At 63.9% G+C, this 56975-nt stretch carries 40 protein-coding genes and 1 CRISPR repeat array; of the genes, 7 read left to right on the forward strand and 33 right to left on the reverse strand.

The window, feature by feature from the left end; translation table 11 throughout:
- The first annotated feature begins 23 nt into the window (after positions 1–23).
- A CRISPR array of direct repeats spans positions 24–4569; the repeat unit is 34 nt; unit sequence GTTTCAATCCACGCCCCCCGCGAGGGGGAGCGAC.
- A 169-nt stretch (positions 4570–4738) separates the two neighbouring features.
- The 9 genes from cas2 to FKZ61_RS20570 all read right to left on the reverse strand — a co-directional run bounded on the left by cas2 (position 4739) and on the right by FKZ61_RS20570 (position 18210).
- A complete protein-coding gene (gene cas2 / locus FKZ61_RS20530) occupies positions 4739–5029 on the reverse strand; it encodes a CRISPR-associated endonuclease Cas2 (protein WP_141612021.1) in 291 nt (96 codons plus the stop codon).
- A 23-nt stretch (positions 5030–5052) separates the two neighbouring features.
- Entirely contained in the window at positions 5053–6084 is a 1032-nt protein-coding gene (gene cas1c / locus FKZ61_RS20535; RefSeq protein WP_141612022.1) for a type I-C CRISPR-associated endonuclease Cas1c, read from the reverse strand.
- Positions 6085–6087: 3 nt separating this feature from the next.
- Positions 6088–6756: a CRISPR-associated protein Cas4 gene (gene cas4 / locus FKZ61_RS20540; protein ID WP_141612023.1), complete on the reverse strand. Its 669-nt coding sequence runs from the start codon at positions 6754–6756 to the stop codon at positions 6088–6090.
- 14 nt (positions 6757–6770) lie between these two features.
- Positions 6771–7631, reverse strand: coding sequence for a type I-C CRISPR-associated protein Cas7/Csd2 (gene cas7c, locus FKZ61_RS20545; protein WP_141612057.1), 861 nt, complete (start codon positions 7629–7631; stop codon positions 6771–6773).
- 11 nt (positions 7632–7642) lie between these two features.
- A complete protein-coding gene (gene cas8c / locus FKZ61_RS20550) occupies positions 7643–9592 on the reverse strand; it encodes a type I-C CRISPR-associated protein Cas8c/Csd1 (RefSeq protein WP_141612024.1) in 1950 nt (649 codons plus the stop codon).
- Position 9593: 1 nt separating this feature from the next.
- Positions 9594–10328, reverse strand: a complete 735-nt coding sequence (cas5c, locus tag FKZ61_RS20555) for a type I-C CRISPR-associated protein Cas5c (RefSeq protein ID WP_141612025.1) — start codon at positions 10326–10328, stop codon at positions 9594–9596.
- Between the two features lie 12 nt (positions 10329–10340).
- Positions 10341–13808, reverse strand: a complete 3468-nt coding sequence (gene cas3, locus FKZ61_RS20560) for a CRISPR-associated helicase Cas3' (RefSeq protein ID WP_141612026.1) — start codon at positions 13806–13808, stop codon at positions 10341–10343.
- 832 nt (positions 13809–14640) lie between these two features.
- A complete protein-coding gene (gene dgoD / locus FKZ61_RS20565) occupies positions 14641–15777 on the reverse strand; it encodes a galactonate dehydratase (protein WP_141612027.1) in 1137 nt (378 codons plus the stop codon).
- Positions 15778–15858: 81 nt separating this feature from the next.
- Positions 15859–18210 carry a glycoside hydrolase family 95 protein gene (locus FKZ61_RS20570; RefSeq protein ID WP_211358663.1) on the reverse strand — a complete coding sequence of 784 codons (2352 nt, stop codon included), beginning with the start codon at positions 18208–18210 and terminating at the stop codon, positions 15859–15861.
- A gap of 389 nt (positions 18211–18599) precedes the next feature.
- Between FKZ61_RS20570 and FKZ61_RS20575 the strand changes: the two genes are divergently transcribed.
- From FKZ61_RS20575 to FKZ61_RS20590, 4 genes are read left to right on the forward strand one after another with little or no spacing between them, the layout of a single operon-like run.
- On the forward strand, positions 18600–21680 hold the full coding sequence (locus FKZ61_RS20575) for a DUF499 domain-containing protein (protein ID WP_211358664.1): 3081 nt from the start codon (positions 18600–18602) through the stop codon (positions 21678–21680).
- Positions 21677–22390, forward strand: a complete 714-nt coding sequence (locus tag FKZ61_RS20580) for a DUF3780 domain-containing protein (protein WP_141612029.1) — start codon at positions 21677–21679, stop codon at positions 22388–22390. Before FKZ61_RS20575 ends, FKZ61_RS20580 begins: the two co-directional genes overlap by 4 nt.
- Positions 22387–25332, forward strand: a complete 2946-nt coding sequence (locus FKZ61_RS20585) for an anti-phage-associated DUF1156 domain-containing protein (protein ID WP_141612030.1) — start codon at positions 22387–22389, stop codon at positions 25330–25332. The genes FKZ61_RS20580 and FKZ61_RS20585 overlap by 4 nt, the downstream gene beginning before the upstream one ends.
- Positions 25333–25352: 20 nt before the next feature.
- Positions 25353–28079 carry a phospholipase D-like domain-containing anti-phage protein gene (locus tag FKZ61_RS20590; protein ID WP_141612031.1) on the forward strand — a complete coding sequence of 909 codons (2727 nt, stop codon included), beginning with the start codon at positions 25353–25355 and terminating at the stop codon, positions 28077–28079.
- Between the two features lie 77 nt (positions 28080–28156).
- Here FKZ61_RS20590 and FKZ61_RS20595 read toward each other — a convergent pair whose 3' ends face one another.
- Together FKZ61_RS20595 and FKZ61_RS20600 are read right to left on the reverse strand one after the other, a co-directional pair.
- Entirely contained in the window at positions 28157–29374 is a 1218-nt protein-coding gene (locus FKZ61_RS20595) for an McrC family protein (RefSeq protein WP_141612032.1), read from the reverse strand.
- Positions 29367–31007, reverse strand: a complete 1641-nt coding sequence (locus tag FKZ61_RS20600; RefSeq protein ID WP_211358665.1) for an McrB family protein — start codon at positions 31005–31007, stop codon at positions 29367–29369. Before FKZ61_RS20600 ends, FKZ61_RS20595 begins: the two co-directional genes overlap by 8 nt.
- Before the next feature lie 465 nt (positions 31008–31472).
- Between FKZ61_RS20600 and FKZ61_RS20605 the strand changes: the two genes are divergently transcribed.
- Together FKZ61_RS20605 and FKZ61_RS20610 are read left to right on the forward strand one after the other, a co-directional pair.
- Positions 31473–32384: an aminoglycoside phosphotransferase family protein gene (locus FKZ61_RS20605; protein WP_141612033.1), complete on the forward strand. Its 912-nt coding sequence runs from the start codon at positions 31473–31475 to the stop codon at positions 32382–32384.
- Positions 32385–32671: 287 nt separating this feature from the next.
- On the forward strand, positions 32672–32905 hold the full coding sequence (locus tag FKZ61_RS20610; protein WP_141612034.1) for a hypothetical protein: 234 nt from the start codon (positions 32672–32674) through the stop codon (positions 32903–32905).
- Between the two features lie 26 nt (positions 32906–32931).
- Here the strand turns inward: FKZ61_RS20610 and FKZ61_RS20615 are convergent, their stop codons facing one another.
- The 7 genes from FKZ61_RS20615 to FKZ61_RS20645 form a co-directional block, all read right to left on the reverse strand.
- Complete coding sequence (locus tag FKZ61_RS20615; protein ID WP_141612035.1) at positions 32932–34335, reverse strand: hypothetical protein; 1404 nt, start codon at positions 34333–34335, stop codon at positions 32932–32934.
- Between the two features lie 34 nt (positions 34336–34369).
- The gene (locus tag FKZ61_RS20620) at positions 34370–35194 is read right to left on the reverse strand and encodes a class I SAM-dependent methyltransferase (protein ID WP_141612036.1); all 825 of its coding nucleotides are present in this window, start codon (positions 35192–35194) and stop codon (positions 34370–34372) included.
- A 24-nt stretch (positions 35195–35218) separates the two neighbouring features.
- Positions 35219–36493, reverse strand: coding sequence for an MFS transporter (locus FKZ61_RS20625; protein WP_141612037.1), 1275 nt, complete (start codon positions 36491–36493; stop codon positions 35219–35221).
- Between the two features lie 51 nt (positions 36494–36544).
- Positions 36545–37189 (reverse strand): Vgb family protein, encoded by a 645-nt coding sequence (locus FKZ61_RS20630; RefSeq protein ID WP_141612038.1) that lies wholly within the window; start codon positions 37187–37189, stop codon positions 36545–36547.
- A gap of 7 nt (positions 37190–37196) precedes the next feature.
- Positions 37197–38105 carry a carbohydrate ABC transporter permease gene (locus tag FKZ61_RS20635; protein ID WP_141612039.1) on the reverse strand — a complete coding sequence of 303 codons (909 nt, stop codon included), beginning with the start codon at positions 38103–38105 and terminating at the stop codon, positions 37197–37199.
- A gap of 87 nt (positions 38106–38192) precedes the next feature.
- Positions 38193–39116, reverse strand: coding sequence for a carbohydrate ABC transporter permease (locus tag FKZ61_RS20640; protein WP_141612040.1), 924 nt, complete (start codon positions 39114–39116; stop codon positions 38193–38195).
- Positions 39117–39270: 154 nt separating this feature from the next.
- The gene (locus FKZ61_RS20645; protein WP_141612041.1) at positions 39271–40623 is read right to left on the reverse strand and encodes an ABC transporter substrate-binding protein; all 1353 of its coding nucleotides are present in this window, start codon (positions 40621–40623) and stop codon (positions 39271–39273) included.
- Positions 40624–41087: 464 nt separating this feature from the next.
- On the opposite strand from FKZ61_RS20645, the gene FKZ61_RS20650 reads away from it, so the two are divergent.
- On the forward strand, positions 41088–42110 hold the full coding sequence (locus FKZ61_RS20650; protein ID WP_170200091.1) for a LacI family DNA-binding transcriptional regulator: 1023 nt from the start codon (positions 41088–41090) through the stop codon (positions 42108–42110).
- Positions 42111–42236: 126 nt separating this feature from the next.
- On the opposite strand, the gene FKZ61_RS20655 is transcribed toward FKZ61_RS20650, so the two are convergent.
- The 15 genes from FKZ61_RS20655 to FKZ61_RS20725 all read right to left on the reverse strand — a co-directional run bounded on the left by FKZ61_RS20655 (position 42237) and on the right by FKZ61_RS20725 (position 56832).
- Positions 42237–43679: an aldehyde dehydrogenase family protein gene (locus FKZ61_RS20655; RefSeq protein WP_141612043.1), complete on the reverse strand. Its 1443-nt coding sequence runs from the start codon at positions 43677–43679 to the stop codon at positions 42237–42239.
- A gap of 144 nt (positions 43680–43823) precedes the next feature.
- Positions 43824–44204, reverse strand: a complete 381-nt coding sequence (locus FKZ61_RS20660) for a DUF5615 family PIN-like protein (RefSeq protein ID WP_141612044.1) — start codon at positions 44202–44204, stop codon at positions 43824–43826.
- A complete protein-coding gene (locus FKZ61_RS20665) occupies positions 44201–44434 on the reverse strand; it encodes a DUF433 domain-containing protein (protein WP_141612045.1) in 234 nt (77 codons plus the stop codon). The genes FKZ61_RS20660 and FKZ61_RS20665 overlap by 4 nt, the downstream gene beginning before the upstream one ends.
- Before the next feature lie 100 nt (positions 44435–44534).
- Complete coding sequence (locus tag FKZ61_RS20670; protein ID WP_141612046.1) at positions 44535–45347, reverse strand: fumarylacetoacetate hydrolase family protein; 813 nt, start codon at positions 45345–45347, stop codon at positions 44535–44537.
- Positions 45348–45425: 78 nt separating this feature from the next.
- Positions 45426–46163 (reverse strand): ribonuclease activity regulator RraA, encoded by a 738-nt coding sequence (locus tag FKZ61_RS20675; RefSeq protein WP_141612047.1) that lies wholly within the window; start codon positions 46161–46163, stop codon positions 45426–45428.
- Between the two features lie 325 nt (positions 46164–46488).
- The gene (locus FKZ61_RS20680; protein WP_141612048.1) at positions 46489–47655 is read right to left on the reverse strand and encodes an enolase C-terminal domain-like protein; all 1167 of its coding nucleotides are present in this window, start codon (positions 47653–47655) and stop codon (positions 46489–46491) included.
- A 265-nt stretch (positions 47656–47920) separates the two neighbouring features.
- On the reverse strand, positions 47921–49102 hold the full coding sequence (locus FKZ61_RS20685; protein WP_141612049.1) for a mandelate racemase/muconate lactonizing enzyme family protein: 1182 nt from the start codon (positions 49100–49102) through the stop codon (positions 47921–47923).
- Positions 49103–49273: 171 nt separating this feature from the next.
- Positions 49274–50209 (reverse strand): dihydrodipicolinate synthase family protein, encoded by a 936-nt coding sequence (locus tag FKZ61_RS20690; RefSeq protein ID WP_141612050.1) that lies wholly within the window; start codon positions 50207–50209, stop codon positions 49274–49276.
- 44 nt (positions 50210–50253) lie between these two features.
- Positions 50254–51171 carry a glycoside hydrolase family protein gene (locus FKZ61_RS20695; RefSeq protein WP_211358666.1) on the reverse strand — a complete coding sequence of 306 codons (918 nt, stop codon included), beginning with the start codon at positions 51169–51171 and terminating at the stop codon, positions 50254–50256.
- Positions 51172–51181: 10 nt separating this feature from the next.
- Positions 51182–52210 (reverse strand): Gfo/Idh/MocA family protein, encoded by a 1029-nt coding sequence (locus FKZ61_RS20700; RefSeq protein ID WP_141612051.1) that lies wholly within the window; start codon positions 52208–52210, stop codon positions 51182–51184.
- The gene (locus tag FKZ61_RS20705; protein ID WP_141612052.1) at positions 52207–52992 is read right to left on the reverse strand and encodes an NAD-dependent epimerase/dehydratase family protein; all 786 of its coding nucleotides are present in this window, start codon (positions 52990–52992) and stop codon (positions 52207–52209) included. The genes FKZ61_RS20700 and FKZ61_RS20705 overlap by 4 nt, the downstream gene beginning before the upstream one ends.
- A gap of 99 nt (positions 52993–53091) precedes the next feature.
- Positions 53092–53892, reverse strand: coding sequence for a sugar phosphate isomerase/epimerase family protein (locus FKZ61_RS20710; RefSeq protein WP_141612053.1), 801 nt, complete (start codon positions 53890–53892; stop codon positions 53092–53094).
- A 77-nt stretch (positions 53893–53969) separates the two neighbouring features.
- Entirely contained in the window at positions 53970–54962 is a 993-nt protein-coding gene (locus tag FKZ61_RS20715) for a hydroxyacid dehydrogenase (RefSeq protein ID WP_141612054.1), read from the reverse strand.
- A gap of 93 nt (positions 54963–55055) precedes the next feature.
- A complete protein-coding gene (locus FKZ61_RS20720) occupies positions 55056–55832 on the reverse strand; it encodes an HpcH/HpaI aldolase family protein (protein WP_141612055.1) in 777 nt (258 codons plus the stop codon).
- A 43-nt stretch (positions 55833–55875) separates the two neighbouring features.
- A complete protein-coding gene (locus tag FKZ61_RS20725) occupies positions 55876–56832 on the reverse strand; it encodes a mannonate dehydratase (protein WP_141612056.1) in 957 nt (318 codons plus the stop codon).
- Positions 56833–56975: the final 143 nt, after the last annotated feature.

A 56975-nucleotide genomic window follows, 5' to 3' on the forward strand; every position in this document is an offset into this window, starting at 1 on the left:
CGCCCGACCAGGAGCTGATCGATGTTTCAATCCACGCCCCCCGCGAGGGGGAGCGACCTGGTCCAGCGCCAGTCGCCATCTCCTCACGTCCCTGTTTCAATCCACGCCCCCCGCGAGGGGGAGCGACCGGTTCTCGCAGCGCCTGGACGGCATGCCGTGGGTGTTTCAATCCACGCCCCCCGCGAGGGGGAGCGACATGGACTACCTTCAGATCGCCGATGTTTCACGTGTTTCAATCCACGCCCCCCGCGAGGGGGAGCGACCAAAGTCTCTGCTGGCGAGCACACCATTCGCATTGTTTCAATCCACGCCCCCCGCGAGGGGGAGCGACGCAGTGCAGGTGGCCGATGCGCACGCCGTCGATGTTTCAATCCACGCCCCCCGCGAGGGGGAGCGACGTTCTGGTTTCGCCACGCCGACACCACTTGGTCAGTTTCAATCCACGCCCCCCGCGAGGGGGAGCGACGGCGCCGGGCCGCCAGGTGGCGCGGATACGGCGTGTTTCAATCCACGCCCCCCGCGAGGGGGAGCGACGGCCGACCAGATTGGCCAGTTCTGGAGCACGGTTGTGTTTCAATCCACGCCCCCCGCGAGGGGGAGCGACGGCCGACCAGATTGGCCAGTTCTGGAGCACGGTTGTGTTTCAATCCACGCCCCCCGCGAGGGGGAGCGACGGCCGACCAGATTGGCCAGTTCTGGAGCACGGTTGTGTTTCAATCCACGCCCCCCGCGAGGGGGAGCGACGCCTGGATGCGCAAGACGCAGGCCGGCGAAGGAGAGGTTTCAATCCACGCCCCCCGCGAGGGGGAGCGACCCCAAGGCCGCGTCGCGGTCGAAGAGTTTTTGGGTGTTTCAATCCACGCCCCCCGCGAGGGGGAGCGACCACCTGCCCCAGGAAAGTCAACGGCAATTTTTCCAGTTTCAATCCACGCCCCCCGCGAGGGGGAGCGACTCGGCTACTACGATTACGGGAGCTCGATCACTTTGTTTCAATCCACGCCCCCCGCGAGGGGGAGCGACTTCAATCCTGGAGCATGTCAAACAGGCCATCGCTGTTTCAATCCACGCCCCCCGCGAGGGGGAGCGACGTATTGGGCACGGTGTAGCTGGCGTCGATGATGTTTCAATCCACGCCCCCCGCGAGGGGGAGCGACGTGGTGGCGGCAGCCACCTCATTTACGCCATGCCGGTTTCAATCCACGCCCCCCGCGAGGGGGAGCGACCAACTACATCCTGGACGCCACGCCTGTCGACGATGTTTCAATCCACGCCCCCCGCGAGGGGGAGCGACCCCAAGGCCGCGTCGCGGTCGAAGAGTTTTTGGGTGTTTCAATCCACGCCCCCCGCGAGGGGGAGCGACTAAGTGCCGCCCCCGGGGCCCTGTCACTATCCGGTTTCAATCCACGCCCCCCGCGAGGGGGAGCGACCACCTGCCCCAGGAAAGTCAACGGCAATTTTTCCAGTTTCAATCCACGCCCCCCGCGAGGGGGAGCGACTCGGCTACTACGATTACGGGAGCTCGATCACTTTGTTTCAATCCACGCCCCCCGCGAGGGGGAGCGACTTCAATCCTGGAGCATGTCAAACAGGCCATCGCTGTTTCAATCCACGCCCCCCGCGAGGGGGAGCGACGTATTGGGCACGGTGTAGCTGGCGTCGATGATGTTTCAATCCACGCCCCCCGCGAGGGGGAGCGACTGTCGGTTATCAGCAGCGGGTCACGGTGGAGCTGTTTCAATCCACGCCCCCCGCGAGGGGGAGCGACGTGGTGGCGGCAGCCACCTCATTTACGCCATGCCGGTTTCAATCCACGCCCCCCGCGAGGGGGAGCGACCAACTACATCCTGGACGCCACGCCTGTCGACGATGTTTCAATCCACGCCCCCCGCGAGGGGGAGCGACTTAGGATAGACTGACCATGAACTACAACGAACTAGTTTCAATCCACGCCCCCCGCGAGGGGGAGCGACTGGCCGTCGCCCCTGGATCAATTCCGGTCCCGCCGGTTTCAATCCACGCCCCCCGCGAGGGGGAGCGACGCAAGGGGGGGGCCTGGATGAAGACTTCCTGGATGTTTCAATCCACGCCCCCCGCGAGGGGGAGCGACTGTCGGTTATCAGCAGCGGGTCACGGTGGAGCTGTTTCAATCCACGCCCCCCGCGAGGGGGAGCGACGTGGTGGCGGCAGCCACCTCATTTACGCCATGCCGGTTTCAATCCACGCCCCCCGCGAGGGGGAGCGACCAACTACATCCTGGACGCCACGCCTGTCGACGATGTTTCAATCCACGCCCCCCGCGAGGGGGAGCGACTTAGGATAGACTGACCATGAACTACAACGAACTAGTTTCAATCCACGCCCCCCGCGAGGGGGAGCGACTGGCCGTCGCCCCTGGATCAATTCCGGTCCCGCCGGTTTCAATCCACGCCCCCCGCGAGGGGGAGCGACGCAAGGGGGGGGGCCTGGATGAAGACTTCCTGGATGTTTCAATCCACGCCCCCCGCGAGGGGGAGCGACCCGGGCCGGAAAATGTGACAACACTCCCCACAGAGTTTCAATCCACGCCCCCCGCGAGGGGGAGCGACGCCCAGGAGGTACTTCGGGGCCCCTTCCCGATGGGCGTTTCAATCCACGCCCCCCGCGAGGGGGAGCGACTGACCGGCTGTCGTTGCTCAGCTAACCCACCCAGCCGTTTCAATCCACGCCCCCCGCGAGGGGGAGCGACATGAGATTGTCATAATCTCCAACGCCGTCATTGAGTTTCAATCCACGCCCCCCGCGAGGGGGAGCGACACCGGCTGTCGTTGCTCAGCTAACCCACCCAGCCGTTTCAATCCACGCCCCCCGCGAGGGGGAGCGACCCCAGAGCCGTCACATACTCACTTACGGCACTCAGTTTCAATCCACGCCCCCCGCGAGGGGGAGCGACCTCCACTGCCTCAACGTATGGCTGCGCCTTGCGGGTTTCAATCCACGCCCCCCGCGAGGGGGAGCGACACACCGGCAAAACGGACCACGGCGGCTCCGCACTGTTTCAATCCACGCCCCCCGCGAGGGGGAGCGACTATACCGCGGCGGACGTGGTGGAGATATCGCGCCAGTTTCAATCCACGCCCCCCGCGAGGGGGAGCGACCCACCGGCCAGGCCGCGGTGTTGTGCTCCGGACTGTTTCAATCCACGCCCCCCGCGAGGGGGAGCGACTTCCAGGTGCCGACTCAGGTCGGCGTACCGGCAGTTTCAATCCACGCCCCCCGCGAGGGGGAGCGACCCCACCGGTCAAGGCCAAAATCTCTACGGTCATCGTTTCAATCCACGCCCCCCGCGAGGGGGAGCGACCCCCGGCGTCGCCCAGGCTGCGGCCGTAGATGCGTTTCAATCCACGCCCCCCGCGAGGGGGAGCGACTCCACGGCCACCAGCTCTCCGTCTACCACGTCAGCGTTTCAATCCACGCCCCCCGCGAGGGGGAGCGACACATATTCCCTGGGGCTGGCGATCAATTTGCGGGTGTTTCAATCCACGCCCCCCGCGAGGGGGAGCGACGCCACGGCGTCATCATTAACTACGGCGTGTACCTGGGTTTCAATCCACGCCCCCCGCGAGGGGGAGCGACAACCGGCGGATGATATGCCAGGCATCAAAGAGCAGTTTCAATCCACGCCCCCCGCGAGGGGGAGCGACGGGACCTCAATCAGCCCCCGCCGCAGCGCCCAGAAGTTTCAATCCACGCCCCCCGCGAGGGGGAGCGACTCACGTCGGGGGGAGGGGGGGGCTACCAGAGGCGTTTCAATCCACGCCCCCCGCGAGGGGGAGCGACGCCCGTTCCCACTATCGCTGATCCGATTCCCATCGTTTCAATCCACGCCCCCCGCGAGGGGGAGCGACCCACGCCCTCGTTGCCATCGCCCTCCTCCTGGAAGTTTCAATCCACGCCCCCCGCGAGGGGGAGCGACTTCAATCTCCGTGTTCCCAGCCACCAATTTCAATGTTTCAATCCACGCCCCCCGCGAGGGGGAGCGACACCCCTGCCCGCCGGATGGCTCGAGCCACATCCCACGTTTCAATCCACGCCCCCCGCGAGGGGGAGCGACTTCGTGTTTTCGTCGTCCTCCACGTCGTCGAGCAGTTTCAATCCACGCCCCCCGCGAGGGGGAGCGACTTCACGTCGGGGGGAGGGGGGGGCTACCAGAGGCGTTTCAATCCACGCCCCCCGCGAGGGGGAGCGACTGGAGTTCGCAGTGCTCTGGTGGAGGTTTGGAGGATGTTTCAATCCACGCCCCCCGCGAGGGGGAGCGACTCACGTTGTCCCGGATTTCGGACACGGTGCCTAAGTTTCAATCCACGCCCCCCGCGAGGGGGAGCGACTCGAAATGGTGGCCGGGGTCCACAATCTCACGTAGGTTTCAATCCACGCCCCCCGCGAGGGGGAGCGACTGCCCGCCGATAGCAACAGGTTTCCGACAAGCGGGTTTCAATCCACGCCCCCCGCGAGGGGGAGCGACGGACTGGGACACCCTGGCCAACTGGGACCCGGCGGTTTCAATCCACGCCCCCCGCGAGGGGGAGCGACCGCAATATCTAGGGGCCAAAGCTCACCAACACCCTAGATATTGCCCATCGAGACTCAATCACTTGCCATAACATCCTCCAACAGTCATACAACCGCTCGTTGTGGAAGCAAAACGGCTGCGAACCCCTGGCGGAAGGCATGGTCACTTCCGGTTCGCACCTGCACCACTTCAGGCAATCAGCGGCCCTTCCAAATCAATGCTTGCCTTTGTGCCCACATGCTCCACCCGGTTTCGCCACTCGTTGCCGAGATAGTAGAAACGCAGACTGTCCCGTTCGGGATCTATCAACCCAACTAGGCGATGCTTCAACTGTTTCATCTGGGCCGCATCGACCAGGCATTCGAAGACCGAATTCTGGACCCGTTGCCCAAAATTCCGACATTGCTTTGCGACCAAACGCAGACGCCGCTTGCCGGCTTCGCTTGTCGTATTCACATCGTAGGTAATCAAGACCATCATCGCGCCTTCCTCCTGCTACGTGCCTAATTCCAGAAGAACGGGGGGTATGCGTCTAGATCCCCGCGCACATACCGGGCCAACAGGGAGGCCTGTACATGGGGGAGCAATCCAAAGGGAATGCGTTCTTTCAAGAAGGGATGGAGAATCTCTTCCTGCTTGCGCTTCTGCCAGGCCACCAACACCTCCTTTCGGGTTCTGTCATCCATCAAGACGCCGCCACTCTCCTTTTGCGTGAACCCCTTGCCGCTAATCTGCTTGCGATTGACCAACGAGAGAGCCAGCCGATCGGCCAGGACCGGGCGCAATTCTTCCATCATGTCCAGAGCCAGTGAGGGACGTCCAGGTCGATCTGCGTGCAAGAAGCCCACATAGGGATCCAGCCCCACGGTCTCCAGCGCCGAGGCAACCTCATAGGTCAGCAGGGTATAGAGGAAGGAAAGGAGAGCGTTCATGTTGTCCTGCGGAGGGCGTCGAGTACGCGCCTCAAAGGCAAATGCCTCCCGTTGGTGGAGAACCAGTTGCCCGAAGACCCGGAAGTACCGGCTGGCCGCATTGCCCTCGAGTCCGCGCAACGTCTCGACGGTTGCCCCCGCCTGGACAGACTGCAGCATCTGTTTCAAGAAGTCAGAGGTGGCCCGCAATTCCGACACGTCGACAAGCAAGGCATGGTCACGAATTGCCCGGTTGATGACGGTGCGGCAATTGGCGATCTTGCCCAGCACCATGGATGTGGCAATCGATGCACAGGCGGATTCACATTGGGAGAGTTCGTATTGCTTCTTGCGCAGCAACAGATTGCCCTTCTGCCTGCCAGTCACCCGCGCCAGAAACCGCCCATTTGGCCTGAGAAAGCACAAACCGATATTGCGTTCTGCGCATGCCCCCATAAGCGCCGGGCTCACGCCTGGGTAGTTGAAGCAGACGATGTTCTCCAGGTTGTGTAGTGGCAGGCGCATGGCTGTTGTGTCGTCCCGCTTGACCACGACATTTTCACCATCCAAGGAGAGGTAGGCTTCAGGTGTGGTGACGTAGAGGATATTCCCCAGCTTTTTCATGCGCTATCCCCTTTCGATCTGCTGGCGGATATAGGCGGAGGCCGGCATGGCTTCGCCCTGTAGACGGGGCAGGCAGATGTCCGCCAGGGAACAGGATTTGCACCCCTTGAAAGGCTTGACCTTGGGCGTGTACCCTCGCTGGAAGTAGGTGTGCATTTCCTGGGCTGCGCGACGCACCCGATCCCGCAATGCCTCGGTCAGCTCCACGGTGACACGACGGCGGACCTGACCGTAGTAGAGATAGCCCACGGGAATCGAGACGGCCAGCATTTCTTCCAGACAGAGGGCCTGGGCACACAGTTGAGCTTCATCGCTCGGCTCAAGTTTCTTCTTGCCGCGCTTGTATTCCACTGGGGCGGGCAAGTACGTACCCTGGTATCCAGGCAGGTGGACACCTTGGGCCGACTCGCTGAACTCCACCACGTCACACACACCGAAAAGCCCGAGCGAGGTCGAGGCCACGGGTACCGAGCGGGCGACGATCACCCCCTTTCGCTTTTCCGTAAAGGAGGGATCGTCCACCCGCGTGTGGAGAATTCGCCCCTCGGCGGTGAGCGCATTCTCCTGCCACTGCCGTTCGACATGGATCAGCGCCCACTGCCGGCGACAGAAGAGAAAGTGTTGAATGCCTGAAAGCGGCAGCAACTCCTCGGGACTGTATGTGGTGGTCATGGTTATCCCATGGGCTATTCGCCCTCAATGACCTCACACTTCAGTCCGGGCAATTCTCGCAAGGTGATCTCATAATCTTCAATGGAATTGGGCGTTTCCACCTTCGGCGCCACGGTCAGCAAGCGATGAACTTTCGCAGACGAGTACTGACCGTTGGGGCTGTTGTGTTCCCACCAGTAGAGCCTGTAGACTTCCATGCTGCCTTCAGGGCGGGCGGATGAAGCATCGTTGCGAAACAGGGTTCTCAACGCTTCTTTGATCGCCTGCGCGTCGTCGTCAGAGAAGCCCGTCAGGGAGGCCAGTTGTGGGTTCATGCTGCCGAAGAAAACGTAGACACCATGGTCGATCCGGTGTTTCATGCCCATTGTGTCGGAGGCGCGTTTCGTTCCATCGTCTTCCCCGCTGACGCTCTTGGTGATCTGGATGCTTGTCATCCGGTCCAGCACAGGTGACACGGAGAATGCGGGATGGATCGAGACCGGGCCGCGAATGCCCACCGATACGCCCTCACCTCTTCTTCCGCCGCTGTAGGCGAAGACCTGCCCAAAGGCCCGAACATCGATCCACTTCTCACAGACTGCTTTGCGGAATTCTTTCTCGTCCTTCCACTTCGCCTTTGGGATCTCGCCCTCGGCTCGCTTGCGCAGGCTTGGATAGTCGTCCAATTTGCTGTCATCAGGTTGTACAAAGACGAGATAGCGCGGATCCATCATCAGGCGGTTTCTGATCTTCCGCTTGATGGCGACGTCTGAGATCTCGCCGTAGCCGTCGTAGTTGTAGCGGGGACGGTTACCGTTCATGGGATCGCCGTTCGGATTGGCGTTCTTGACGTTGACAATCACGGCGAAGTCGATTTTCTTGCTTAGAGTAGCCATCATGGATTCTCCTATTCGTTGGTAGAGTGTTCGTCGCTGGAATCTGCTTCAGAGGTTGCGTCGGCTCGGCTGGTGCGAAGATACTCACGTTGGCAGTGATAACCCAGCAGGAATTCGCCGCTCAAGCGTTTGTCGCTGGTGAAATCAGCGGGGTCGAACAAGGCAATCACTTCATCGATCATCTGTTCGCGCCTCCAGGTCTTCTGCTTGCCAAGCCTGGCCTTGTACGGCGCCAAAGCCAGCTCGATTGTTCTCCAAGTGCTGTACGGGCGTTCGGCGAAGCGCGCCATCAGGCGCGCGGCGTTGGTCTGGCGCTTCTCTCCAGCTTCGTTCAACGCCCATTCTTCCAGGTTGTCTGCCAAGGCGAGCAACCTGCCGTAGAGATAGTCTCTGGTCGTTCTGGTTGAGTCCAGTGCCATTTCATAGGTCTCCTTTGTGTTGTACTTTCGAAAGAGAGCACAGGCAATGCTCAGTACCTTACACCACTCCCCATCATCAAGACCTGCGCGATTCGAAGCCCGCCTGACCGCGGATTCCACTAGATCGCGGGGTAGCGGCTGGCCATCGATGATGCACGGAAGAATGCGTTCGATGGTTGCTTTGCGAAGCTTGTCATCCAGCCGGCTGCCGTATGCCACTTCGGCGATGTCGTGGGGTGCAGGTGCGCCGACAAAGGGCACCACCTGCCGGCTGGTCTTGCCGTCCTGTTCGCTTCGCACTTCTACAACTCGATAACGGTGGAGCCAAGCGCAAGATTCATGCCAGCGGTCAATTCGTTGCAGGAAATCGGAGCTGTTCAGTTCGCGATAGTAGGTCATGGCCAGACGGCCCGGGGTTGCTGAGTCCATGGCCATGACCACAATCTCGGTTGTATCGCCAAGCTCTTTGCCATAGCCTGCGATTCGCTTCTTCAGTTGCAGAGCGATCTCTTGGGCGGTGTAGGGAGGCGGCTCCTCCATGGGCAAGTCTCCCATCAAGAGGGATATGGGATCGTCGGTCGGCTTTGGGACCGGCGCGCCGGAGGTTGCCCACGCGACGACTGCCAGCTCGCCCTGCCTGTAGCCCTGCCGGCTGATGAGCCACATCAACGCATAGTGAGACTTATGCGAGACGTCCAGTCCAACACTGGCGGCCTGTTGATCTTCCGTAAAGCGTCCCCGGAACGTGAAGCCGCTGGTGTCATTGGCCGAGATCAGCTTTGCGCCATCGCCTTCCCAGCGGATGTACTTGGGGTGACTACGCGCTACAACGCGTGTGTCCCCTGTAACATAGCAAAGGGCCCTATCGTCTCTCCCGCTCAAGTAGTAGTTGATCCAGCTATCCCACAGCGTTTTGTCCCGCCAGACCCTGCTTTCGGTCTCGTCTCCTTCAACAACCCAGCGGACAAATGCCAAGTCTTGCGAATTCACAAGCGAAAATATGTCCTTGGTGTTCCTATCTCTCTCCACCTCATCTTTGGACAAGAGTTTGCCGTCATTGCCGACCAGGAGGATATGTTGATCGATCAGATCCTGCATGACCCTCCTCTTGGTTACGTACTGCAGCACAGCCTTCGCTTTGGGGTGGCCGAATTCCGAGTTGCTCCACTTGGTCAAGTCGTCGACAAAATTGCGATAGGGCTCTTGGGGATCCTTCTTGAACCCTGAAGTCACAACACCGCCCCAGTCTGTGAAATCTCCTGCCACGTATTGGAGCTTGTCACAGAGGGGATGGTTCGCAGGCTTGCTGCCAGATCTGCTGGCTGACTCTTCTGTACTGGGATGAATCGTCGTGGCGTCATCCTTCTCGGTGATCAGGCGCGCCCGCCGGAAGTTGCCTTCGCCATCGATGACGATTTCGATGTGCGCCTGGGATGTGATGTGACAAATGGGAAGCAGGGGCCGCTGGTCGTCCTGATGGCTGTACCCGATGCTGGATTGACAGTTGTCGTAGGTCTCAGCCAACCTTTGCATCCAATTCATCTTACGCGCCCTCCTCTTCTTCGTACTCCGCCAACAAGCCTTCTTCCTCGAGCCCGACCGTTGCCGGGGGGCTTGCCTCCATCGTGCGCACAACCTTCCGGATACGGGCCTCGTCAGGACGGATGAAGTCAATGACGCCTTTCACCATCCTCGGGCGCCAAAAACGGGCGTAGAGAGCGGCCTTCTCCGCACCATTTCGTGCTTCATCGGGATAGTCAAAGCCGTGGAACATCAAGCCAAAGGAGAGCTCATCAGGGTAGTCATCGTAGAACCCCTCACCTTCACCAAAGCGGCAAGGTTCGACGTACGCCTGGCATTCGCGTGTGCCCAGGAAGACATCCCGGCGTCCGCCGCGCGCGATCATGCGTTTGGCGACGAAGTAGTGTTTGTTCTCATTGCGATCTTGGATCAGATCTTCACGGTTTTCGTTCCACTCGAAGTGGGCCTGCACCTGATACTCGACGTCTGAAAGGTATGTGTAGATGGAAAGATCGTGGCCAGAACCGCCATATTTCACGGGCTTGGCGCTGCGCGTCTGGGTCTTGATCGGCTTCATCACCCTGACTTTGTCGATGATCCAGACGATGGTCGGCTTCCAGTAGACCGAACTCAAGATGCCTTTCAGCGCTTCGTAGGTGGGGATCTGATACGAGTGCTTCTCACCGCCGATCTTCGTGAGCGGATCGGTGAACAGGGCATATCTTCCCCAGACCCTGAATTCCACAGTATTCCGCATGAGTACCTCCCTCTATGCAATCAGCGTTTCCATGCCGGTCACCGGTTTGTCACTCCACCCAAACTTGTCGCTGTAGTATTCCTCGGCCAGACAGTAGATGCCCGTGCCTGATTGGACCTCCTTAATCGCTCCGCTTGTAGCCAACCGCTGGAATTCATCGGGAAAGAGATTCACGGAATATCGTTGCGCTCTCCGCAGCAACTTGCGCTGCCGCGTCAGCTCTCCAGAGGCGCACAGGTCAGCGACGATCTCTTTTCCTTCGTCGCCATACGGAACCACCACACCCCGTGTCGGCGAATCGATCACGCGGAAGGCCTTGGCTGCGCTTTGGAAAGATTGTCGGAATGCCATGTCTGGAAGAGTGTGGTGAATCCGTTTAAAGGCTTCCACTGCCTGCGCGTTGACGGAAAGGAGGTCGAACAGGTTGGCGTCTCGGCCCACCGGCGAATCCGCAGCTACGTTATATCGCATGTCATCTTTTCGCTGCTCGTAGTAGAACCGATAGTATGCCGCCATCGCTTCGATCCCGATTCGATTGTTGCCGAACCGCTGGGGATCGTTTTTGTAATCCGCTAGAACCCGTTGCGCTTGGGCTGTGCCAATTGCGATATCCTGTAACCGCCCTATGTTTTCATCCTTTGGATTGACGATCCAGACACTTCCCAGATCTGGCCGTGTTCCATGACGGTTACAGCGTCCTGCCGCCTGTGCAATCGAGTCCAGTCCGGCCAGGTAGCGGATCACAGCGCCGAAGTCGATGTCTACACCTGCTTCGATTAGTTGTGTACTGACACAGATCACCCGTTCGCCCCTGCTGAGTTTGGCTTTCATCTCATCCAGCACTTTTAGGCGATGAACGGCGCACATGTTCGTGCTGAGATGATAGAGATGGACACCGGCGATCTCCTTGTCGGCAATCGCATGGTAGAGCGCACGGGCGGATTTCTTAGTGTTGACAACGATTAACACACTGCCTTTTTCCTGCAACTGCTGTTCCGCCAGAGCTGCCACCTCCTCTTCACTCCAGCCGCCGACTTTGTATCTGTCGAACACGTCAACACGCTTCAATGCTTCAAAGAGCGCCCCTTCATTCTGGATGATGCGCTGGTCGGATTGAATCGTCAGCGCGCGGTATTGGGCGTCAATCTTGTCAAGCGGCGGCTGCGTGGCCGTGCACAACAGTACAGTCGCGCCGCAGTTGTTGACCAGGAAGCGCAAAGCAACGTTCAACATATGGATGACTTTGATGGGGACAGTCTGCACTTCATCGAGGATGATTACCGAGTTGGCCAATTGGTGCATGCGCCGCGGGCTGCGTGTGCCCGCGCCAAACAACGCTTCTAGGAATTGAACCTGGGTTGTGAACACGATGGGGGCGTCCCAATTTTGGGCCAGCAGATTTTGCCGGCGGGTTTCCTCTTCGGGAGTCAGGTTGGAATGGTGTTCCAGGACCACCTTGTCCAGATAGTGACCATCTTCATCCCTGTCCTCCAAAATCCGCCTGACCTCGGCCGCGTTTTGGTCGATAATGGACGTATACGGAAGTACGTAGAAGATCCGATCCATGCCATGATGGGCAGCGTGGTTCAGGGCAAAGCGTAGGCTGCCCAGGGTCTTCGCGCCGCCGGTGGGCACGGTCAGTTGGTATATGCCTTTCGGCCTCGTCGCAAAGTCCAAGCAGGCCTGAGATACCTGACTGCGCAGTTCATCCACCTTGTTCTTATCCGGTTTCTGCTCGAATTTGTCGATCTGGCGGTTCAAGCGGGTGATCAAGGTCTCCCAGGCATGATATTGACCGTAGTTCCTCAATTCCGCATTGCCCGGCGACTCGAAATCGGCGGTGTCGAGCCTGTCAGCGTCGATCAGGCAACTGAGCAAAAAGCGGATGAGCAGGCCGACCTTGAACAGATACGTTTCCCTTGAGTCTCCTTTTTCCTCGCGCAGGCTCTTGACTCTTGTGTAGATTTGGTTGACGAGATCATCTGTGAGCAAGTCCGCCAGGGCGCTTTGGATCTCGGGAAGGTTCGCCAGCGCTTCGCTCCTGCGTGTGCTTTCGTCCCCCTTCTGCATGCGCCGGATGAAATTGTTTTCGCCGACCGGTGTCAGGCAGTCGATGAGTCCAGAATGATGGGAGGCAATACACAGCGCCAAAACCTGGGCGGCGATCTTGTCCATGGGTCCCCGGTCCCAGAGCTGCTGGTAGACCACCTGTGCGCCTGCGGTCGTGTGATCGATCTTGCCCTTGTGGGCTACCGGATCGATGTATTCTTCCGCGTCCGGGTCGATCAGGCCTTCTCCGGATAAGATGTACCGCTGGAATGTCTCGCTTGCTTTGCCCAGATCGTGTAGTAGGCCGAGCAGTGTCCCTGTCTCCTTTAGCCCAATTTTCCCGGCGAATTGACCTGCCAGTTTCGAGACGCCTGACAGGTGATCCTCGAGCGACTGCGGGACTCTATCTTTCTCGCGGATGTGAGCAACGAACTGTTTTTTCACCTCCATCACCTGGTACAGTTCACCCAATTTCCGTGCCTCCCGCTTGAGCTCCTCCCGCAACTCTACGGGCTCCAAGACCTCACATTGGGCACCCCACCCGCGTATCCATGGGAGCATCTCTTGCGGTTCGGCGATTTTGGCGCGCCAGACCAAATATCCATCCGGCTGGATGTCATCCTGCTGTTCTCGGTGCCAGCGCGTCTCGCGCACCCGTTGGGCAACACTGGGGTGGAAACGCAGCACCACCTCCACCGGTTCGGCCTCGCTGTACCAGATGCCCCAAGCATCCCGCAACAGTACAGTTGGATCAAAGTCTTCCGGGATTGCGTACTCCTCGCGCAGGATCTCCACCGAGCGCAGTCGTTCAATCTTGAACGTACGCACTTTGCCCGGCGGCTCACGCAGGCCGATAACGTGGGCAGTCTGGCCCACCGCATAAGGCTCGATAAAGTAGGGCGAAAATATGTAGTCAAAGACCCGACCATCGGGCATCTGATGGCTCACCCGGACCTTGCGCCCCGATGACCATGCTTCGGTCAGCTTCTCCAGGGCATCCAGATAGACTGGATCACGAAAAGCCGCGTCCTCATCCATCACATCGGCGGAACAGAGAAGGTGATGGCTGATACGTTGATCCAGCCGTTGCAGGGCGATCCCCAATTTACGCAGCGCCGATGCCGCATGGGGGTTCTGCTTGTCAGTGCGCGTCGCCAACAGGCGTGTTGCCAGATGAATGGCCATGATTTCATGCAGATTGAAGGATGTTTTGGTCAGGTCGGCGTTACGGTCGATCTTGAGTTTGTTGCCGTCGAACTCGTCTTCGTAGATGCTCGCCGGCAGATGATCCTTGTCCAGATATTTGGTAATCGTCGAACGATTGACGCCGATGCGGCGGGCGATCTCGGCGCGGGTCAACCCCTCAGGGTGCGCCCACAGCAGTTGCTCAATCTGCAATAGCCGCATGGCCTTCTCAGTTGCACGGCTCATAATGGCCAATCTCCTCGAACGCTACTTCTCATCTTCTGGCAAAACGATGTTGACCACCATGCGACGAAATCAACAACGCACATGATGCCAGCATGACGGTTGTGTGTTGCCAGTACGGCAACACATCCCGATGAATTGACCAGGGACGGCAGATCCGGCCGGACGCCTCCCCTTGGCCTAAGTCTGGGTGTATTTGTGGAGGGCGCTGTTTCCCGGTTGGCATCACAGACAACGGCCAGGGCGGACCTACCCAGACTTAGCGCCTCTCAGAAAGCGAGCTGAAGGGCCAGAAGGAAGTCCCGAATGTGTATACGAAGCAGGTACGACAGCGGGCATAAAGGACCGTGGCGAGCGAAAAACAGCTGCCGGCTGCGGAGAAGCGTGCCCGGACCTACGATGGGAGTTGGAATGGGTGCACATGAAGGGAAAAGCTAGATGAAACCATGACCGTGCTTGCAGGTCGCGGGGCCGGGGTAAGGAATCTCATTCAGCGGCTACTTGGCCAGGTACACGTTGCCGCGCACCCAGCCGGTATGAACCTAGCCCGATGCTGCTGGGCAGCAGCACCGAGTGTTTTCATTGAAGACCCAGGTTGCACACTTCCTGAGTCCGGATCTTCGCCTCAGACAATCTCTAGCCAATCAGCCTATGGATGGCCGAAACTACGGTTCACCCCTCGTCAAACATGACTTCTCCAACCGATTGGACCGATTGTACATTTGATGGTCGGTTTGCGTCAATCGCCGCATTTCGCCATGGCAAACGGCGGATCAGGGGAGAGCCGCAGAGCCATGCGAGCCCTCCCTGACCGCGTCGCCTGTCCAGAAAAACCTCACCAATCGGCCACACTGCCGTCGTCGTGGTAGAATTCGCCGCCCAGCTCCTCGGTGTAAGGGACGGTCCGGGCTGCGGCTTCCTCGTCGACCTCGATGCCCAGGCCCGGTTGGGTCGGCAGCTCGATGTAGCCATCCACTACCTGCCACGGCTCCTGCAGCAAGCCATGGCCCAGCCCCTGGTCCACCTGCTCCTGGGCCAGGAAGTTGGGCACCACCGCGTCCACGTGCATGGATGCCGTAAACGCCACCGGCCCGATGGCACAGTGGGGCAGGATGTGCATGTAGTAGACCTCCGCCATGTTGGCGATCTTCTTCAACTCGGTGATGCCGCCACAGTGGGAGACGTCCGGCTGGATGTAGGCCACGGCCTGTTTTTCGAAAACCTCCCGGAAGCCCCAGCGGGTCAAGAGCCGCTCGCCCGTGGCGATGGGAAAGGGCACGTGGTCCGAGACCAGCTTGAGCGCGTCCACATTTTCCTGGGGCACGGGCTCCTCCACAAACATGGGCCGCATGCCCTTGATCTCATGGCAGATCTCGATGGCCAGTGCGGGCGTCATCTTGCCGTGGAAGTCGAAGGCCAGCTCCACCTCCGGCCCCACCCACTCCCGCATGGTGTAGGCACAACGGACGAAGTGGTCGATGACCGCGGGGGGCTCATGCCCCCGCCACTTGCCGCCCGGCCCGGACTTGAAGGCCGTGTAGCCCATCTGTTGGAGCCGGTCCAGCCGCTCCCGGGCCCGCGCCAGCCCCTCCTCGCTCAGGTCCCGGATGCCCCAGTGGGCGTAAACCCGGATCCGATCCCGCACCGCGCCGCCCAGCAGCTTGTAAACCGGCACGCCGTAGTACTTGCCGGCGATGTCCCACAGGGCCTGGTCGATGCCGGAGAGCGCGGTCATGAGGACGTTGCCACCCCGGAAGAAGGCCGAGCGGTAGATGTGCTGCCAGTGGTGCTCCAGGCGCAGGGGATCCTTGCCGATCAGGTAGTCGGCCAGCTCTTCCACCGCGGCCATGGTGCTCTTGGGCTTCCCCTCCAGGGTGGTCTCGCCCCAGCCCACCAGGCCGTCGTCGGTGGTGATCTTTACCAGGCGCACCCGGGGCCGGGGAAAGAATTGTTCGATTCGCTCAATTTTCATGGCCAGACTCCGGTTTGAATCTCTTTTGGCTTGCCCTGTCCAGCGGGCGCAGCAAGCCGCGCCCCTACCGAATGGATCCCCCTACCCCTGCAGGGTGCCGTCCAGGCGGTAGCGCTGGCCGGCCCAGACGTCAAACTCCACCTCGTGGGGGCCGTAGCGCAGGCGGTGGCGCCCGTTGCGGGCGGCGTGGAGGGTCACCTCCACCAGCGCCCCATCCCGCCAGGCCAGGTCCACGGTGAGGCCGCCCCGGGCCCGCAGCCCCTGCACCGAGCCATTCCGCCAGTCGCCCGGCAAGGCCGGCAGCAGGTGGATCACCCCGGCATGGCTCTGGAGCAGCATCTCGGCGATGCCCGCGGTGGCGCCGAAGTTGCCGTCGATCTGGAAGGGCGGGTGCGCGCAGAAGAGGTTGGGATAGACGCCGCCCCCCTCCAGGGCGACGCCCGTGGTGGTGGCCAGGTTCAGCATGTTGGCGATCATGCGGGCGGCGCGGTCGCCGTCCTCCAGCCGGGCCCAGAAGGCGATCTTCCAGGCCATGGACCAGCCGGTGCCGCCGTCGCCCCGCATCTCCAGGGAGCGGCGGGCCGCCGCCCACAGCTCCGGCGTCTCCCGGCGGGTGATCAGGGAGGCGGGGTGGAGGGCCAGCAGGTGGGAGGCGTGGCGATGGTGGTCGTCGGGGTCGTCCCAGTCCTGGAACCACTCCTGCAACTGACCATGACGGCCGATCTGGAAAGGGTAGAGGCGGGCCAGCGCGTCCTGCAAGCGCTGGCGGAAGTCCCCGTCCACGTCCAGGATCTCCGCGGCGGCGCAGCAGTGGGTAAAGAGATCCCGCATGAGGGCCATGTCCATGGTGGCGGCCATGCTCACGGCTGCCCGCTGGCCGTCTGGTGTGGTGAACTTGTTCTCCGGCGAGGTGGAGGGCGCGGTGACCAGGTGACTGTGGCCGTCCTCCAGGAGCCAATCCAGGCAAAACTGGGCCGCGCCCTTCATTAGCGGATAGGCGGTGTCCCGCAGGAAATCCAGGTCCAGCCCAAAGGCGTAGTGCTCCCACAGATGTTGGCAGAGCCACGGCCCGGCCATGGGCCAGCAGGCCCATACCGGGTCCCCCTCACCGTAGTTGCCCACCGGTGCGGACTGGCGCCAGAGGTCCGCGTTGTGGTGGGCCACCCAGCCGCTGCAGCCGTAGTTCACCCGGGCCGTCTCCTGGCCGTTGGCAGCCAGCTCGGCGATGAAGTCGAACAGGGGCGTGTGGCATTCGGCCAGGTTGGTCACCTCCGCCGGCCAGTAGTTCATCTGGGTGTTGATGTTGATGGTGTAGTTGGAGCTCCACGGCGGCCGCACCTGGTCGTTCCAGATGCCCTGGAGGTTGGCCGGTTGGGTCCCGGGCCGGGAGGAGGCGATGAGCAGGTAGCGGCCGAACTGGAAGAGCAGGGTGACCAGGTGGGGGTCGTGGTGGCGGTGGAAGCGTTGGATGCGCTCGTCGGTGGGCAGCGCGGCTGCCTCATTCTGGCCCAGGTCCAGGCTCACCCGGCGGAAGAGGCGTCGATGGTCATCCATGTGGCGCTGGCGAAGCCCATCGTAGGGCTGGGCAATGGCCTGGGCCAGGGCCTGGCGGGCGGGCGGCTCCGGGTCGCGGCCATCCAGCCCTGGCGAACGCCGATAGCCGTTGAAGCTGGTAGCAGCGCTCACGTAGAGGGTGGCCGCGTCCGCGTCCATCACCCGGAGGATGCCGGCCTCATCAGTCTGGACCTGCCCGCCCTCGGCCACCACCTGGAGGTAGACCACGAAGGTCATGCCTTCCCCAGGCTCGGTCTCCGCGTAGCGGATGGGCTGGTCGCTGGGGCGGTAGTTGGGCTCCACATGTTCCGGCGCCTTGCCCCGCAGGGCCAGGGTATCGGCCGCCGGGGCGTCCACCGTGTGGCGCAAGGGGCTCTCCAGTCGGGCCACGAAGCGCAGATGGCCCGGCCGGTCACAGGTCAGGCGCAGGGCGATGACCCGGTCTGGTGCGCTGGCGAAGGCCTCGCGGGTGTAGGTCACCCCATCCACCACGTAGCTGGCCCGGGCCACGGCGGCGTCCAGGTCCAGCTCCCGGCGATAGGAGCGGACCCCATCCCCGTGGAGCAGGTGGACGTGGAGGTCGGCCATGGGCAGGTAGGACTGGGTGAAGGGTCCCTGGAGTTGGCGGGCCAGACGGTCGGCCTCTTCGTATTGGCCGGCGAAGACGGCCTGGCGCACCGCGGCCAGCGCGTCCCGGGCAGCCGGGTTGTTCCAGTCCCTGGGGCCGCCGGACCAGAGGGTATCCTCGTTCAACTGGAGGCGTTCCGAGGGCACACCGCCGAAGACCATCGCGGCCAGCCGTCCATTGCCGATGGGCAGCGCCTCGACCCACCGGGCGGCCGGCTGGCGATACCAGAGGCGAAGGTTTGGGTCTTGCACGGACAGACTCCTTGCGGTCGGGAAATGAAGGCTGGAGGTTGTGGGGATCATTGTACACGATCTGGCCGAGGGCCCCAACCGGAGCGGGTTCAAGGGTATGATTCAGGGGCACCGGTCGGCCGGTAGGGACAGGGACCCAGAGGACTCCCCGTGCCTGTGACGGGCGCAGCAAGCAGCGCTCCTACAACGGCGTCCGATGGACGAACCCCGACGATCTTGAACTATACCCCGCCCAGCCGCCCGCCCAGCATGCTTGTTTGCCCCAAACAGCAGAAATCGTTATACTGGGCCCAACCAATCTTTAGCCATCTTGGGCAAACTACACCTCGATGGTTCGTTGTCTGCCGTTCACCCTCTCCTTCCTCACCGGTACCTGAGAGAGCAAGACCATGATGAAATCTCTGTACGACCTGTGCATCCCCCGGCCCACGATCTTCGATCCCCAGAAGCGGGACACAGTGCTCGACCTGCGCGATCTGGTTGAAGGGACCATCGACCCGGCCCAGTTCTTCGAGGAGAACTACATCACCGAGGGAATGCGCGTCCTGCTGGAACATGCCTTCCGGCGACTCGAGGGCAAATCCGACCAGGGCATCTTCAAGCTCAAGCAGGCCATGGGTGGCGGCAAAACCCACAACCTGCTGGCTTTGGGGCTTCTGGCCCGCCATCCCGAATACCGGGATCCGGTGATGGGGACGTTCTATCACCCCGACCCTGACCTGGGACCGGTGCAGGTCATTGCCTTCAGCGGACGTGAGGTGGACTACCCCTATGGCCTGTGGGGCGCCCTGGCCGAACAGATGGGCAAACTGGACCACTTCCAAGATCACTACAAGCCCCTCCGCGCGCCGGGCCAGAAGGCCTGGGAATCCCTCTTCGCCGGCAAGACCGTGCTCATCCTCTTGGACGAGCTGCCGCCCTACTTCCAGTACGCCCGTTCGGTGGCCATCGGCAATTCGGACTTGGCCGAGGTGACGGCAACCGCTCTCTCCAATCTCCTGGTGGCCATCGGGCGGCCGGCCTGCGAACGGGTGTGCCTGGTGTTGACCGACCTGGCCTCGTCCTATGAACGGGGCAGCGCCCAGATCGCGGATGTGCTGCGGGACGTGGAGAACGAAACCCACCGCAGCGCCATGACCCTGGAGCCGGTACGGCTGAACTCGGATGAACTCTATCACATCCTGCGCAAGCGCATCTTCCAGGCCTGGCCCGATGAGGCCACCATCGAGCAGGTGGCCCAAGGCTACGCGGAGGCCCTGCGCAAGGCCCGCCAGATGGACTTGACCGGCGAGTCGCCCGAGGAGTTCGCGTCCCAGGTTGTGTCCTCCTACCCCTTCCATCCGGGCATCCGGGACCTCTATGCCCGCTTTCGGGAAAATCCCGGCTTCCAGCAGACCCGGGGGCTGATTCGCCTCATGCGTATGGTGGCCGCCCGCCTCTGGAACACCGGGCTGGCCAAGCGCAAGTATCTGATCGCCGCCCACGACCTGGACCTGAACGACCAGGAGATCCGGGCCGAGATCAACCAGATCAACAGCACCCTGGAAAACGCCATCGCCCACGACATCGCTTCCGAGGGCACTGCGGTGGCAGAAAAGCTGGACGCGGAGTTGGGATCCACCGACGCGACCGACGCGGCCAAGCTCATCTTCATGGCGTCCTTGGCCAACGTGCCCAACGCGGTCCTGGGTCTCTCCATTCCCGAGATCGTGGCCTATCTGTGCGAGCCGGGTCGGGACATCTCCCGCCTCAAGGTGGATGTGCTGGACCGATTGGCCACCCAGGCCTGGTACCTCCACAGCACCCGGGATGGCAAGCTCTACTTCCGCCATATCCAGAACCTGAACGCCAAGCTGGAATCCCTGGTCAAAGCCTATGTGCCCGACCAGGCCCTGCAGGAACTGCGCGACCGGCTGAAGGAGATCTTCCAGCCCCAGACCGGTTGGTGTTACCAGCGCATCCTGGTCCTTCCCGCCATGGACGAGATCGAGCTGGAACAGGACCGGGTGACCCTGGTCGTTGTGGAGCCCTACGCCGGCGGCCAGGGGTTGCGCCCGGAGTTGCTCCGGTTCTACGAGGACACCCCCTGGAAGAATCGGATCGGCATCCTGACGGGATCCCGCAACACCTACGCCCTGCTCATCGACGTGGGCAAACGTCTGAAGGCCATCCAGCACATCCTGGAAGAGCTGCGCGCGGAGGGCACGCCCGATAGCGATCCCCAAATGGTCCAGGCCCGGGATCTGGCCGACCGGGTGCGTCAGACCTTCCACTCGGCCGTCCGCGAGACCTTTACCAACCTCTGGTACCCCATCGCCAACGGCCTGATGGGCGCGGGTTTCCTCATGCGTTTCGAGGGCAACCGCTACGACGGAGAGGACCAGATCACCGCCCTGCTCAAGGAGAAGATGAAGTTCATCGACCGGGTCTCGGGGGACAATTTCCGCAAGATGGTGGAGATGCGGCTCTTCACCCAGCAGAGCATGAAGTGGGGCGAGATCAAGCGTCGCGCGGCCACCACACCGGCCTGGCCCTGGCACCGGCCCGATGCCCTGGATCGCCTCAAGGACGAATGCCTCTACAAGGACCTGTGGCGGGAGGAGGGCGGCTTCATCAACAAGGGGCCGTTCCCCCAGCCCAAGACCACCGTTTCCATCCAGGAGCTGAGCCGGGACGACGATACCGGCGAGGTGCGCCTGCGGGTGAAGCCGGTCCACGGCGACACCATCTACTGGGATGTGGGCGCGGAGGCCACCACCGCCTCGGCCCGCCTGGAGGGCAACGAGCTGACCACCCGGGAACTGCGGCTTTCCTTCCTGTGCGTGGACTCCACCGGCGTGCACGAGACCGGCGACCCGGTGACCTGGACCAATCGCATCACCCTGAAGTATCGCATCTTCCAGGACGGCGCAGACAAGCGCATGGAGCTGCAGGCAGCGCCCCCGGCCGCCATCCGCTACACCACCGACGGCTCGGATCCCAAACACCTGGGCGCGGCCTACGACGGCCCCTTCATCATTCCCCGGGGTGCGCCCCTGGTCCTGGCCTACGCGGAGCGGGACGGCATCGGCTCGGAGGTGTTGCGGGTGCCCATCGACTGGGAACGGGACGAGGACGTGAAGATCGATCCCGTGCTCCCCGCGGTGCTGCGGCGTCGCCTGAGCTTCCAGACCACCCAGGAGACCTACCAGGCCCTGGAGATCTGGAAACGCTACCGGGCCCAACCGGCCGGACCCACCGTCACCATCGACGGCGGCTCGTCCCAGGAGTGGGTGGAGCTTACCACCCACGAGAACAAGATCCTGGAGGTGCCGGCCCTGCGCACACTGCTGGACGCCCTGCGCGACATCCAACGGGAAGGCCAGGTCAAGCTGGAGGTGACGGCACTGCATTTCCCCACCGGCCAGGACCTGTTGGACTGGGTGGCCCACGTGCGCACCGATCTGCAGCCCGGAGAGGTGCGCCAATGAGTGGCTCCACCACCACGGTCAACCCCTGGACCCTGGTGGCCCGCTCCTTTGGCTTCGACCCGGAGGAGAGCCGCCACCACTTTGTGGTCTACATCCCCCGAGGCGCACAGCGCGAGATCCAGATCAGCGAACACCTGAGCTGGGACGAGCGGACCGGTTCCAGCCCGGTGACCACCGGCCAGGCGCCGGACGGCCAGATCCGGGCGGTGTTGGCCCGGCCCAAGTGGGACGCCATCGCGGACGTGGTGCGGGTGGAGTTCAACCGCCGCCTGAAGCGCATGGGCCTGCGCACCGGAAGCTGGCGCCTGGGGCCCAACCTGGTGCGCCGGGAGATGGGCAAGGAGCTGGTGCTCCTGGTCTGGGCCATCGAGGACGCGGACCCGAGCCTGATCCCCAACGCGATCGCCAACTGGCAGGGCCTCTACCCCGAGGAGCGCTGGTGGCTCTACACCCAGACCGCGGCCGCCACCGGCCACGGCCTCAACGATCGGGGCAAGGGGTGGCGCAAGGCCGTCCGCTACGCGTTGACCGAAAACCCGGTGACCACCGATTCGGTGGCCCGGCCCACCATGCCCGAGTTCTACCGCCGGGCCGAGGCCGGCCCCCAGGCCCATTTCCTGCTGGAACGGGATGCGCCCCCCGACGACCTGGACGCGGATCTGCTCGAGCCAGACCCTGATCTGACGCAAGACGAGGAGGACGACCGATGACCCCCGAACCCCTGCCCACCCGAACCGCCGCCGGGCCGGCCCCGGATTGGGCCCAACGGCCCACCTTCATCGAAACCCAATTCCCCGTGGCCAAGCTGAGCGCCGAAGCCTACAAGGAACGCAGCGCCGGTGCGAGCCAGACGCTGACCGGGCTGGGCAAATGGTGGGGGCGCAAGCCCCTGGTGCTGGTGCGCGCCGTCCTGCTGGGGTTGCTCCTGCCCACCACGGATGACCCCAAAAAGGACATGGAGATCTTCCTGAAGCTGATGACCATGGACGACGCGGGGCTTTGGCGGCGCAAGGACAAGAACATCCCCGGCAAAGCCCTGCTGGCGGAACTGAGCAACATGCCCCCCTCGGTGCGCCGCCGCTTTGCCGAACAGGACAAAGCAGGCAACTGGACGCTGAAACGCCTCTCCCGCGAAGAACGCGAAGAACTGCAACGGCTGGTCTTCGCGCGCCTGCCCTACGCCGAAAAACTGCGCTACTGCCGCCGCCCGGAGCAGATCGAAGGCCCCGCGCCCGACGCCTGGAACGAGATCAACGCCCACCTGGGCACCCACGCCCACAGCCTGCCCGAACTGGTGCAGGAACTGGGCGCACGCCGCTTCGGGCACCGCCCGCGCGTCGGCGACGCCTTTTGCGGCGGCGGCAGTGTGCCCTTTGAAGCCGCCCGCCTCGGCTGCGACGTCTACGCATCCGACCTGAACCCCGTGGCCGCCCTGCTCACCTGGGCTGCGCTCCACATCGTCGGCGGCGGGGAAGACGTGGCCGAACAGGTACGCCGGGCGCAGGAAGAAGTCTTCCGCGCCGTGGACGAGCAGATCACCGCCTGGGGCATCGAGCACAACGAGCAGGGCTGGCGCGCCGACGCCTACCTCTACTGCACAGAAGCCCGTTGCCCCGAATGCGGCTGGCTGGTGCCGCTCGCCCCCAACTGGGTGATTGCCGAAAAGTACCACGTGGTTGCCGAACTGGTGCCGGATGAAGCCCACCGCCGCTTCGAGATTGAAATCCACGAAGGCGTGAGCGAGGCACGGATGAAAGCCGCCAAAGCCGCCGGCACGGTCAAGAACTCCCGCCTGCACTGCCCCCACTGCGGCGTGGACACCCCCATGGACGTGGTGCGGCGCAACTTGCGGATGTGGGAAAACGACGACCTGGTACCCCGCCCCGACGACGTGTTCCAGGAACGGCTTTACTGCATCCGCTGGGTGGAAACCTGGGTGGACGAGCAGGGGCGCGAGCAGACCCGCCGCCACTACCGCGCGCCCACGCCCGCTGACCTGGCGCGTGAAGCCAAGGTGCTGGCGCTCCTGCGTGAACGCTTCCACGAATGGCAGGCGAAAGGCTACATTCCCAGCCGCCCCATCGCACCGGGAGACAAAACTGACGAACCCATCCGCACACGCGGCTGGACCTACTGGCATCACCTCTTCACGCCGCGGCAGTTGTTGGTGCATGGGTTATTTTTAGCAACAGCATTCAGAAACCATAAATTTGGACCAGAAGCATCAGTTGGCATCCTTTTGTCTGTGGGTTATGCAGCAAATTGGAATTCTAGATTGTCTCAATGGATTCCTAATATCGCACGCAGTGGTGGCATAGGTTCGATCGCACAAAGTTTCTACAATCAGGCCTTGAACACTTTTTATAACTATGGTGTGCGGCCGACAGTTCCTTTAGGTGGTTCCCTGTGTCGCAATTGGTCTGGCTACAGCATTTTAACTGAAAAGGTTGTTTTTCCATCAGATGCTAGCAACCAAACAGTAGAATGTTCTTTCTGGATCACCGACCCGCCTTACGCCGACGCGATCAACTACCACGAGTTGAGCGAGTTCTTCCTGGCCTGGTACGAAAAGCACCTGCCCCGCCTCTTCCCCGACTGGTACGCGGATTCCAAGCGCGCCCTAGCCATCCGCGGCGACGACCCGGTCGCCTTCCGCCAGAGCATGGTGCAAGCCTACCGCAACCTGACCGAGCACATGCCCGACGACGGTATGCAGGTGGTCATGTTCACCCACCAGGACGCCGCCGTCTGGGCCGACCTGTCCATGATCCTCTGGGCGGCCGGCCTGCGCGTCACCGCGGCCTGGACCATCGCCACCGAAACCGACACCGCCATGCGGGAGGGTAACTACGTGCAGGGCACCGTCCTGCTGGTCTGCCGCAAGCGCACCGACCAGGCGCCTCTCTTCCTCTACGAGGTGGCCCCCCTCATGGAACAGGAGGTACGCCGTCAACTGGACACCATGGCCGCGCTGGACAACGCCAGCGAGCCCCACTTCGGCGACGCGGACTACCAGTTGGCCGCCTACGCCGCGGCCCTGCGGGTGCTCACCGCCCAGCCCATCGAGGACATCGACCCGGCCCGAGAGATCCGCCGGGTGCGCGGGCCGGACGAGGAGAATCCGGTGGAGACCCTCATCCGCCAGGCGGTCAAGATCGCCTGCGATCATTTGGTGCCCCACGGCCTGGACGCGACCCGGTGGAAACGGCTGGATCCCATGGAGCGCTTCTACCTGAAAGCCCTGGAGGTGGAATCCCACGGCGAGTACCGCAACGGCGTCTACCAGGAGCTGGCCCGGGGCTTCGGCGCGGTGGACTACACCCAGTTCCTGGCCGACAGCAAGGCCAACCAGACCCGGGTCAAGACGGCCTCTGAGTTCGGCCGCCAGGGTCTTCGCTCGGATGGCTTCGGCAACACCCTGCTGCGACAGGTGCTCTTCGCGGTCTACCTGGCCGTGAAGGAGGACGACCCCCGGGCCGGCTTCAACTATCTCAAGACGGAGTTGAGCAACTACTGGGAAGTGCGGGAGCGGCTGCTCATGCTGTTGGACTACCTGGCCGGCCTGCGGCAGGTCTCCCACATGACCCACTGGCGTAAGGACGCAGAGGCAGCCCACATGGTGGCGACCCTGGTGCGCAACGATCATCTCTAGTCCAAAGCTTCCTAGATCCCATGATCCAACGCTTCTCCTCTCGCCGTCACCCTCTGGATCGCTCCTATCTGTGCCGCCGCCTGCAGGGGGCCCGGGCCTACGACCGCATCGCGGGCTACTTCCGCTCTTCCCTGCTGGAGATAGCCGGGGAGACCCTGGAGTCCGTCCAAGGTCCCATCCGGGTGGTGTGCAATTCGGACCTGAGCCCCCTGGATGTCCAGACGGCCCAGGCTGCCAAACTGGCCATGCGCCGGGAGTGGATGAGCCATGGGCCGGAGCGCCTGGTGGAGCCGCCTCACGACGGCCCGGCCCGGGAACGCTTTGCCCGGTTGTATCGCTTCCTGTGCGAGGAGAAGCTCCAGGTGCGGGTGCTGCCCAACCACGCCTTCGGCCTCATCCACGGCAAGGCGGGGGTGATCACCCTGGCCGACGGTCGCCAGGTGGCATTCCTGGGCAGCACCAACGAGACCCGAGAGGCCTGGCGTCTGAACTACGAGCTGCTGTGGGAGGACGATTCACCCGAGGCAGTGGCCTGGGTCCAGGAGGAGTTCGACGCCCTGTGGGGTTCCCCCTACGCTTTCCCCCTGGCCGAGGCAGTTGTGGAGGACATCGGCCGCCTGGCCCGGCGTCGGGTCCTCTACCAGGTGGACCAGTGGTTCGAAACGGCGCATGAGGCCGAAGAGCCGTTCCAGGCCCCGGATCCGGGGCCGGCCGTGGTGGAGAGCCCGGTCTACCGCCGGGAAAACGGGCTCTGGCCCCACCAGAAATACTTCGTCAAGCTGGCCTACGACGCCCATTACGGTCCCTGGGGCAAGGCCCGTTTTGTGTTGGCGGATCAGGTGGGGTTGGGCAAGACCCTGCAGTTGGCCCTGACGGCCTTGCTCATCGGCCTGAGCGGGGAACGCCCCATCCTGATCCTGGCGCCCAAGACGCTCTTGCGCCAGTGGCAGGCAGAGATGTGGGATCTGCTGGCCATGCCGTCCGCGGTGTGGACTGGGAAAGTGTGGCTGGATGAGCAGGGGGTGGAGCACCCCTTCCCGATTCGACGTTGTCCGCGGCGGGTGGGTCTTGTCTCCGCGGGGTTGATCACCCGTCGCTCGGCCATCTGCCAGGATCTGTTGAGCCTGGAGTACGACTGTGTGATCCTGGACGAGGCGCACCGGGCCCGGCGTCGCAACCTGCATCGCCCCCAGGAGAAGGTCGATCCCAACAACCTGCTGCGCTTCATGCAGGAGATCGCGCCCCGCACCCGGAGTTTGTTGCTGGCTACGGCCACCCCGGTCCAGCTCCATCCCATCGAGGCCTGGGATCTGTTGGACGTTCTGGCCCGAGGGGACGATTCGGTGCTGGGCAACGAGTTCAGTTTCTGGCGTCGCTATCCTCTCCGGGGACTGGCTCTGGTCATGGGGAGTGAAACACCGCCCGCCAACGAGACGGAGCTCTGGGAGTGGGTGCGGAACCCGTTGCCACCCAAGTCCGAAGGGCGGCTCTTCGAGCGCCTGCGCCGGGATCTGGACCTCCCCGACCAGGTGGCCGTCGCGCCCGGGGATACCTTCGACAGGCTGCGACCGCCTACCCGCCAGCATCTACGCCGCTCTCGGGATGATCTTTTCCGCCTCCACAACCCATTCATCCGCCGTATTGTGCGGCGTACCCGGACGCAATTGGAGCAACAGCGGGATCCGGAGACCGGGGAGCCCCTGCTTCAGCCCATCCAGATCCGGTTGTTCGGCGAGGGGGAACACGAGGCGCTGCTCTTGCCTCCTCACCTGCGGGAAGCTTATGAGCTGGCCGAGATGTTCTGCCGTTCCCTGGGCGAGCGGATGCAGGCCAGCGGCTTTCTCAAGACCCTGTTGCTGCGGCGGACGGGGAGCTCCATCTACGCGGGGCAGCAGACGGCCAGGCGCATCCTGGATGGCTGGCAGGCGCTGGAAGCAGAATGGGAGGAGGACGAGGAGGAGGACGGCGAGGAGACCTCCCTGGCCCGCTCTCTCACGCCTTTCGAACAGGAGCTGCTGCGCCGTTTTCTCAAGGCCCTTTCCATCCCCCATGAGGAAGACCCCAAGTACGCGGCCGTGCGCCGGTATCTGCTGGAGTACGGCTGGCTACATCGAGGCTGCATCATCTTCAGCCAGTACTTCGATTCCATCCGCTGGCTGGCCGAGAAGCTGACCCAGGAACTCCCTTCAGAGGTCATTGGGGTCTACTCCGGTCCCCAGGCTTCTGGTCTCTATCTGGGGGGAGAGTGTACGCCTCGGCCTCGGGAGGAGATCAAGCAGATGGTAGCCCGGCGGGAGATCCGCCTGCTGCTGGGTACCGACGCGGCCAGTGAGGGCTTGAATCTACAACGGCTGGGATCCCTGATCAACCTGGACCTTCCCTGGAACCCGACCCGCCTGGAACAGCGAAAAGGCCGCATCCAGCGCATCGGCCAGGTGTACAATCCGGTCTACATCTGCAACCTGCGCTACAAGGATTCGGTGGAGGACCGGGTTCACCAGCTTCTCTCTACACGGCTACAGCACATCTACGGGCTGTTCGGCCAGCTTCCCGACGTGTTGGAGGACGCGTGGATCGCCGCGGCCATGCAGGACATGGAGCAGGCCCGGCGGATCATCGACAGCGTGCCCCAACAACACCCCTTCGATCTGCGCTACACCCAGTACCAGCCCATCCATTGGGAATCCTGTGCCCAGGTCCTGGCCCAGGACGCCATTGCCGCCCGTCTGCGCCAAGGGTGGGGGTGAGCGCGGCGCACAAAGAGTCCGCCGCTTCTCTGCGCGCCCACACCCACGGAGGTGGACTCAAAGGGGTCCGAGCGGGCCTATGGGCATAGAATCCATCCGGGCGCGGCGGCCAGGAGGCGCTCCAGGAACCGCTGCCCGGCCGTCTCCAGATCAGCGGCCAGGTTGAAGGTCAACGTACGCACGTGGATCTCGCCGATCACGGTGTCCAGGGGTTGGGCTAGATCGGTGGGGTAGATCAGGACCGCGTGTTGGCAGCCCAGGGCCTCCGCGTAGGCCACTACCTGCTCCACATCTCCCGTGGCCGGGCTGCGGGGGTCCTTGTACTTGGTGTCCAACACCATGACTGCTTCGCCCGTGTCCAGCCTGCGCAGCACCAGATCGATCTGGAAGCTCTGATTTTGCCCTTGGCCAAAGGCGATCCGCTCCTGTGCCTGTACCTGCCATCCCAGGGGCAGGTGGGCCTTGAGCCATTCGGCCACAAAGAGCTCGAACAGGCGGGCCATATCCACCAGGAAAGGCATGATCTGGCGATCCCCTACCCGGTGGGTGGGGCCGCTCTGCTCCAGGAAGAAGCGACTCAGGGCGTGCAGGGGATGATAGTCCTGGTTCAGGCGGTGGTAGCGACGATTTCCACAGGCATTGGGGTGGACAGGCCGAAATGTGGTCATGGCCAGAAGGCCTCGATACGCGTTGCGCACGGTAGGGAGCACCCGCTCGCTGCAAATGCCGCTGCTGAGAATGCGCCAGAGGGTGTAGGTCAGGATCTGGTTGTCCTCGATGTCGGCTGTATGCTCCTGGAAGTCACAGGGGAGGCTCACGTCCCAAGGCCGACGCGCCATTTGGCCGATGTCCAGGCTCCCCCGGACGTAAGACAACCGCTGGTGGCAGGAGAGGTAGGTCCGGTGCAGGCCCTTTTGCAGGCGATCCAGCACACGCCGGGCCAGGATCAGGGCCAGCTGTTCGTAGAACGCCTCTAGCGCGGCCACGCCGATCAGCTCATCCAGGAAGTGGAAGCTCTTGATCCTGTAGGCATACTCCCACATGCCAAAGAGGCTACGCAGAGGCACCTTGGGCTGGAGACGGAAGGCAAGATCGGCTGTCAAGGGGATGAAGCCTACCCAGCTCTGGGCAGTGATCCGCCACTGGTGTTCCGTGCGGAAGCTGGGCGGCTCCACCTGGATCTGGTCCCTGTATCTCTCATCCAGCCGTTGGGCTTCCTCATCCGAAAGGGCTTGAACGGGCAGCAGGACGGAGTCATGCTCGGTCAACGTCACGATGTGAGGGGCCTCATGCATTGGGGAGTACCTCCCGTTGGATGCGCTCCCACCGGAAGGCATCGACCTTTTCCGGCTGGTCGAAGAAGTACTCCTCCAGGTAGGGTTCGATCTCCATGCGCCAGATGTCTTCGAGCTGGGTACTCAGATCTTTGCGCAGGAAATAGCTGATGCCCACCGCATAGTGGCGGTCGCCGATGGTGTTATTCAACCGGCGCAGGACCTGGATCAATCCGTCGACAGGGAAACCCGTTCCCTCGCGTTGGTGGTAGTAGCGCAGAAGTTGCTCGTCCGGCCACAGGGCGAGGAAGGCAAACCGGCGGCGCAGGGCATGGTCCACCAGGGCAATGGAGCGGTCGGCGGTATTCATAGTGCCGATGATGCGCACGTTGTCGGGGATACGCAGTGTACCTCCACCGGCCAGTGGGATCTCCCGGTCGCGGTACTCCAGGAGATACATAAGTTCGCCGAAGACCCGGGCCAGGTTTGCCCGGTTGATCTCGTCGATGATGAGCACACTTTTGCCCGTGCGTTCTCGGGCCCGGACGATGAAATTGAGGAAACGCCCCGGTTTCAGGGGATAGCGCAGGCGATCGCCGTCGCTTTCTGGACGAATCCCCTGGATGAAATCCTCGTAGGTGTAGGCAGGGTGAAACTGCACCAGCTCCACAAGGCCATTGCCCCCGCTCACCAGGTAGGAAGCCAGCCGTTCAGCCAGGAAGGTCTTACCTGTCCCCGGAGGCCCATAGAGGATGGCCTGTTTTTTGCGTTCGATGGCCCTTACCCAACGGGCCAGGGTAAACTGGTCGAGGCCGGTATCAGCAACCATCTGCTCAAAGGAATACTCAGGATTTCGTTCTGTTTCATCCTCTTCATCCCCCTCGGCGCCCATATCCAGGTAGCTGTCCTCTACCGGCGTGTAGTCCACAGCGCTGACGGCCGGCGTCCCAGAGGCTTTTGGTTCTTTCCCCTGGCGAGACTGCAGTGTAGCCTGCCAGGCCGCCAGCGACAGCTCGGGAAAGGAACGACCTTGTTTGCTGACCTCTTCAAGGAGCTCCCGGTAATACCTGGCTGACAACTTGCTTGGCAGCTTGATTCCCAAAAACTGACAATTGACACTGTCCAGGCTGAGGAAGGTATACGGCCGGATCCAGAAGAGTCCCATAGTCAGGTTGAGATTCACGCGACGTACTTCCAAGGCTGCGTCGAAAGCGGCCCAGAAGGCGTCATCGTTCCGGGCATTGTCCCGCAATGCTAGACGGAAGACCTGCCAAAGTTTGGCAATGTCCCCGGCTTTGCGTTCGGCCTTACGTGAAAAGAACCAAGATGACATGTTGCTGGCTACCGGGATGCCGGCAAAATCCTCGGGTATCGGGCGGATTAGGCCGAAGAAATCCTTGATATCGGCCAGAATAGCCTTGCGGTTTTCGTCAGTGATGCCTCGGTTGAAGACGGCGTAGAAGGTGAAAGGATCAATTTCCTGGAGGGGGAAATGCCGCCCGTCTTGGTCTTTGTCCTGCAAAGAAATCATGATCCGGCCTTTTTGGCGTAGCTCTTCCAAGAAAGCAATGAGCTCCTGCTGCCTGGATTCCCACTCTTGCAGTACGTCTGCCAGTTCCTGATAGATTGGGATCCAGGTAAACATCTCGCTCATGGGTTACGCTCCTAGTTTCTGCCCGTAGCGGGTGTGCTCTCGACGAGGATACGGAAAAAGCATTTGGTTGCCGCAGAGATGCAGCGGGCGCGAGGATTCCCAGCGAAAAATCTGGCAAAACCTGCGGTTCCTGCAGTGAAGCTAGACCTGAACTCCTGGAGGATTGCCGCGAAGAGATCCCAGGCGGATGCGGGAGATGAAATACCTTCAGTCGATCTTGGTTGAGTGCCGGGTCGGGGGTCCATGGCAAAATCGTTTTCAAAATATGGAACAGAAAGGCAGGAGGGCAAACATATTGCTTACATTACAATGCCTTCAGTATAGCCAAAGCTGGAACAATCGCCAAACGATACCAGCCCCTCCCCAGCGGACAGGGCCACGCCGTCCTGTTTCCCATCCCGGGCGAATGGGGTATCATCGGGGGCAGATGCGTAAACGTGCGGCAAGCCCACGAAAGGAAGATCCATGCAACCCATCCCCACCGACTTCGCCCGGCGCATGGTGGAGCTCCACGGCCCCCGGGGCGAGGCCTGGCTGCGCGAGCTTCCCCGCCTGGTGGACGCGTGCGCCCGACGCTGGTCCCTGCAGGTGTTGCCCCACTTCCCCGGACTCTCGTACAACTACGTGGCCCCGGCCGTGGACCGGAACGGCACGCCGCTGGTGCTCAAGCTGGGCGTGCCCACCGCCGAGCTGTCCAGCGAGATCGCCGCGCTGCGCTTCTACGACGGCCACGGCATCGCCCGCCTGCTGGACGCGGACGAAGCCCAGGGTGCGCTGCTGCTGGAGCGGCTCCAGCCCGGAACGGAGCTGATCACCCTGGAGGACGACGAACAGGCCACGGCCATCGCCGCGCAGGTGATGCGGGAGCTGTGGCGCCCGATCCCCCCAGACCACCCCTTCCCTACCGTGGCCACGTGGGGCGCAGGCTTCGCCCGGCTGCGCGCCCATTTCCAGGGCGGCACCGGCCCCTTTCCCCCCGAGCTGGTGGCGCGCGCCGAAGGAATCTTCGCCGAGTTCCTGGCGTCCATGGCCGAGCCGGTGCTGCTCCACGGCGACCTGCACCAGTACAACATCCTGGCGTCCACCCGCCGGCCGTGGCTGGCTCTGGACCCGAAAGGGATCGTGGGGGAACCGGCCTACGAACCCGGCGCCTTCCTGCGCAACCCCCTGCCTGACCTGCTCACGTGGCCCCAGCCGGCCCGCGCGCTGGCCCGGCGCATCCACATCTTCGCGGAAATCTTGGAACTGGAGCGGGAACGGATCCTCGGCTGGGGCATGGCCCAGGCCGTACTCTCGGCCTGGTGGAGCTACGAGGACCATGGCCACGGCTGGGAGCCAGCCATGGCCTGCGCGGAACTGCTGGCGGGGCTGATGTGATTCCAGCCAGGGGATGAATCCCCCGGCTCCGTGTAAGCCAACCGGCTTCAGCCGGTTTGGCCCCCGCCAGGACAGATTGCAATCTGTGCTGGGCGACTGCCGCACTCCTTCCCCTGTACCATGGTTCAGGTCCCCCCTGATCCGCCGGGCGATGGCCGTCGCGGCCAGACTCGCTATGCTTGACCCTGTAATGTTACGCCGACCGCACCGATGGCGCAATCTTCGAGCAGGTCGGTGTCAGCCAGGGCCGGCATGGCCGCGCCCCAAGCAGAAGGAAGGAGTTCGCCATGTTCACCCATCCCCATGTCGCCGCGGCCGTCTTCCAGAGCCGCCATGAGGATCTGCTGCGGGAAGCCCAACGGGATGCCCTGATCCGCCTGAGCCAGGGAGAACGCCCGGGAGTGTGGCGCCGTTTCGGCCGTCTGCTGGCCCGCCGCCTGGCCTGGATAGGACAGGGGCCCAGGGGATTCCCCACCCGGCCGGCCTCCCGCGCGGCGACGTCCTCCTGGCCCCGAACGTGAAGCCCAGGCAGCTGCCCGTCCCCAGGTCACGACCAAATCTCGCCGATGGCGTCCAGCTTGGCGTCGCTCAGGTAGCCGTACCGGTTGATCCAGACGCCGTCCACCGGACTGTCTGCGACCAACTGCAGCCGGCGGCGGAAATCTTCCAGGGGGCCGTAGCCGTGGACCAGGGCGTAGATGCGGGTGCGCCCACCGGCGGCATGGAGCACCTGGTGGATCTTGCGCACCTGGGGCGCGTTGGGGATGGGGTGGGGTTCGTCGGGCGCCGGGTAGCCGTAGTGCGCCAGCCGGGTGCCCCCCTCCTCGCCGTCGGCCAGGTCCATCAGGTTCACCAGCGCCCGCACCAGCAGCGCCTCGTCCAGGCCCGGGTTGCGGGCCAGCAGGACCTCGCCCCAGAACTGGACCATCAAGGACCAGTGCATGGTGTAGAGCTTGGGCGCGATGGAAGCGCAGAAGGCACCGGCGGCGTGGAAGTCCAGGCCGGTGAGGTGGGAGAAGGGCGGCATGAAGGCATTGGCCGCCAGCTCCTTCTCCGGCCCGCCGAAGTGGCGGATGGCCTGGTGCCAGTCTCGCAACAGGTCGGTGGAGAGGGCCGCCTTGCAGCGAAGCCATTCGACCACGCCGGGGAAGCGGTTGAAGAGCTGGAGCAGGGCAAACTTGCCCCGGTCCGGGCTGGCGAACTGGGCCAGGTCGGCGTTGTTCAGCCCGCCGCCGTGAAGGTAGCGGTAGAAGCGGGCCACATCTTCCCGCATGCGGGGGAAGTCGAAGCCGTGGGCCGCGGCCCAAACCGCCACATGGTCGCCGAAATCCTGGAAGGCCTCATCCAGCTTGTAGCAAGGGTACTCGGGCCAGTCGGGCCGGATGCCGTCGACCTGGGGGTATTGGGCGAAGATGTCCCGCACCCAGGCCCGGTTGTAGGCCCGGATGGCCGGGCTGGCCAGGCTGCCGGTGTGGGCCATGCGGGCCTCGGGCAGCCGGCCGTCGGGCAGCCGGGGCAGGTCCTCCTCCCGCAGGCCGGGCGGCTGGGTGGCGCCGGTCTGGATGTAGACCTGGAGGCCGGCCTGTTTGGCCGCGGCGATGAACCGGCCGATGACAGGCCCCTCGCTTTCGGTCAGGTCGTTGGGCTCCCGGGGCTGGTAGGGGGAATCGGCGAAGTAGTCCAGGTTGGCCCGGTGGCCCGGTCCGCTGCGCAGCCAGAGGGCTTGCTTCCCCCACAGGGGGCGGTCGAAGAGGCGCACGCTGGCGCCGGCGTCGATGGGCGGCTGGTAGGAGCCTTCGCCCTCCGCGCCGGGCGCGGTGACCGAGGTGTTGCAGGCCACCGCGGTGGCGCCGGCCCGCTCGATCACATTTGCCAACACCGGTTCGATTCCCTCGTACTGGAAGAAGGGGCTCAGGACGGTGATGCCGAGGAAGCGTTTGGAGGTGGACATGGGTTGGTTCCTTTGGGGATGAATGGGTTCCATTTCATAGACCGCTCCGCCCTGGGGGCAGGGCTTTGGGCTGAAGGCGGCACCAGAAGGTCAGCCAGGGTGGGGCGATCTGGGTGAAGTGGGCCCAACTGCCCGGCGCCGGGTCCGGTTCCTCCTCCCGGGCTTCGCTGGCGTGGATGATGACAAAGCCCTGACGGACCAGCCCGTTGACCACGGTGCTGAGGGTGTGGACGTACTCCCGGGGGCCGGCGATGCGGCGATGGGTGCCGTCCTCGTCGTAGACATCCCAGGCGTCCCAGGTCGGGTTCAGATCCTGCAGGCAGGCCCCGTCCCGGTACAGATGGCGCAGGAGATAGCCTTCGCCATTCCAGGAGGCTTCGTCGATGGTCTGGGTGAAGGGGTTGGCCCATTCCATCCGGTAGAGGCCGCCGGGCCGTAACACGCGGCGCACTTCCTGGAACACGGGCGCTACCTGGGGCACGAAGTTGATGGAATACGCGTGCCAGACCAGGTCGAAGGAGCCATCGGGAAAGGCCGAGAGGTCCCGCATGTCCCCCTGCACCGTACGGATCTCCAGGCCGTAGTGGGCGGCGGCCTCCTGATCCCGGGCCAGTTGAGTCTCGGAGAGGTCGAAGACGGTGACCCGGGCGCCCAGCAGGCCGAAGGCGGCCGACTGCTGGCCTCCGCTGGCGGCCAGACAGAGGACCTCCAGTCCCTGCACCTCCCCCATCACGCCGTGGGGATCGACCCGTTGCCGCGCCGTCCGGGTATCCAAATCCAGCCAGGGCTGGGTGTAGACCACCCGGGCCTGGGCCAGCTCTTCCCAGCGGGCTTTGTTGTATGCAGCCAGTTCGTCCATTGCATGCCTCCTTGGAAAATCCACTTACGCCTGGGTCACCGCCAGCCGCCGCCGGGGCTCCCGCACCCACAGGGCCAGCAAGGAGGAACCCACCAGGGAGACGGCCAGGGCTACCCCGAAGAGTCCCTGGTACCCCACCACAGTGGCCAGCCAGCCGCCCACGATGGGGGCGGCGGTCACCAGGGGAGCCAGCAGGGTGTTGGTGAGCCCAATGTAGGTGGGCCGGTCTTCCGGAGGACAGAACTCCAGGATGATGTTGAGGCCGGACACGGCATCGGCGGCGATGTACGCGCCCAGCAGGAAGAAGGGCAGCACCAGCCATGCAGCCGAAGGGGCCAGCCAGACGGCCAGCACCGCCACCGACATGGCCAGGGAGGCGCCGGCCAGCACGGTCTTGTGGCCCCGCCGATCCCCCACCACGCCCCAGAGCAGGTTCATGATGGCCTGGCCGGCCACCAGGACGCCGGTCAGCAAGCCCACACCCCGCCCATCGACCCCAAAGCGCTCGATGCCGTAGACCATGAAAAAGCCGCCAGCCATGGTGCCCAGCTGGACAATGGAGCGGCTCAGCAAAAACCGGCGGTAGTTGCCGTCCCGGCGCAGGATGGCCGGCAGCTGGCGCAGGTAGTGGCTCAAGGGTACCCGCTCCTTGACCGTGGTGCTGGGGGGTTCCCGGGTCAGGATCAGGCCGCACCAGGAGATCATCACCACCACGAAAGCCAGGCCGAAGAGCAGGCTGAAGTTGCGGGGAAAGGGAAAGCTGGCCAGGATGCGCCCCACAAAGTAGGCGCCGATGATGCCCAACAGGGCGCCCAGGCCGTGCCCCAGGCCAGACCAGATGCCGCGACGCTGGACGGGGATGACCTTGGCGATCATGTCGAACCAGGCGGGCGTGGCAAAGCCGGCCGAGGCCGCCGCGGTGACCAGGAAAAGGTAGAAGAGCAGCAGGGTCGCCGTCGGCCGGCTCTCCGCCAGCCAGTACAGGGTCAGGGCGATGAGGAGGTAGGGCACCCGTTCGCCCAACCCGCCCACAAAAGCCACGAAGGGCTTCTTATAGCGGAGGCGCTCGGAATAGTTGGCGATGAGGAGCTGAGGCAGGTAGAAACCCAGGGTGAAGATCGCCGGAATCAGGCCCACCGCGATCTTGGAGTCGGTGAGCTGACTCACCAGGGCAGGCATGACCGTCTCCCGGGAGACCAGGCTCAGCCCCAGGGTGATGAAGGAGATGTCCCACAGGTTGACGAAAAAATTCCAGCGCAGGTTGGACTGTACCGGGTCTTCCCGGGCAATGCGGGCCATGGAGGGCTCGTTTCAGCGTCAGCAGGCGGGTCTTGGCGTCGGCGTCTGGCTTCATGGCACCGGCAGGGTGCAGACCTGCCGGGTGTGGGCGTCGCAGTACCAGAAGCGGCCATCCCACAGGGTCATGCCGTGGGGCTCGGGGTACGGCTCCGGGATCTCTACCCGGGCCAGGTGCGCGCCGGTGCGGGGATCCAGGCGGTAGATGGCCCGGTGGTTGGTCTCCACACACCAGAGATGGTCCCCCTCCCAGGCCAGGCCATGGGGGCGATTGCCCGGCGCCGGGATCTGGTGAACGACCTGAAAGCCGTCCACATCCACCTGGTAGATGGTGGCCGTGGGCGGGTTGGCGATCCAGAGGCGTCCTTCCCGCCACTCCAGCCCGTGGGCGCCGGTGCGGGAAGCGCCCGGCGAAGCGAAGGTGGCCAGGGTGGCGCCACTCTGGCGGTCCACCTTCAGGATCTCCCGGCTGTAGGTGGACGCGATCCAGAGGGCGTCGCCGCTGTCGGTGATGCCGCTGCCCCGATCCGAGGCCGTGGGCAGGGTGAGCAGCACCTGTCCGGTGTAGGAGACCAGGTCCACCTGGCCAGTGGCCTGGTCCAGGATCCAGAGGCCGTCCCTGGTGGCCTGCATGCCGTTGGGCTGGGGGCCTGGCGCATCGAAGACGATCTCCACCGAGGGCGAGCGGGGCTGGGGCATGGTCGCATTACCCTTTCATGCCGGTGAGGGCGATGCCCTGGACGAAGAGGCGCTGGCCGAAGAAGAAGACGATGAGCACAGGCAGGAGCACGATGAGGGAGACGGCCATCATGTAGTGGAAGTCGATCTGGCCGTAGGCACCCCGGAACATGTTCAGCCCCACCGCCAACACCTGCTTGTTGGTGTCCCGGATGTAGATCAGGGGGAAGAGGAAGTTGTTCCAGTTGCCGATGAAGGCGAAGATCACCACCGTGGCCAGGGCCGGCTTGGAGAGGGGCAGGATGATGTTCCACAAAATGCGCCAGGAAGAGGCCCCATCCAGCCGGGCTGCCTCGTCCAGCTCGTGGGGGATGCTCATGAAGAACTGGCGCAACAGGAAGATGAAAAAGGGCCAACCGAACCAGGGCGGCACCATCAACGGCAGCCAGGTGTTGTTCCAGCCCAGCTTGGTGAAGAGCACATACTGGGGGATCACCGTCACCTCGTAGGGCAGGAGCATGGTGGAGAGCACCAGCACGAAGAGCACATTCTTGCCCCGGGCCCGCAGCCGGGCAAAGCCGTAGGCGGCCAGGCAGCAGGAAACCAGGTTGCCGATGATGTTGTTGGTGGTGATGATCAGGGAGTTGCGCAAAAAGAGGTTGAAGGGCAGGTACGCCGTCCATCCCTCCCAAAAGTTGCTCCACTGGGGCGGATTCGGAATCCACTGGGGTGGGTAGACGAAAATCTGGTTGGGTGGCTTCAGGGCCGTGGAGAGCATCCACAACAGGGGCAACATGAAGAGAAAGGCCCCCGGCAACAAGAGGGCATAGCTCAAAGCCGCCCCCACCAGGCGCCGGGTCCGCTTCCGCTGATACCAGGGGGTGGTGACCACAGGCCGCCGGGCCTGCCCCTGCTCCGTGGCTAACAGTTGACTCATGAGATCCAACTCCGCTCGCTTCTGTGACGTCTTCTCCTGCCAGCGCCGGTGCGCCCGCCATCGCCGTCGACCGGCGGCTGGCCCGCTTTACCGTTCGCCGCCTTCGTAGTAGACCCAGCGCTTGCTGCCCCAAAGCTGGAGCAGGGTCAGGGCCAGGATGATCAAAAACAGGATCCAGGCCAGGGCCGAGGCGTAGCCCATCTTCAGGTACTGGAAGGCCGCCTGGTAGATGTAGTAGACATAGACAAAGGTAGCCGTCCCAGGGCCTCCCTGGGTCATCACCAGCACATCGGTCAGGATCTGGAAGGAGTTGATGGTGGAAATGACGATCACGAAGAAGAGCACCGGCGACAGCATGGGAATGGTCACGTGCCGGAACTCGTGCCAGGGGTTGGCCCCGTCGATGCGGGCCGCCTCGTAGAGGGAGACGGGGATCCCCTGCAGGCCGGCCAGGATGATGATCATATTGGCGCCGATGCCCCAGGTGCTCTTGAGGATCAGGGCCGGCAGGGCCCACTGCTGGCTGGCCAGCCACAAGGGCCCCTTGATCCCCACCAGGGAAAGCAGGTAGTTGACCAGCCCCACCTGGGGGTTGAAGAGCCAGATCCAGAGGATGGCCACCGCCACGCCGCTGGCGATGGAGGGCATGTAGTAGACCACCCGCAGAAGGGTGGTGCCGGGCAGCTTCTGGTTCAAGAGCAGGGCCACCACCAGGGCGCCCAGGGTGCCCAGGGTCACCGCCCCAAAGGAGTAGTAGAAGGTGTTGTAGGTGGCCGTCCAGAAGAGCTCATCCTCGAACAACAGCTTGCGGAAGTTCTCCAGCCCCACCCACTCCAGGGTGGTCAGCCCCGTCCAGTTGGTGAAGCTGAAGGCGATGGAGGCCAGGACAGGCCCGCCGGTGAAGAAGATCAGGCCGATCAGCCAGGGCGCAATGGCGATGTAGAAGTCCACCTGCTCCCGCTGCTGTAAGGTCAAGGGCTTGCGTTGAAGAAGGGCGGATAGGGTCTGCATCATGTCACTCGGTTGGTGTAGCGTAACAGGTGACAACGTGACACGTGACGGACGTGACAACGTAACAGGGTAACCCGGTGACGTATCACACTGTCACGCCGTCACGCCGTCACGCCGTCACGTATCACGCTGTCACGCCCGTCACGTCCTCACGCTAGGAACCCTGCAGCCGTTTGGCGGCCTCTTCCAGGATGGGAGTGCCTTCGGTGATGATGGCCTCGATGGCAGCGTCCACCGTGGTCTCACCGTTGCGCAGCAGGTCCCGCTGGCGGTTCATCACGTCCAGGATCTCGCCGCCGGCCAGGGTCTGGTAGGGGCGGTCGGTGATGGCGTAGTTGTCCAGGGCCTCCAGGAAGTACTGGGCGTGCTCCGGCGCCGCCTCAGACTGCAGCCAGGCGTCGTAGGCCTCCTTGCGGGCCGGGCTGCCTCGGCCCGTCTCGCCCCACATGAAGCGCATGCCGTCCACCGAGAGGTATTCCCGCAGGTACTCCCAACCGGCGTCGGGGTGCTTGCTGTCCCGGGTGATGCCAAAGCCGCTGCCAAAGGAGCCGGTGCCCCGGCCGCCGGGCCCCTGGGGCCAGGGCGCCACATCCCAGGCGAAAGGCGCAAAGCTGGCCAGGGTGGGGGTGTTCCACGAGGCGGTGTTGTCCATGGCCACCCGCCCCGAGATCCACGGCCCCTGCTCAAAGGCCTGGGACTCGGCCGGGCTGGGCGAAGCCTTGTGGACGTGGATCAGATCCACCCAGAACTGGAGGGCCTCCCGGGCTTCGTCCGTGTCCAGCAGGATCTGGGTCTCGGTGTCGTCCATCAGCCGGGCGCCCCACGGGTAGAGCATGGAGCCGTTGCCGCCGTTGCCGAAGTCCGGCAGGTCGCCGGAGAAGCCCCACTGCTGCTTGTCCGGGTCGGTCAGGGCGATGGCTGCCTCCAGGAAGTCGTCCATGGTCCAGTCCGGGCTGGGGTAGTCCAGGCCGGCCTCGTCGAAGAGGTCTTTGTTGTAGCCCAAAATCAGGGGGCCGTGGTCGTAGGGGATCTCGTACTGCTCGCCCCGGAACTGGTAGAGGCGCAGGGCCTCCTCCCAGATGCCCTCCACGTTGAACTCCTCGTCGTTGTCCACATAGGACTGAACGCTGATCAGGATCCCCTCGAAGTTCCAGGGGAAGGCATAGCGCCCGTGGACGTAGATGATGTCGGGCAGGGTCCCTGCCGCTGCCCACGTAGGCACGATCTGGTTGTGGTCCGCCCACGTGTTGTAGGTGGACTCGATGCGCACGTTGGGGTGTCGCTCCTGATACTGCCGGTCAAACTCCTCCTGCCGGGGGCGGAAGGCGGCCTCCCAGTGGTGGCCAAAGGTCAGGGTGATCTGTTCAGCCGCGGGCTGGGCAGCGGATTCTCCGCCACTGGCGGGTGCAGTGGTGCCGGCCGGGGCACAGGCGGCCAGGGTCGCCAGGCCCGCGGTGGCAGCCGTGATCTGCAGGAATCGCCGCCTGGAAAGATGCTTGTGCTGCATGGACTCCTCCTTGTTGGTGAACTTTTACTGGTGTGCTCAGGTGAAGAGATAAATCAAGACGCCACGCCCAAGGATGGCGAATTGACCGGGTACAGTCTGGCGTAAAGACCACGGCAGAAATTCCGGGTGCCCTCTGGACGTGCTACCTCTGGGGGGGGATACCATGGACGAATTTCTGCCCGGATTGACCGGATAGGGAGGCCAACGAACTGGCGATCTATCAGGGCAGAAATTCGGCAGCAAAAACGCTGACGGGGGCCTGGGGACGAATCTCTGCCGGAACAGGCTGGCTGATATCGGACTTTGGCTTGATGAGGTTCGGCTTGATTGTTTGGTCCAGGGATGGTATGCTTACCATATGCTATTATACGCCGTGTCCAATTGAATGTCAAGTAGCATTCCGGGGGGGAGGTTCCCTACCAGGAGGCCCCCCAGATCCACCCAACGGCGCTGGAGAATCGAAGATGGCCACCATTCGCGATGTTGCCGAACGTGCCGGCGTGGCACCCATCACCGTTTCCCGGGTACTCAACAACTCGGGCTATTTCAGCGAGGAGACTCGACGGCGGGTCGAGAAGGCCGCGGCCGAGCTCCAGTACGTGCCCAACCAGTTGGCCCGCAGCCTGCGTTCCAACCGCACAGACACCCTGGCCCTGGTCTTGACCGACATCACCAACCCCTTCTGGACCACCGTGGCCCGCGCGGTGGAGGACACCGCGGCCACCCAGGGCTTCAACGTGATCCTCTGCAACACCGACGAACAGGAGGAAAAGCAGCTCCAATACGTCTCGGTGCTACTCCGCAAGCGGGTAGACGGCTTCCTGCTGGTGCCGGTAAGCCACAACGTGGAACCCATCACCATGATCCGACAGCAGGGCGTGCCGGTGGTGGTGCTGGATCGGGATATACCAGAGCTAGAGGCGGATGTGGTGCGCTGCGCATCGGAGGAGGGGGCCTACGAGCTGATCCGATACCTCATCGGCCTGGGGCATCGGGACATCGCCGTGATCACCGGGCCGGAGGTCGTCTCCACGGCCCAGGAGCGGGTGAACGGCTATCGGCGGGCGCTAGCGGAGCACGGCCTGCCGGTGAACCCGGAGCGGATCTTCTTCGGCAACTACACGGTGGAGAGCGGCTACGAGCTGGCCCGTGGGGTGCTCCAGCGCCAGCCCCGCCCCACCGCGCTCTTCGCCGGCAACAACTTCATCGCCATCGGCGCGCTCAAGGCCATCCGCGAGGCCGGGCTTCAGGTCCCCCAGGACATCTCCCTGGTCAGCTTCGATGACCTGCCGCCCACCCTGGTGGTGGACCCGTTCCTCACCGTGGCGGCCCAGTCGCCCTACGAGCTGGGGCGCCAGGCCACAGAGCTGCTGTTGCGGCGCATCGCCGAGCCAGAATCGTGCGACTGGCAGAAGATCGTCCTGCCCACCGAGCTGGTGGTGCGGCGGTCATGCCAGGCGGTGGCGGGAGAGAGATTGGGGGATTAACAGGTTGGGCATCGGGCGAATGCCCGTTTGAACGCAAAAAGCGCGGAGTGGGCCTCTTCGGAGGCCCACTCCGCGTTGAAGTCGTGAACTACCCCATTTCTGGCGCAGTATTTCCGTCCGGCCGGATCAGCCGTGGCCCACGTAGATGGTCTTGGTGCGGGTATAGAACTCGATGGCGGCCTGCCCCTGCTCCTTGAAAGTGTTGGCGCTGGAGTGCTTGAAACCGCCGAAGGGAGCCTGCAGGGCCAGCCCGGTGGTGGGCTCGTTGATCTTGACCACGCCCGCTTCGATGCGGTTGGCGAACTGGAAGGCCCGCTGCAGGTTGTTGGTCACGATCCCCGCGGAGAGGCCGAAGCCAATGGCGTTGGCCTTCTCGATGGCGTCGTCGAAGTCCCGGGCCCGCATGATGCCGATCACCGGGCCGAAGATCTCCTCCTGGGCGATGCGCATCTTGGGCTCCACGAAGTCGAAGACCGTGGGCTGCACGAAGTAGCCGCCATCCCGGGCCCGGCCACCGCCCGCCAGCAGCTTGGCTCCTTCAGACTGGCCGATCTGGATGTACTCCAGGTCAGTCTGGAGCTGATCCTCGCTGACGGCGGGGCCCATCTGGGTGCCGCTCTCCAGGCCGTTGCCCACCTTCAGGTTGCGGGCCGCGTCGGTGAGGGCTTCCGCGAACTCGTCCGCGATCCCCTCCTCCACGATGACCCGGCTGGTGGCGGTGCAGGCCTGGCCCGTCACCCCGAAGCCGCCGGCCACGGCCAGCTTCACGGCCAGATCCAGGTCGGCGTCATTCAGGACGATCATGGGGTTTTTGCCGCCCATCTCCAGCTGCACCCGGGTCAGGTTCTTGATGGCCTTTTCGTAGATGCCCAGCCCCACGCTGTACGAGCCGGTGAAACTGACGCCGTTGATGTCCGGGCTGGTGACCAGGGTGTCCCCCACCACCCGGCCGGAGCCGGTCACGTAGTTCACCACGCCTTTGGGAATGCCGGCCTCCACCAGGGCCTCCACCAGCAGCAGGCCGATGTGGGGGGCAAAGGAAGCGGGCTTGAAGACCACGGTGTTGCCGTAGACCAGGGCCGGCGCCATCTTCCAGGCGGGGATGGCGATGGGGAAGTTCCAGGGGGTGATGAGGGCGACCACGCCCAGGGGCTCCCGGCGGGTGTAGAGCAGCTCGCCGTTGACATTGCTGGGCAACACATCGCCGCCCATGCGCCAGCCTTCCCCCGCGTAGTACTTGAAGATGTCCCGGGCCCGGGCCACCTCGCCGGTGGACTCGGCCAGGGTCTTGCCCTCCTCCCGGGTCAACGCCCGGGCGAACTCGTCCTGGCGGGCCTCGATGATGCGGGCGGCCTTCTCCAGGATGGCGCCCCGGGCCGGCGGCGGAGTGTTGGCCCACTCCCGGGCTGCCTCCCGGGCCGCGGCGATGGCCCGCTGCACGTCCTCCTGGGTGGCGGAGGGGAAGGTGCCGATCACGTCGTTGGTGTCCGCCGGGTTGCGGTTTTCGAAGGTGGCGCCGTCAGAGGCGTCCACCCATTCGCCGTTAATCAGGTTTTTGAACTGCTGCATGGCTATGCTCCTCACCTGTTCTTTTCTTATTATCCATGGCTCTACTGCACAAAGGTCAAATCAGGACGCTGACCCACGCAGATGAACGATAAAGCTCAGCCGCCCGCCGGAGCGCCAGCGGAGGCGGGTCAGCTGCAGCGAGTGTTAGGCGGTGTCTTCCTTTTCCGATTTGATTGCTCGGCGCCGGATGCGCACGGCTCCTGGAGTAATCACTGTGAAGGCTTGTTCCATCTCGCCGCCGTGCGCGGCCAAGGCGGAGGCCACAATCTCCGCCTTGCGGATTGGCGAGATACCAGCCAACCGAATCAGAATGACCCCTCTTGTCACCCGCCCCTGACGAAACACAAGCTCGCCGAAGTCTTTGTCCGCCGTGAGCAATATAGCCTCTTCTCGGTTCGCCAAATCCAGGACAACGTCGTCGGAAATTCCCGGCTCCATCTCGGCAACATACCATACCTGATAGCCGTTTTGTCGCAGCCGCTCTACAATGGGGCGATCCACACTCTCGTCGGCCAGAATCTTCACGCCGGCACCTTGATGGGATAAACTACATCGGCTCTTAACGCCTCAGCGGCAAAGGCGAGAGCCGCTTGAATCGCCTCACGGGTTAGCCGAGGGTGCGCTTCCAGCAAATCTTCCACCGTCTCGCCAGCTGCCAACTTCTCCAGAATGAGCTCTACCGTAATACGAGTGCCGGCGATTACTGGCTTACCCATCATAATAGATGGGTCTGAAACAATCCACTCCGTTTTCATTTTTCAACTCCTCATTTGTCGAAAATGTAACCGCCTAACGCAGATTCAGGTTATTCTCTCTTGCATTTCTTTGCGCCTTTGCGTTCAAAAATGTCCTTTTTCAGGCCACCGTGTTTTCCAACACCGTATCGCCGATGGCGATGCGGATGAGGTCGCCGTGGGCCAGGGTAAAGTCGTCCGGTGGGACGATGCCGGTACCGGTCATGAGCAGCGCACCGGCCGGGAAGTCCAGTTCCCGGTAGAGGTAGTCCACCAGCTCCTGGAAGGGGCGCTTCATGTTGCTGGTGGCCGTGTCGCCGGCGAAGACCACCTCCCCGCCCCGCCGGATCTCCAGGCGGATGGTGAGGTCGGTCAGGTCGTCCGGAGTGGCCACGTGGATGCCGGGCCCCACCGCGCAGGAGCCGTTGTAGGTCTTGGCCTGGGGCAGGTAGAGGGGATTTTCCCCCTCAATGTCCCGGGAGGACATGTCGTTGCCCACGGTGTAGCCCACGATCTCGCCTTGCGCGTTGATGACCAGGGTCAGCTCCGGCTCGGGGACATTCCAGCGGGTGTCCTGGCGAATGCGCACGGGCTGGCCATGGCCCACAGCCCGCCAGCCGGCGGACTTGAAGAAGATCTCCGGCCGGGCGGCGTCGTAGACCTTCTCGTAGACGTCGGCGGTGGTGGATTCGGCCTTGCGGGCCTCCCGACTGCGCAGGTAGGTGACCCCGCTGCCCCACACCTCCTGCTCGGGCTCCACGGGGGGCAGCAGGTCGCCAGTGGCGGCCTCGCCGGGGGGCAGGGCCTCCAGCACGGCCAGGAACGCGCTGCGGGGCAGGGTCAACAGGGCGGATAACTTCAGCCCCCTGGGCAGAAACCGACCATCGCGCGCCCAGCGCGCGCCGTCTGGTGTTCGATGTCGCGTTAGATACATGGATCTGAACTCCGTTTTTGGCGTCTATGGTTATTTACGATGGCGAATCCCCAATCTTCAATCTTCAACCCCTCCCCCTCACACACTCCTCAATCCCCGCTGACGCCGCCACTCCTCGTACTCGGCCAGAGTCTGCTCATCCGGCGGATAAACGCCCAGGATGCTGGCGCCGGCGGCCACCTTGGCCTGGATGAACTCCTCCAGCCGCTCCTGCTCATAAGCGGCGTGGGCTACCTCCTCGGCCACCTGGGCCGGGATGGCCACCACGCCCTCGCCGTCGCCCACCATGATGTCGCCGGGCATGATCAGCACCCCGGCGCAGCCGATGGGCACGTTCATCTCCACCGGGTGGTGGATCTCGAAGGAGGTGGTGGCGTGGGCCGCCTTGACGTAGGCCGGGAAGTCCAGGGTCTTGAAGCCGGGCGTATCCCGCAGCGCGCCGTCGGTGACCAGGCCGGCCGCGCCCCGCACCTTCATGCGGGTGGCCAGGATGTTGCCCAGGGTCGCAGCCCGGGTATCGCCGCGCGCGTCGATGACCAGCACGTCATCCTTGCCCACGGTCTCGACCGCCAGCCGCTGGACATTTTTGGTGTTGTCGTAAAGGGTATCCACCAGATCCTCCCGGGCCGGTACATAGCGCAGGGTGAAGGCGTAGCCCACCATGCGCAGCTCCGGCTGGAGGGGGTAGAGGCCGGGGAGGAAGGTGTTGTGGAAGCCCCGTTTGATGAGCTGGCTGGTCAGGGTGGCCGTGGAGACGGTGCGCAGCTTGGCCAGGGCTTCGTCGCTCAGGGTGACAGGACGGTGGGATTGGGCCATCGCTCAGTTCCTTCTGGTACAGTCTGGCGTAAATACCACGGCAGAATTTCGGCGGCACTACCTCTGCTGGAAACCATCGGCGAATTTCTGCCGGGATTTACTAGTGGCAATCCAGGTTGAGATGAACAGGCTCATTTTACCACAGGCCGGCGCGGATGCGGGTGTCTGGGACGTCTCGGGTGTGCCCGGCAGTGGTCGGTGCGGTCTCCAGACCCCACAAATGCCGGTCCCGCATGGATACGGGACCTACGCCTGGGACCAGGCGCATGGCGGGGGACCGGCGAGGGGACGGGGGGCAGAGGACGCCCCCCGTCGTTCAATCCGCTCAGGGGTACTCCACGAAGCCGGTGCGGTTGCGCTCCACCCAGTCCCAGTTGATGGGCACGCCCAACCCCGGCCCCTGGGGCACCGGCACGTGCCCCTTCTCGTCGATGGCGTCCAACGCGTCCCGGTAGCCGTCGCCGTAGAGGTGTTCCGGGTGGCTGGCGGGCGCCTTGGGATGGACCAGGCCCATCTCGTAGTAGTTGGTGTTGCGGATGGCGGCCATGCACTGGCGCTGGGCCGGCCCCGGCCCGTGGAACTCGATGTCGATGCCCAGGGCTTCACAGGCGTGGGCCAGCTTCATGACGCCGGTGATGCCGTCGTAGCCCACGTCGCCCCGCACGAAGTCGGTGGCGTCGGCGATGACGAAGTCGATGTGGGGCTCCAGGGAACGCACGTGCTCGGTCTGGAGCAGGGGTGTCTTGATGAGCTGGCGCAGCTTGCGGTGGGCGAACTGGGAGATGCCGCCGTCCCGGTAGGGGTCCTCGTACCAGAAGAAGCGCTCCTCGTCGCACGCCCAGCCCACTTTGAGCGCGTCGCCGAAAGTGATGTACTCACAGGCGGGGTCCAGCATCAGGTCCATCTTGCCGCCCACCCGCTGGCCCACCGCGTGGACGTTGGCGATCTCCTGCTCGATGGGCGCGCGGCCCCAGCCGTGGATCTTGAAGGCGGGGTAGCCCATCTCCAGGCACTGCTCGGCGAAGTCGGCGTACGCCTCGGGGCTGGAGAGGCCGTCGGGCTGGTGGTCGCCGTGGTAGGTGCTGGCATAGCAGGGCAGGCTCTCCTTGTAGCCGCCCAGCAGCTTGTAGATGGGCGCGTCGTAGTACTTGCCGGCGATGTCCCACAGGGCGATGTCGATGGGCGCCAGGCCGATGCGGGCCACCTGGCGCAGGGCCCGCTTGACGTCGCTGTAGATGCGCTCCCGCTCCAGCGCACTCTTGCCGATGAGGTAGTGGACAAAGCGGGGCAAGGTGGAATACTCGGCCTCGCTGCCCCCGGCGTACTCGCCCACGATGCCCACGTCGGTGAAGATGCGCAGGATCTTGCCCCGGCTGACCACCTTGCCCCCCGGCTCGTAGACCAGGTTGAAGCCGTTGTAGTCCTTGCCCATGTTCTCCAGGGTGTACTCGTACTCGTGGATCTCGATCTTGGTGATCTTAGGATCGGCCATGGGTTCCTCCTCCTTTGTGGATCGTGCTTTGTGGATCGTGCGGTGAATGAAAAGATGAAAGATGGTGACGTAGACATCGGTCACGCAGCCTTGCGTGACGTAGATATCGGTCACGCAGCCTTGCGTGACGTAGGCGTAGGAAACGCTCTGCCACCCATGTCCGGCCGGGCGGCCGGACCTACGGGGAGGTGCGTGAACCCGCTGCGCACCGCCTGATCTCTGGGCGCATTGACGCCTCTCATTGCTGGCGGGACGGGAGTTGCCCCTACCCCGTCAGCGGGGGCGTGGTGTAGAGCAGCCGCCCGTTGACCCGGATCTCCACATCCACCAGGTATTTCTGGAGCGCTTCCGTGTTGGGCGTCATGCCCAGGCCGGGCCGCTCCGGCAGCCGGATCAGGCCGTCTTCGTCCAAGGAGATGTGTTCCCGGGTGAGTTCCACGGCCAGGGACTTCAGCTCCACCGGGTATTCACAGATCAGGTCCTGCTCCAGGCCGGCGTAGGGCTGCAGGGAGGCGCTCAAAGCCAGGTGGGAGGTGAAGGTGTGGTTGACGTAGGTGACGCCCCGCTGCCGGGCGTAGTCGGCCACCTGTTTGGCCACGGTGATGCCGCCGATGCGGCCGGCGTCGATCTGGATGTAGCCGATGCCCGCGTGGTCGATCATGTGCTGGGCCATGTGGAAGTTGTGGCTGCCTTCGCCTCCGGCCAGCTTCACCGGGCCAGCCTGGGCGGCCAGGCGGCGGTAAGCGTCCAGCGCACCGGAGACGAAGGGCTCCTCCAGCCAGGTGGCCTGGCACGCCTGGAGCGCGGGCAGGCGCAGGGCGGCCGCGTCCACGTCCTCCTTCCAGACGGTACCGGCGTCGATGAGGAGGATGCCGTCCTCGCCCAGCCCCTCCCGGGCGGCCATGAACTGGTCCGTGTCGTCCTGCACCGTGCCCAGGCCGATGGGCCCCCAGCCGAACTTGGCCGCGCGGTAGCCCAGTTGCCGGGCCTTTTTCCCCTTCTCCAGGGTCTCCTGGGGCGTGTCGCCGAAGAGCATGGAGGCATAGGGAAGCTTGGGGTACGCCCGGGGGTAGCCCAGCAGCCGGTAGACCGGCTCCTGGAGGCGCCTGCCCAGCAGGTCCCACAGGGCCATGTCGATGCCCGAAAGGGTATGGTCGGCCTGGAGCAGGTCCATGCTGTTGGCCCGCACCAGGTTGCCGATGCGTACGATGTCGTCCGCGCTCTCCAGGCGCTGGCCCAGCACCGACGCCTGAACCGGCTTGCACGCGCTGTGGGACATGGGGCAGACCAGGCTGGCGATGGAGGGGAGGGGAGCCGCCTCGCACTCGCCCCAGCCCACGTAGCCGCCTGCAGCCACCCGCACCAGCAGGGCATCCTGGCTGCCGTCGCCGATGTCCAGGATCTGGGGCATGGAAAGGTAGAAAAAATCGACCGCTTCAATCTGCATGGCACCTCCTTTTGACCCTTTTGCCCCCAGGCGAATGCAGGAACAGCGGCGGCGCAGCCCGGCATGTAGGGGCGAATCATGATTCGCCCTACCGCCTACGAAGGGGTGGCCATGTCCTGTAGGGATGGGCCGCCGGGCCCGCCCGCCGTCGCCAGTCGCGACAGGAGACCGTTAATGATACGGGCGCAGCCGCTCCACCGCGGCCCGCAGCCGCTCCGAGACCTCCGGGGGGACGCCGGGGTTGAAGGGCGCGCTGCCGTCGCCAGGGTCGATATCGTCGAAGCCGCTCAGGCGCATGGCCTCCACCACCGCCGAGTAGTTGTAGGCCCGGCCGTTCATGAAGCGCACTTCCTCCAGCTCGTTCAGGTCCGCCTCCACCTGGCGCGCGGTCGCGTAATCCCCCCGGCGCTGGGCGTTGTTGATGGCATCCGCCGCCCGCGCGCAGAGCACCGCGGTGCCCGAGGTGTGCCCCCTGGCGCCCAGTTCCGCCGCGGCGGTGCTGCGGTCGCCGATGCCCCAGATGACCATGGCGCTGTCGCCCACCCCCTGGATCATGGGGGCCACGTCCTCCACGCCGGTGCCGATTTTGACGCCGATGAAGTGGGGCGAGTCCTTGAGCAGCCGGATCACTGCCTCCCGGTCCCGGGGATTGCGGAAGTAGTAGAGGAAGCGCGCGCCGTACTCCTGCCCATAGCGCTCGCCGAAGGCCATGAACTCCTGGTAAACGCCTTCCGGACTGAAGGTGCCCGTCAGGGGCATGATCAGGTAGACGTCCGGCGGCCGGGAAAGGCGGGCCTGTTCTTCGATGAGCTTACCCGCGGTGCCGATGGGGTTCGGCACAATGGCGGACATGAGCACGCCGTCCTGCCCCATGGCCTGGCCGGTGACGTCGAAAATGCGTACCTGCTCCTCCGGCTCGATGTGGTGGATCAGGCTGGTCCCTGCCACCGAGATGACCCGAGGGCGGTTGTTGTCCAGGTAGTTGTGTTCCATCAAGTAGCGGACATTTTTGGCGTGCGCGTCGTAATCGATGCGGCCGTTGCGGAAAGGGATGATGGGAATGGCCGTCACCGAGTTCAGCGCGTCCAACAGGGTGGGTGTATCCATGGAATGGTTTACCTCCTCAAATCTGTAGATCAACTCCCAAACGCTTAAAATTGCAGTTCGGCCAGGGCGATGCCCTGCTCCCCGGCCACGCTGTAGAGCAGGATGACCCGCTCGCCGTCTACAAAGATGGCCGGATCCCGCAGCTGGCGGGCCGGCTCGTGGATGGCTCCCCGGCGGGACGGCTCCAGGGGCAGGTGTCCGCCCTCGTACTCCCGCTCTGGCTCCAGCACCACGGTCGGGGGCGAGGCGCGCCAGGTCATCCAATCGGGCGTCAGGTGGATGTGGGCGACCAGGATGCGCTCCGGGCAGTCGCCGGCCCGGGAGTAGAAGACGTAGAGGTCGTCCCCCCGCAGCAGGAGGGCCGTGTGGCGCATGTGCTCGTCGAAGAGCACGGGGCCCTGCTCGAAGCCGGTGAAGCCATCCCGGGAGCGGTAGAAGATGCCCGGCATGCCCAGTGCATAGACATGATCCCGCCAGCGGAAGACCCGGAAGTAGCTGCTGCCCAGGATCTCCCGGCCGGAGGTGAAGTGGATGCCGTCCTCGGAGGTGGCCACGAAGCTGCGCTGCCCCCCCAGGGTGGGGAAGCGCTGAGTCACCGCTTCCTGTCGGGCCACATCCGCCGGCAACGCCGGGCCATGATAGTACATCATGATGCGCCGGTTGGCCTCGTCCACGTGGACGTCGGGCGAGGCGATGTGGCCACGGCACGGCGTCTGGGCCAACTGCAGGGTACCCGGCCGGTGGATGCGCCAGGGGCCGGCCAGGTCATCCGCGTAGGCCAGGCGGATGTACTCGCCCTGGTGGTGGGCGAAGTAGAGGTAGTAGCGCCCCAGGGGATTGGGCAGCCAGTCGGGCACCCGGATCAGGGACGGGCCGTTGATGTTGGTGCCGATACTCTCGTCCAGGGCCGGCGTGATGATGGGGCGGTCCAGGAGGCGTCGGGCCACGATGGTTGTCAGCAAGGTGCTCCTCCTACGGCTGAAGATGGCCCAGCCGGGCCGCCATGGCCTGGGCCTTCAGGGCCAGCTCCGAGGCCAGGAAGCAGTGCTCCTGACTCATGGCCGTCTCGGTGCGGTGGAGGATGTCATAGATGAGCTGGCGGCCGTAGGGCAGGTCCACGTCCCGGCAGTCGATGTACTCGGTCTTCTGGTTGTCCACCAGGAAGAGGTGGTCGCCGCCCGGTCGCCCGGCCACGTCGATGTTCTTGCGCACTTCGATGTAGCCGGCTGAGCCGATGACGATGAGGCGGGTGTCGCCCCAGGTGGCCAGGCCGTCGGGGGTGAACCAGTCCACCCGGATGTAGCCGGAGCAGTTCTCCCCCCGCACCATGCAGTCGCCGAAGTCCTCGAACTCCGGGTACTGGGGATGCTGGAAGTTGGCCACCTGGGCGGCCACGATTTCGGCCTGGGTGGAGCCGGTGAAGTAGAGGAACTGGTCGAACTGGTGGGAGGCGATGTCGTTGAGGATGCCGCCGTATTTCTCCCGCTGGAAGAACCAGGGAGGGCGAGTCTCGAAGCGGGCCCGATGGGGTCCCAGGCCCACCGTCTGCACCACCTCGCCGATGGCGCCGGCCCGGACCAGCTCCGCAGCTTTGACCGTGGCCCGGTTCTCGAAGCGCTCGCTGTAGCAGACCGAGTAGATGCGGCCGGTCTCGGCCTGGACCCGGCGCACCTCTTCCAGTTGCTCCAGGGTGGTGAAGGCTGGCTTGTCGCTCATGTAGTCCTTGCCGTGGCGCATGACCTGGATGCCCAGGGTGGGCCGGTCGCAGGGGATGGCCGCGCTGATCACCAGGTGAATGGACTCATCCTCCAGGATGGCCTCCGGGCTAGAGACGGGCCTGGCCTGGGGGTAACGCTCGCCGTACTGCTGCATCAGCTCGGGCTCGGCCGCGTAGTAGGAGACCAGCTCCGCGCCGGCCCGCAGCAGCAGGTTGGTCTGGCCGTAGATGTGGGGGTGGTTCATGCCGATGGTGGCGAAGCGAATGGTGGGTTGACTGCTCATGATGCTTCTTTTCCTCCCCGGTTCCATTCCTGGAACCAGCGGTCACGATATGGGATTTGGATGCCGAAAAGTCGGAAGGCGTCGTCCTGGGGCCGGTAGCCCACCAGCTCCCGGGTAGCGGTGATGTCCATGCGCTTGAAGCGGTTGTCCGAAACGGCCTGGAGGATGGCGAACTGGACGTCGGGCGTTTCAATGCACTGGACGAAGAGGTGGTTGAGATCCCGTGGGCTGACATAGGCGCTCAGGGTGCGGGCATCCGGATCCTGGATGGTCCGGTTGCCGCCGTAGCCGCCCACCCGCACGGCTATGCTGGAGAGGCCCTCGGCATAGGCGAAGTAATGGGCCGTAGCCTCCCCAAAAATCTTGCAGACCGCGTACATGTTCATGGGCTTGGGGGGCATCTCCGGCCGGGCCTGGACGTCCAGGGGGTAGCCTTCGATGGCCTGAATGCTGCTGGCGAAGATGACCCGGCGACAGCCCTGGTCTTTGGCGGCCCGGAAGATGTTGTAGACCGCTTTGACGTTGTTGTCCAGCAGGGAAGCGTAGAAATCGGCCTGGGGCGACGGATCCGCGGCCAGATGGAGCACCGTGTCGATCCCCGCGCACAGGCGCTGGCACGCCTCCAGGTCGGCCAGATCCGCCGCGACGAATTCGTGGCGGCCGGGATCGCCCACCTTCTCCGGCCGCACGTCCACCAGGCGAAAGTCATAGCGATCATCGGCATAGGCGCGGAAAGAAGAGCCGATCCGCCCACCGGCGCCGGTTAACAGTACTTTCCTCACAGTCTGTGCTATCCCTTTCCAGGATGGAGGCCGCAACGCGGCCCCGTGATCGGATTGTCATCAGGAGAAGATGGCCGGTCTTTGCCGGGCCAGCCGGGCTCAACCAGAGCCAGCGGCCATGTCCAATTGCTCAAGCCAGCCCTTCAACGTCGCGGCATCCCGCAGAAAGTGGGCCGGCTCATCCTCCTGGACGAATTCCAGAAGCGCGAACATGGGCCGGTCCAGGGCCGCGGCCCGGGCCAGGTATTGCAGCCAAGCGTCGGCCCGTTCAGCCAGGGGCAGACGCTGGCCACTCTGCTCGTGCCAGCTAAAGACGTGGAGGCCGCGCAGCCAGGGTGCCAGGAGCTCCAGCCCGGCCAGATTCTCCGCCACCATGGAGCCCCGAGGAGGCTGCCAGTAGGTGCCCACGTTCGGATGGGCCACTTCCTGCAACAGGCGGCGCGCCGCCTCGCTGGTATCGGTCAAGGTGTTGCGGTGAAACTCGTAGACGATGGGGATGCCGGCCGCTGCAGCCAATTCGGCGATGCGAAGGGAATCCTCGATCACCAGCCGCCAGTAGGCCGAATCGGCCGTGTCAGTCCCCTGCCGGCCGGCCCAGACCCGGATCCGGGGCGCTTCCAGCTCCACGGCGGTGGCCAGCACCGCGTCGAAGGGGCCGGTCTCGTCGTGGCCGACCCGATAGTAAGAGCCGTATGCGGCCACCTGCAGGCCGGCTGCCGCGGTCAACCGGCGCACCTCACGGGCCCGTGCCAGGTCGCCGTGGGGGACATGCACATCGCCGCCCCACTCGATCCCGGCCAGCCCGGCCTGGGCTACCAACTCGACGATGGCTGCCGGTGTGAGTTGCCGGAAGGTGATGGAAACCAGGCCCGGCAACAGGGGAGAAGTCGTTTCGGTCATGCGGATCACTCACTCAGTTTGATTCACCTGGAAAGCAACCGGTGCAGGTTTCGCCCGCTTGCCCTAGCAGACACGCCTCACGCCATGCGGGCGGCCTGCTCCCGGGTGATGGCCCAGCGGAGGGGCTCCCCGCGGATGAAGCGCTGCAGCTCTTCCACCACGATCTGTCCCATGCGCTGGCACTCCTTGCCCAGGGAGCCGGCGATGTGGGGCGTCAGCACCACATTGTCCAGGTTGTAGAGGGGCGAACCCGGCGGCGGTGGCTCCGGATAGGTCACGTCCAGCACCGCGAAGAGGTCTGGCCGCTGCTGTAACACCGCGATCATCTCCGGCTCTCGCACGATGGCGCCCCGGGCGGTGTTGATGAAGGTCGCGCCCTCCTTCATGGCCGCGAAGTGGGCGCCGGTGATCATGCCTTCCGTCTCCGGCAGCCAGGGGGTGTGGAGGGAAACCACGTCGGCCTGCCGGAAGAGCTCGTCCAGATCACAGAGTTCGGCCCCCAGCGCCGCGGCCTCGTCCGCCTTCACATAGGGGTCATAGGCCAGCACCTTCAGGTCGAAGCGTTGCAGGTGCTGGCAGACCAGGCGGCCGATCATGCCCAGGGAGATGATGCCCACGGTGCTGCCGTAGGCGCCGGGCACGGGCAGGCGGGGTGGGTAGCGCCCCTCCCGTTTGATGGCCAGGGCGTGCTGCCAGCCCTTCTTCAGACAGAAGAGGATCTGGGAGAGGGTGTATTCGGCCACGGGCACAGCATTGGCCGCGTAGGAGCTGGTGATGGGGATGCCCCGGGCCCAGAAGGCGTCGGTGACGATCCGCTTGATGGAGCCGGCGCCGTAGAAGACGGCCTTCAGGTTGGGCGCCGCGGCCAGGAAGGCTTCGTCCAGGGGCACCATGCCCCAGCCAGAGAGGATCACCTCTGCCGGCGCCAGGATGGACGGGTTCGCCCGCACGCTCTCGGCCGTCTGGGGCGGTGCGTACACATCCACCAGGCTGGCAATGGCCGCGCGCTGCTCCGGGCCGTAGATATTCTGGTAGGCGTCAGGGTTTAGGAGGTAAAGTGCCTTTAACATTTATGTATTGCCAGAACAACTGCTGGTCGCAGTTTAGCCTGCGATAGATATAGATTAGCAAATGGTCCATCACCGAATTCCATGGGCACACCGTCATCCGGCCAGCCGGCGCACTTCGGCCACCGCGCTGGAGAGGGCCGCCAGGTAGACCGAGAAGTCGCCGCCGTAGGAGATGACATTGAAGCCCAGCTCCAGCCACTCCTGGGCCTGGGCCACGCTGTTGGGCTGTGCCCCGATGCCCAGGCCATGGCGCTGCCCCACTTCCACCACTTGCTTGAGCGCGTCCAGGAAGCGGGGGTGGTGGAACTGGCCGGGGATGCCCATGGACTGGGTCAGATCGAAGTGGCCCACCCACAGCACGTCTACCCCCGGGGTGCTGGCGATATCCTCCAGGTTCTCCAGGCCCTCCACGCTCTCGATCTGGCAGATGATGGTGGTGTTCTCGTTGGCCTGGGCCATGTATGTCGGGGGATCTACGGCCTGGAAATCGGTGTGGGCGTTGCCCAGGATCACGCCCCGGTCGCCCAGGGGAGCATACTTGGCGGCATGGACGATGGCCCGGGCCTGCTCCCCGTTGCGGACGTTGGGCACCATGATGCCCAGGGCGCCGAAATCCAGGGTGCGGGCAATGAAATGGTACTCGATTTGGGGGATGCGCACAAAGGGGGCGAGGGGCGTGGCTTTGAACCAGGCGATCAGGTCGGCGAGCTGGGCGACGGTAAAGGCCGAATGTTCGGTGTCGATGATCGCGAAATCCAGGCCGGCCCGCTCCAGGATCTGGGCCATGCCCCGGGTGCCGAACTCCAGGATCATGTGCCCCACGGGGACTTCCCCCGCGCGGCGCCGCTCCAGAAAGCGATTGGGTTTCATGCAAATGTCCTTCCTGACAATGGAATGGATGTGGATGGCAGGCTCACGCCGCCAGGGCGGCAAAGAGCGCCTTCAGGTAGCCGATGGAATAGCCCCAGCCAATGCTCTTCTCCGGCGTATCGCCCGGCAGCTGGGGAATGTGGTCCGGGTTGATGCAGCCCGAGAAGCCCACCTTCCGCAGCTCCAACAACACCCTGAACAGGTTCAGGTCGCCGTCATCCAGCAGCGTCTCCTCAAAGGCCCCGGCCGTGGCCAGGCTTCCCCGGACGTTGCGCATGTGGACCATGAAGATCTTGCCCTTGCGGCCAAAGTGGTTGATCTCGTCCAGGACCAGGGCGCTGCCGCCGGCCTCGGCCCGGGTGCCGATGCAGTAGATGTAGCCCACCTGGGGGCTGGGGTAGGCGTCGATGACCCGGTGAAAGCCCAGGCTGCCCAGAGGTGTGTCGATATTGGGCGTGTCCGACGGGTGGACGGCCAGGCGGATGTGGGCGTCCTCGGCGATGGGGACCAGGCGGTCGAAGGCCCGGCGGAAGCGATCCCACCAGCGTTCCAGCTCCGCCCGGGAGGGGCGCTCCAGGGACCCCGGCGCCAGGGTCTCGCCCCGGGAGAGGTAGCCGCCCCGATGGACCGAGCGATAGCGGACCATGTGATGGGGGAAGACGTCGCCGGCGAAGCGCTGGCGGGCGATGGGGATGCCCGCCTCGGCGTAAACGCGCAGGGCCCGGCAGGCGTTCTCCAGCTCCTCCTCGCCGCCGGCCCGGTCCTCCATGAACCGTTCGGTCAGGTTGGGCAGGGTGACCCGGTTGATGTCCAGGCCAAAGGAGCGCAGCCGTCGGCGCAGCTGGCGCACGCCCTCCAGGTCCGGATAGCCCTGTTCAGCCACGCCGGGCATGTCCGTGTCCCGGCCAAAGTCGATGCAGTCCGCGCCCAGGGCGGCCATCAGATTCAGATAGGTGTCGGTCAGTTCCGCATTGTGCTTGAAGATGGAGATGCGCATCATGGTGGTAGTCAGTAGGTGTCGTACATCAGCACATCGTGTTGGGAATTGAGAACCTTAACAACTGAAAACCATCAGCACATCGTGTCATTCCAGACGTTGATTGGTCAGGGCGGCTGGAATGGCAAGGGTGCGTTGGAAGAGAC

It is taken from the genome of Litorilinea aerophila, from assembly GCF_006569185.2.
In the GTDB taxonomy this organism is placed as follows: domain Bacteria; phylum Chloroflexota; class Anaerolineae; order Caldilineales; family Caldilineaceae; genus Litorilinea; species Litorilinea aerophila.

What these genes read in the sequence shown, in the direction of transcription:
- cas2 (WP_141612021.1), bottom strand. Translation starts at nt 5,029, where the DNA reads ATGATGGTCTTGATTACCTACGATGTGAATACGACAAGCGAAGCCGGC.
- cas1c (WP_141612022.1), bottom strand. Translation starts at nt 6,084, where the DNA reads ATGAAAAAGCTGGGGAATATCCTCTACGTCACCACACCTGAAGCCTAC.
- cas4 (WP_141612023.1), bottom strand. Translation starts at nt 6,756, where the DNA reads ATGACCACCACATACAGTCCCGAGGAGTTGCTGCCGCTTTCAGGCATT.
- cas7c (WP_141612057.1), bottom strand. Translation starts at nt 7,631, where the DNA reads ATGGCTACTCTAAGCAAGAAAATCGACTTCGCCGTGATTGTCAACGTC.
- cas8c (WP_141612024.1), bottom strand. Translation starts at nt 9,592, where the DNA reads ATGAATTGGATGCAAAGGTTGGCTGAGACCTACGACAACTGTCAATCC.
- cas5c (WP_141612025.1), bottom strand. Translation starts at nt 10,328, where the DNA reads ATGCGGAATACTGTGGAATTCAGGGTCTGGGGAAGATATGCCCTGTTC.
- cas3 (WP_141612026.1), bottom strand. Translation starts at nt 13,808, where the DNA reads ATGAGCCGTGCAACTGAGAAGGCCATGCGGCTATTGCAGATTGAGCAA.
- dgoD (WP_141612027.1), bottom strand. Translation starts at nt 15,777, where the DNA reads ATGAAAATTGAGCGAATCGAACAATTCTTTCCCCGGCCCCGGGTGCGC.
- FKZ61_RS20575 (WP_211358664.1), top strand. Translation starts at nt 18,600, where the DNA reads ATGATGAAATCTCTGTACGACCTGTGCATCCCCCGGCCCACGATCTTC.
- FKZ61_RS20580 (WP_141612029.1), top strand. Translation starts at nt 21,677, where the DNA reads ATGAGTGGCTCCACCACCACGGTCAACCCCTGGACCCTGGTGGCCCGC.
- FKZ61_RS20585 (WP_141612030.1), top strand. Translation starts at nt 22,387, where the DNA reads ATGACCCCCGAACCCCTGCCCACCCGAACCGCCGCCGGGCCGGCCCCG.
- FKZ61_RS20590 (WP_141612031.1), top strand. Translation starts at nt 25,353, where the DNA reads ATGATCCAACGCTTCTCCTCTCGCCGTCACCCTCTGGATCGCTCCTAT.
- FKZ61_RS20595 (WP_141612032.1), bottom strand. Translation starts at nt 29,374, where the DNA reads ATGCATGAGGCCCCTCACATCGTGACGTTGACCGAGCATGACTCCGTC.
- FKZ61_RS20600 (WP_211358665.1), bottom strand. Translation starts at nt 31,007, where the DNA reads ATGAGCGAGATGTTTACCTGGATCCCAATCTATCAGGAACTGGCAGAC.
- FKZ61_RS20605 (WP_141612033.1), top strand. Translation starts at nt 31,473, where the DNA reads ATGCAACCCATCCCCACCGACTTCGCCCGGCGCATGGTGGAGCTCCAC.
- FKZ61_RS20610 (WP_141612034.1), top strand. Translation starts at nt 32,672, where the DNA reads ATGTTCACCCATCCCCATGTCGCCGCGGCCGTCTTCCAGAGCCGCCAT.
- FKZ61_RS20615 (WP_141612035.1), bottom strand. Translation starts at nt 34,335, where the DNA reads ATGTCCACCTCCAAACGCTTCCTCGGCATCACCGTCCTGAGCCCCTTC.
- FKZ61_RS20620 (WP_141612036.1), bottom strand. Translation starts at nt 35,194, where the DNA reads ATGGACGAACTGGCTGCATACAACAAAGCCCGCTGGGAAGAGCTGGCC.
- FKZ61_RS20625 (WP_141612037.1), bottom strand. Translation starts at nt 36,493, where the DNA reads ATGGCCCGCATTGCCCGGGAAGACCCGGTACAGTCCAACCTGCGCTGG.
- FKZ61_RS20630 (WP_141612038.1), bottom strand. Translation starts at nt 37,189, where the DNA reads ATGCCCCAGCCCCGCTCGCCCTCGGTGGAGATCGTCTTCGATGCGCCA.
- FKZ61_RS20635 (WP_141612039.1), bottom strand. Translation starts at nt 38,105, where the DNA reads ATGAGTCAACTGTTAGCCACGGAGCAGGGGCAGGCCCGGCGGCCTGTG.
- FKZ61_RS20640 (WP_141612040.1), bottom strand. Translation starts at nt 39,116, where the DNA reads ATGCAGACCCTATCCGCCCTTCTTCAACGCAAGCCCTTGACCTTACAG.
- FKZ61_RS20645 (WP_141612041.1), bottom strand. Translation starts at nt 40,623, where the DNA reads ATGCAGCACAAGCATCTTTCCAGGCGGCGATTCCTGCAGATCACGGCT.
- FKZ61_RS20650 (WP_170200091.1), top strand. Translation starts at nt 41,088, where the DNA reads ATGGCCACCATTCGCGATGTTGCCGAACGTGCCGGCGTGGCACCCATC.
- FKZ61_RS20655 (WP_141612043.1), bottom strand. Translation starts at nt 43,679, where the DNA reads ATGCAGCAGTTCAAAAACCTGATTAACGGCGAATGGGTGGACGCCTCT.
- FKZ61_RS20665 (WP_141612045.1), bottom strand. Translation starts at nt 44,434, where the DNA reads ATGAAAACGGAGTGGATTGTTTCAGACCCATCTATTATGATGGGTAAG.
- FKZ61_RS20670 (WP_141612046.1), bottom strand. Translation starts at nt 45,347, where the DNA reads ATGTATCTAACGCGACATCGAACACCAGACGGCGCGCGCTGGGCGCGC.
- FKZ61_RS20675 (WP_141612047.1), bottom strand. Translation starts at nt 46,163, where the DNA reads ATGGCCCAATCCCACCGTCCTGTCACCCTGAGCGACGAAGCCCTGGCC.
- FKZ61_RS20680 (WP_141612048.1), bottom strand. Translation starts at nt 47,655, where the DNA reads ATGGCCGATCCTAAGATCACCAAGATCGAGATCCACGAGTACGAGTAC.
- FKZ61_RS20685 (WP_141612049.1), bottom strand. Translation starts at nt 49,102, where the DNA reads ATGCAGATTGAAGCGGTCGATTTTTTCTACCTTTCCATGCCCCAGATC.
- FKZ61_RS20690 (WP_141612050.1), bottom strand. Translation starts at nt 50,209, where the DNA reads ATGGATACACCCACCCTGTTGGACGCGCTGAACTCGGTGACGGCCATT.
- FKZ61_RS20700 (WP_141612051.1), bottom strand. Translation starts at nt 52,210, where the DNA reads ATGAGCAGTCAACCCACCATTCGCTTCGCCACCATCGGCATGAACCAC.
- FKZ61_RS20710 (WP_141612053.1), bottom strand. Translation starts at nt 53,892, where the DNA reads ATGACCGAAACGACTTCTCCCCTGTTGCCGGGCCTGGTTTCCATCACC.
- FKZ61_RS20715 (WP_141612054.1), bottom strand. Translation starts at nt 54,962, where the DNA reads ATGTTAAAGGCACTTTACCTCCTAAACCCTGACGCCTACCAGAATATC.
- FKZ61_RS20720 (WP_141612055.1), bottom strand. Translation starts at nt 55,832, where the DNA reads ATGAAACCCAATCGCTTTCTGGAGCGGCGCCGCGCGGGGGAAGTCCCC.
- FKZ61_RS20725 (WP_141612056.1), bottom strand. Translation starts at nt 56,832, where the DNA reads ATGATGCGCATCTCCATCTTCAAGCACAATGCGGAACTGACCGACACC.